General features: G+C 43.5%; 46 protein-coding genes, 1 tRNA gene and 1 pseudogene (2 of these 48 only partly in view). 20 read left to right on the top strand and 28 right to left on the bottom strand.

The annotated features are described in order from the left end of the window. The 5 genes from ytpR to infC form a co-directional block, all read right to left on the bottom strand. Nucleotides 1-586 carry the 5' end (the start) of a YtpR family tRNA-binding protein gene (gene ytpR / locus QVL57_RS02560; protein ID WP_290077265.1) on the bottom strand. Its footprint begins 1,685 nt before the window's first position, so only the first 586 of its 2,271 coding nucleotides appear in the window; the start codon lies at nucleotides 584-586; its stop codon lies off the left edge, out of view. Continuing rightward, nucleotides 583-1,626: a phenylalanine--tRNA ligase subunit alpha gene (gene pheS / locus QVL57_RS02555; protein WP_290077264.1), complete on the bottom strand. Its 1,044-nt coding sequence runs from the start codon at nucleotides 1,624-1,626 to the stop codon at nucleotides 583-585. The genes ytpR and pheS overlap by 4 nt, the downstream gene beginning before the upstream one ends. Before the next feature lie 31 nt (nucleotides 1,627-1,657). Then, nucleotides 1,658-2,059, bottom strand: coding sequence for a 50S ribosomal protein L20 (gene rplT / locus QVL57_RS02550; RefSeq protein WP_290077262.1), 402 nt, complete (start codon nucleotides 2,057-2,059; stop codon nucleotides 1,658-1,660). Between the two features lie 17 nt (nucleotides 2,060-2,076). Continuing rightward, complete coding sequence (rpmI, locus tag QVL57_RS02545) at nucleotides 2,077-2,280, bottom strand: 50S ribosomal protein L35 (protein ID WP_290077260.1); 204 nt, start codon at nucleotides 2,278-2,280, stop codon at nucleotides 2,077-2,079. Between the two features lie 111 nt (nucleotides 2,281-2,391). After that, on the bottom strand, nucleotides 2,392-2,958 hold the full coding sequence (gene infC / locus QVL57_RS02540) for a translation initiation factor IF-3 (RefSeq protein WP_290077259.1): 567 nt from the start codon (nucleotides 2,956-2,958) through the stop codon (nucleotides 2,392-2,394). Between the two features lie 58 nt (nucleotides 2,959-3,016). On the opposite strand from infC, the gene QVL57_RS02535 reads away from it, so the two are divergent. Together QVL57_RS02535 and QVL57_RS02530 are read left to right on the top strand one after the other, a co-directional pair. Next, nucleotides 3,017-3,775, top strand: coding sequence for an alpha/beta hydrolase (locus QVL57_RS02535; protein WP_290077257.1), 759 nt, complete (start codon nucleotides 3,017-3,019; stop codon nucleotides 3,773-3,775). Then, the gene (locus QVL57_RS02530; RefSeq protein ID WP_290077256.1) at nucleotides 3,768-4,268 is read left to right on the top strand and encodes a SprT family zinc-dependent metalloprotease; all 501 of its coding nucleotides are present in this window, start codon (nucleotides 3,768-3,770) and stop codon (nucleotides 4,266-4,268) included. The genes QVL57_RS02535 and QVL57_RS02530 overlap by 8 nt, the downstream gene beginning before the upstream one ends. On the opposite strand, the gene QVL57_RS02525 is transcribed toward QVL57_RS02530, so the two are convergent. From QVL57_RS02525 to QVL57_RS02515, 3 genes are read right to left on the bottom strand one after another with little or no spacing between them, the layout of a single operon-like run. Beyond that, complete coding sequence (locus QVL57_RS02525) at nucleotides 4,249-4,476, bottom strand: glutaredoxin domain-containing protein (RefSeq protein WP_290077255.1); 228 nt, start codon at nucleotides 4,474-4,476, stop codon at nucleotides 4,249-4,251. The genes QVL57_RS02530 and QVL57_RS02525 overlap by 20 nt on opposite strands. Nucleotides 4,477-4,503: 27 nt before the next feature. Beyond that, nucleotides 4,504-6,207, bottom strand: coding sequence for a ribonucleoside-diphosphate reductase subunit alpha (locus QVL57_RS02520; protein ID WP_290077253.1), 1,704 nt, complete (start codon nucleotides 6,205-6,207; stop codon nucleotides 4,504-4,506). Nucleotides 6,208-6,249: 42 nt separating this feature from the next. After that, nucleotides 6,250-7,215: a ribonucleotide-diphosphate reductase subunit beta gene (locus tag QVL57_RS02515; protein ID WP_290077251.1), complete on the bottom strand. Its 966-nt coding sequence runs from the start codon at nucleotides 7,213-7,215 to the stop codon at nucleotides 6,250-6,252. Nucleotides 7,216-7,438: 223 nt separating this feature from the next. On the opposite strand from QVL57_RS02515, the gene QVL57_RS02510 reads away from it, so the two are divergent. The 3 genes and pseudogenes from QVL57_RS02510 (at nucleotide 7,439) to QVL57_RS02500 (ending at nucleotide 9,825) form a co-directional block, all read left to right on the top strand. After that, nucleotides 7,439-7,933, top strand: coding sequence for a hypothetical protein (locus QVL57_RS02510; RefSeq protein WP_290077249.1), 495 nt, complete (start codon nucleotides 7,439-7,441; stop codon nucleotides 7,931-7,933). 14 nt (nucleotides 7,934-7,947) lie between these two features. Beyond that, nucleotides 7,948-9,063 (top strand): annotated as a pseudogene (gene rlmN / locus QVL57_RS02505) (23S rRNA (adenine(2503)-C(2))-methyltransferase RlmN); the annotation flags it as partial. Between the two features lie 48 nt (nucleotides 9,064-9,111). Next, the gene (locus QVL57_RS02500) at nucleotides 9,112-9,825 is read left to right on the top strand and encodes a response regulator transcription factor (RefSeq protein WP_290077248.1); all 714 of its coding nucleotides are present in this window, start codon (nucleotides 9,112-9,114) and stop codon (nucleotides 9,823-9,825) included. Nucleotides 9,826-9,827: 2 nt separating this feature from the next. On the opposite strand, the gene QVL57_RS02495 is transcribed toward QVL57_RS02500, so the two are convergent. Beyond that, nucleotides 9,828-11,612 (bottom strand): ABC transporter ATP-binding protein, encoded by a 1,785-nt coding sequence (locus tag QVL57_RS02495; protein WP_290077246.1) that lies wholly within the window; start codon nucleotides 11,610-11,612, stop codon nucleotides 9,828-9,830. Nucleotides 11,613-11,723: 111 nt separating this feature from the next. On the opposite strand from QVL57_RS02495, the gene QVL57_RS02490 reads away from it, so the two are divergent. Genes QVL57_RS02490 through trxA form a run of 5 tightly spaced genes read left to right on the top strand, consistent with a single transcriptional unit; the run spans nucleotide 11,724 to nucleotide 20,967 of the window. After that, nucleotides 11,724-13,838: a PAS domain-containing sensor histidine kinase gene (locus QVL57_RS02490; RefSeq protein WP_290077244.1), complete on the top strand. Its 2,115-nt coding sequence runs from the start codon at nucleotides 11,724-11,726 to the stop codon at nucleotides 13,836-13,838. After that, nucleotides 13,828-14,325, top strand: a complete 498-nt coding sequence (tsaE, locus tag QVL57_RS02485) for a tRNA (adenosine(37)-N6)-threonylcarbamoyltransferase complex ATPase subunit type 1 TsaE (protein WP_290077243.1) — start codon at nucleotides 13,828-13,830, stop codon at nucleotides 14,323-14,325. Before QVL57_RS02490 ends, tsaE begins: the two co-directional genes overlap by 11 nt. Next, entirely contained in the window at nucleotides 14,315-17,332 is a 3,018-nt protein-coding gene (gene addB, locus QVL57_RS02480) for a double-strand break repair protein AddB (protein WP_290077241.1), read from the top strand. Before tsaE ends, addB begins: the two co-directional genes overlap by 11 nt. Then, complete coding sequence (locus QVL57_RS02475) at nucleotides 17,333-20,647, top strand: UvrD-helicase domain-containing protein (RefSeq protein WP_290077240.1); 3,315 nt, start codon at nucleotides 17,333-17,335, stop codon at nucleotides 20,645-20,647. It abuts the gene before it with no gap. Continuing rightward, nucleotides 20,644-20,967 carry a thioredoxin gene (gene trxA, locus QVL57_RS02470; RefSeq protein WP_290077375.1) on the top strand — a complete coding sequence of 108 codons (324 nt, stop codon included), beginning with the start codon at nucleotides 20,644-20,646 and terminating at the stop codon, nucleotides 20,965-20,967. Before QVL57_RS02475 ends, trxA begins: the two co-directional genes overlap by 4 nt. On the opposite strand, the gene QVL57_RS02465 is transcribed toward trxA, so the two are convergent. Genes QVL57_RS02465 through QVL57_RS02455 form a run of 3 tightly spaced genes read right to left on the bottom strand, consistent with a single transcriptional unit; the run spans nucleotide 20,968 to nucleotide 23,906 of the window. Then, nucleotides 20,968-22,269 carry a folylpolyglutamate synthase/dihydrofolate synthase family protein gene (locus tag QVL57_RS02465; RefSeq protein WP_290077238.1) on the bottom strand — a complete coding sequence of 434 codons (1,302 nt, stop codon included), beginning with the start codon at nucleotides 22,267-22,269 and terminating at the stop codon, nucleotides 20,968-20,970. A gap of 10 nt (nucleotides 22,270-22,279) precedes the next feature. After that, complete coding sequence (gene accD, locus QVL57_RS02460; RefSeq protein ID WP_290077237.1) at nucleotides 22,280-23,134, bottom strand: acetyl-CoA carboxylase, carboxyltransferase subunit beta; 855 nt, start codon at nucleotides 23,132-23,134, stop codon at nucleotides 22,280-22,282. Between the two features lie 40 nt (nucleotides 23,135-23,174). Further along, nucleotides 23,175-23,906: a sulfate transporter family protein gene (locus tag QVL57_RS02455; RefSeq protein ID WP_290077235.1), complete on the bottom strand. Its 732-nt coding sequence runs from the start codon at nucleotides 23,904-23,906 to the stop codon at nucleotides 23,175-23,177. Nucleotides 23,907-23,990: 84 nt separating this feature from the next. Between QVL57_RS02455 and QVL57_RS02450 the strand changes: the two genes are divergently transcribed. After that, nucleotides 23,991-25,070, top strand: a complete 1,080-nt coding sequence (locus tag QVL57_RS02450; protein ID WP_290077234.1) for an adenosine kinase — start codon at nucleotides 23,991-23,993, stop codon at nucleotides 25,068-25,070. A gap of 8 nt (nucleotides 25,071-25,078) precedes the next feature. Here the strand turns inward: QVL57_RS02450 and coaBC are convergent, their stop codons facing one another. Genes coaBC through ubiE form a run of 3 tightly spaced genes read right to left on the bottom strand, consistent with a single transcriptional unit; the run spans nucleotide 25,079 to nucleotide 28,598 of the window. Continuing rightward, entirely contained in the window at nucleotides 25,079-26,278 is a 1,200-nt protein-coding gene (gene coaBC / locus QVL57_RS02445; RefSeq protein ID WP_290077232.1) for a bifunctional phosphopantothenoylcysteine decarboxylase/phosphopantothenate--cysteine ligase CoaBC, read from the bottom strand. 4 nt (nucleotides 26,279-26,282) lie between these two features. Further along, nucleotides 26,283-27,809: a 2-polyprenylphenol 6-hydroxylase gene (gene ubiB, locus QVL57_RS02440; RefSeq protein ID WP_290077230.1), complete on the bottom strand. Its 1,527-nt coding sequence runs from the start codon at nucleotides 27,807-27,809 to the stop codon at nucleotides 26,283-26,285. Then, on the bottom strand, nucleotides 27,810-28,598 hold the full coding sequence (ubiE, locus tag QVL57_RS02435) for a bifunctional demethylmenaquinone methyltransferase/2-methoxy-6-polyprenyl-1,4-benzoquinol methylase UbiE (protein ID WP_290077228.1): 789 nt from the start codon (nucleotides 28,596-28,598) through the stop codon (nucleotides 27,810-27,812). A 111-nt stretch (nucleotides 28,599-28,709) separates the two neighbouring features. Here ubiE and QVL57_RS02430 point away from each other — a divergent pair, with 111 nt between their 5' ends. Together QVL57_RS02430 and QVL57_RS02425 are read left to right on the top strand one after the other, a co-directional pair. Continuing rightward, a complete protein-coding gene (locus QVL57_RS02430; RefSeq protein WP_290077226.1) occupies nucleotides 28,710-29,489 on the top strand; it encodes a glycosyltransferase family 25 protein in 780 nt (259 codons plus the stop codon). Nucleotides 29,490-29,517: 28 nt separating this feature from the next. Continuing rightward, nucleotides 29,518-30,282: a glycosyltransferase family 25 protein gene (locus QVL57_RS02425; RefSeq protein ID WP_290077224.1), complete on the top strand. Its 765-nt coding sequence runs from the start codon at nucleotides 29,518-29,520 to the stop codon at nucleotides 30,280-30,282. Between the two features lies 1 nt (nucleotide 30,283). On the opposite strand, the gene hrpB is transcribed toward QVL57_RS02425, so the two are convergent. After that, the gene (gene hrpB, locus QVL57_RS02420) at nucleotides 30,284-32,692 is read right to left on the bottom strand and encodes an ATP-dependent helicase HrpB (protein ID WP_290077222.1); all 2,409 of its coding nucleotides are present in this window, start codon (nucleotides 32,690-32,692) and stop codon (nucleotides 30,284-30,286) included. 76 nt (nucleotides 32,693-32,768) lie between these two features. Between hrpB and gyrB the strand changes: the two genes are divergently transcribed. Further along, a complete protein-coding gene (gyrB, locus tag QVL57_RS02415; RefSeq protein ID WP_290077220.1) occupies nucleotides 32,769-35,204 on the top strand; it encodes a DNA topoisomerase (ATP-hydrolyzing) subunit B in 2,436 nt (811 codons plus the stop codon). On the opposite strand, the gene pncB is transcribed toward gyrB, so the two are convergent. The 5 genes from pncB to aroA form a co-directional block, all read right to left on the bottom strand. After that, complete coding sequence (pncB, locus tag QVL57_RS02410) at nucleotides 35,201-36,505, bottom strand: nicotinate phosphoribosyltransferase (protein WP_290077218.1); 1,305 nt, start codon at nucleotides 36,503-36,505, stop codon at nucleotides 35,201-35,203. The two genes, gyrB and pncB, sit on opposite strands and share 4 nt — an antisense overlap. 18 nt (nucleotides 36,506-36,523) lie before the next feature. Next, nucleotides 36,524-41,743 (bottom strand): glucoamylase family protein, encoded by a 5,220-nt coding sequence (locus QVL57_RS02405; RefSeq protein WP_290077216.1) that lies wholly within the window; start codon nucleotides 41,741-41,743, stop codon nucleotides 36,524-36,526. Nucleotides 41,744-41,803: 60 nt separating this feature from the next. Beyond that, entirely contained in the window at nucleotides 41,804-43,501 is a 1,698-nt protein-coding gene (gene rpsA / locus QVL57_RS02400) for a 30S ribosomal protein S1 (protein WP_290077214.1), read from the bottom strand. A 95-nt stretch (nucleotides 43,502-43,596) separates the two neighbouring features. Beyond that, nucleotides 43,597-44,268: a (d)CMP kinase gene (gene cmk / locus QVL57_RS02395; protein WP_290077213.1), complete on the bottom strand. Its 672-nt coding sequence runs from the start codon at nucleotides 44,266-44,268 to the stop codon at nucleotides 43,597-43,599. Next, the gene (gene aroA / locus QVL57_RS02390) at nucleotides 44,261-45,571 is read right to left on the bottom strand and encodes a 3-phosphoshikimate 1-carboxyvinyltransferase (protein ID WP_290077211.1); all 1,311 of its coding nucleotides are present in this window, start codon (nucleotides 45,569-45,571) and stop codon (nucleotides 44,261-44,263) included. The genes cmk and aroA overlap by 8 nt, the downstream gene beginning before the upstream one ends. Nucleotides 45,572-45,681: 110 nt before the next feature. Between aroA and QVL57_RS02385 the strand changes: the two genes are divergently transcribed. Together QVL57_RS02385 and QVL57_RS02380 are read left to right on the top strand one after the other, a co-directional pair. Further along, nucleotides 45,682-46,065, top strand: coding sequence for a TIGR02300 family protein (locus QVL57_RS02385; RefSeq protein WP_290077209.1), 384 nt, complete (start codon nucleotides 45,682-45,684; stop codon nucleotides 46,063-46,065). Between the two features lie 60 nt (nucleotides 46,066-46,125). Beyond that, nucleotides 46,126-46,201, top strand: a tRNA-Ala gene (locus QVL57_RS02380). A 399-nt stretch (nucleotides 46,202-46,600) separates the two neighbouring features. On the opposite strand, the gene mutS is transcribed toward QVL57_RS02380, so the two are convergent. Further along, nucleotides 46,601-49,291, bottom strand: a complete 2,691-nt coding sequence (gene mutS / locus QVL57_RS02375; protein ID WP_290077207.1) for a DNA mismatch repair protein MutS — start codon at nucleotides 49,289-49,291, stop codon at nucleotides 46,601-46,603. A gap of 108 nt (nucleotides 49,292-49,399) precedes the next feature. Next, nucleotides 49,400-49,924, bottom strand: a complete 525-nt coding sequence (gene secB, locus QVL57_RS02370; RefSeq protein WP_290077205.1) for a protein-export chaperone SecB — start codon at nucleotides 49,922-49,924, stop codon at nucleotides 49,400-49,402. A 148-nt stretch (nucleotides 49,925-50,072) separates the two neighbouring features. Between secB and QVL57_RS02365 the strand changes: the two genes are divergently transcribed. Both QVL57_RS02365 and QVL57_RS02360 read left to right on the top strand, forming a co-directional pair. Then, a complete protein-coding gene (locus QVL57_RS02365; RefSeq protein WP_290077203.1) occupies nucleotides 50,073-50,792 on the top strand; it encodes a Tim44/TimA family putative adaptor protein in 720 nt (239 codons plus the stop codon). A gap of 9 nt (nucleotides 50,793-50,801) precedes the next feature. After that, nucleotides 50,802-51,365, top strand: coding sequence for a Smr/MutS family protein (locus QVL57_RS02360; RefSeq protein WP_290077201.1), 564 nt, complete (start codon nucleotides 50,802-50,804; stop codon nucleotides 51,363-51,365). Between the two features lie 7 nt (nucleotides 51,366-51,372). On the opposite strand, the gene QVL57_RS02355 is transcribed toward QVL57_RS02360, so the two are convergent. Further along, nucleotides 51,373-52,254 carry an Hsp33 family molecular chaperone HslO gene (locus QVL57_RS02355; protein ID WP_290077199.1) on the bottom strand — a complete coding sequence of 294 codons (882 nt, stop codon included), beginning with the start codon at nucleotides 52,252-52,254 and terminating at the stop codon, nucleotides 51,373-51,375. Nucleotides 52,255-52,265: 11 nt separating this feature from the next. Next, nucleotides 52,266-53,462 (bottom strand): aspartate aminotransferase family protein, encoded by a 1,197-nt coding sequence (locus QVL57_RS02350; RefSeq protein WP_290077197.1) that lies wholly within the window; start codon nucleotides 53,460-53,462, stop codon nucleotides 52,266-52,268. 112 nt (nucleotides 53,463-53,574) lie between these two features. Between QVL57_RS02350 and QVL57_RS02345 the strand changes: the two genes are divergently transcribed. Beyond that, nucleotides 53,575-54,108 carry a GcrA family cell cycle regulator gene (locus QVL57_RS02345; protein WP_290077195.1) on the top strand — a complete coding sequence of 178 codons (534 nt, stop codon included), beginning with the start codon at nucleotides 53,575-53,577 and terminating at the stop codon, nucleotides 54,106-54,108. Between the two features lie 113 nt (nucleotides 54,109-54,221). On the opposite strand, the gene ccmC is transcribed toward QVL57_RS02345, so the two are convergent. From ccmC to ccmA, 3 genes are read right to left on the bottom strand one after another with little or no spacing between them, the layout of a single operon-like run. After that, nucleotides 54,222-54,974: a heme ABC transporter permease CcmC gene (ccmC, locus tag QVL57_RS02340; RefSeq protein WP_290077193.1), complete on the bottom strand. Its 753-nt coding sequence runs from the start codon at nucleotides 54,972-54,974 to the stop codon at nucleotides 54,222-54,224. Next, on the bottom strand, nucleotides 54,967-55,641 hold the full coding sequence (locus QVL57_RS02335; protein WP_290077192.1) for a heme exporter protein CcmB: 675 nt from the start codon (nucleotides 55,639-55,641) through the stop codon (nucleotides 54,967-54,969). The genes ccmC and QVL57_RS02335 overlap by 8 nt, the downstream gene beginning before the upstream one ends. Then, a complete protein-coding gene (ccmA, locus tag QVL57_RS02330) occupies nucleotides 55,608-56,213 on the bottom strand; it encodes a heme ABC exporter ATP-binding protein CcmA (RefSeq protein ID WP_290077190.1) in 606 nt (201 codons plus the stop codon). Before ccmA ends, QVL57_RS02335 begins: the two co-directional genes overlap by 34 nt. A gap of 129 nt (nucleotides 56,214-56,342) precedes the next feature. Between ccmA and acnA the strand changes: the two genes are divergently transcribed. Next, nucleotides 56,343-57,671, top strand: partial view of an aconitate hydratase AcnA gene (gene acnA / locus QVL57_RS02325; RefSeq protein ID WP_290077188.1) — the 5' end (the start) only. It continues 1,353 nt past the right edge of the window; the window shows 1,329 of its 2,682 coding nt (coding positions 1-1,329); its start codon is at nucleotides 56,343-56,345; its stop codon lies beyond the right edge, outside the window.

Here is a 57,671-nt window from a genome sequence, read left to right as displayed (position 1 = left end):
GTATCGCCTGGTTTGCTAGTTCTTTTAACTTGCCGAGGCCAAAAGCAGCCAAATCGCGTGCTATGCCGTGGACGCTTGTACAATCGGACCGATTCGGCGTTACGGAGATTTCTATTACCGGGTCGTTTAATTTGGCATAATTCGCGTAAGATTCGCCGATTGGCGCATCTGCTGGCAGTTCTAAAATACCGCCATTGTCATTTGGCAAGCCAAGCTCTGCGGCAGAGCACATCATGCCATGGCTAGTTTCGCCGCGAATTTTGCTAAGTTGAATAGTTAGCCCTAAATGCGGTAAATAAGTGCCGATCGGCGCCAAGACGCCACAAAGGCCCACCCTAGCATTTGCTGCACCGCAAACGATTTTTAAGGGATTGCCCTCGCCAATATCTACTTGCAGCAATTGCAGCTTATCGGCATTAGGATGCGGAGCGGCTTCGATTATCTGCGCGATTTTTAAGGGTGCTAGATAGGCTTTGTCATCAATGCTCTCTACCTCTAGCCCAAGCTGGGTGAGTGCTTCTGCAATCTGCTCAATTCTATGGTCGGTTTCTAAATGCTCTTTAAGCCAAGAAAGGGTAAACTTCATGCTATTTTACCTTGTGCTGTGAAGCCATAATGCTTAAGCCATTCGACATCTGCTTCAAAAAAGGCGCGTAAATCGCTAATGCCGTATTTTAGCATGGCCAGGCGCTCAATGCCCACGCCCCACGCAAAGCCTTGGCAATTACTAAAAGCTGGACCGCCATTGTGCAGCACATTTGGGTGCACCATGCCGCAGCCAAGAATCTCTAGCCACTGGCCATTGTTGACATTTGTGCAGCTAATATCAACCTCCATTGAGGGTTCGGTAAAGGGGAAAAAAGAGGGACGAAAGCGCATTTTGATGTTTGGGCTTTCAAAAAATTGCTTGCAGAATTCCTCTAATACCCAGCGTAGATTTGCCATATTCGCTTGTTTATCGATAACCAACCCTTCTAGCTGGTGAAACATCGGGGCGTGGGTGGCGTCATAATCCATGCGGTAAGTCTTGCCAGGAATTATAATGCGCAACGGCGGCTCCATGCATTGCATAGCGTGAATTTGTACTGGCGAAGTATGGGTGCGCAATAATTTATGGTTACCCTTTGCGTCCTTGGTTTTTAGAAAAAACGTGTCATGCATTGTACGTGCAGGATGATTCCGCGGAAAATTCAGCGCTGTGAAATTGTAATAATCCGTTTCGATATCATTGCCAGCGGCGATGTCAAAGCCCATTTTGCTGAAGATAGCATTCACTTCTTCCATAACTTTGGTTAAAGGATGCAGTCGGCCCTGTGTAAGAGGCAATGGCGGCATTGGCAGGCTAATATCTACTCGCTGTGCGGCCAAGAGCTCTTGCTTTGCTTGATTTTTGAACCAGGCCATCTTTGCTTCAAGCGCAGCATTTATCTGATTCTTTAAATCATTCAATACTGGGCCGTTAATCTGGCGCTCTGCCGGGCTCATTTGCCCCAGTTGTTTCAACAAATTGGAAACCTGGCCCTGGCGACCTAAAAGCTCAATTTTTTGTTGCTCTACTTGTGCAAGCTCGCTACAAGCTTCTATGCGGTTAAGCAATTGCGTCTTTAGGTCGTTTATATTGTCCATAGCCCTATCTCATAATATTGCTGAGTAGGGTTTAAGCCGCCACCGCATTATAAGCAGACTCATCTATCTCTTTTAGATAGGCTAGAGCTTCGCGGGATTTATTAACCAAAGCTGTAAAGCTTGCTGGTTCTTCTATCGCCAATTGCGAAAGTAGCTTGCGATCTACCTCGATACCAGCTTTGATTAAACCATCGATAAAGCGACCATAGCTCAGGCCATGCTCGCGGCATGCCGCGTTGATGCGCTGAATCCATAGAGCACGGAATGTACGTTTTCTATTTTTTCTATCGCGATAGGCATATTGCTTGGCTCTATCTACGGCTGCTTTTGCTGCGCGTATGGTATTTTTGCGTCGGCCATAAAAGCCAGCAGCTTGTTTTAAAACTTTTTTGTGTTTTGCGTGCGACGTTACGCCGCGTTTAACTCTTGCCATGATATAGCTCCAAAATTCTACAAACCGTTTGGTAAATAATTATGCGTAATTTTCTTCGCATCTACGGGGCTTAGCACCATAGTGCCGCGCGCATCCCTGATGAATTTATTGCTTCTTTTGATCATGCCATGGCGTTTGCCAGCGGCGGCGGCTTTAACCAGGCCCGTTGCCGTGATCTTAAACCGCTTTTTTGCGGATGATTTCGTTTTCATTTTGGGCATTTCGCTCTCCATCTTCATGAAAGTTTAAGCTAGATAGCCGATCAAGGCATGCCCTGCCCGACGGCTATGTGATGTATAAGCTTTAATATAATTAGGCTAATTTTGCAAGTATTATTTTGGCGCCAAGATCATTATCATTTGCCGACCTTCCATTTTGGGGGCAAATTCTATTTTGCAGTTTTCACCCACATCTTCGATTATGCGGTTTAGCAATTTTTCGCCTAAATCCTGGTGGGCTAACTCGCGGCCACGAAAGCGCATTGTAACCTTGACCTTATCCCCTTCGCTTAAAAAGCGTATGATTGCTCGCAATTTTACATCATAATCATGGGTGTCGATATTTGGCCTTAGCTTTATTTCTTTTACCTCAACCGTTTTCTGATTCTTACGCGCTAGAGCTGCTTTTTTCTGCGTTTGATATTTTAGCTTGCCCAGATCGGTTATTTTACAAACTGGGGGCGTGGCTGTTGGTACAATTTCTACCAAATCTAGCCCGGCTTCTTCTGCCATGGCAATGGCAGTGCGTGTATTCACTACCCCTAGATTTTGCCCCGACACATCTATCAGTTGTATTTGCTCTGCTAGAATATCACGATTTGCGTTTGGCCCGTCTTTTTTTACGGTTGCAGCTTTACTACTTGGTCGGCGAATGGTATATCTCCTTTGTGCTATGATCATTCAATTCTATGATATATAGCAACTATATTTTAATAAAACAATATAGGGAAGCGCTGTTATGATAGAAAAAATTATTGTTGATGGGCGCACTATAGCGGTAGATGTTGCCAGGCCCCAGGGGGCCACGCATAATTTACTGTGGTTGCCGGGTTATTTGGCAGATATGAGTGGTACTAAGGCGAGTTTTCTGAGCCAATTTTGTGCGCAGAAGAATTTGGGTATTATTCGTTTTGACTATAGCGGGGTGGGTCTTTCTGCTGTTGGTGGGCAAGAATTTCTGCAGGCCACGCTAAGTGACTGGCTTAGCGAAGTGTTGCATATTTATAAATTATATAATGACAAGCCAATGATTTTGGTTGGTTCTTCTTGCGGTGGTTGGTTGGCTCTGCTGGCTAGTTTGGCGTTGCAAAAAATAGGCCAGGCTCCAGAAGCCTTGGTGCTTTTGGCTCCGGCGCCGGATTTTACTAGCATTTTATGGCGCGATAAATTTACACAGCAGCAGCAAAGTGAGCTTGTAGAACAGGGCGTTGTTTATTTTGGCGAAGAGAAGGTGCCTTTTTCGCAAAAATTTATTGACGATGCTCAGCAACATCATTTATTAGATGGGCTAATAGAGATTAATTCGCCAATTTATATCCTGCAAGGCCAGCAAGATAACGTAGTGCCGCCAGAGCATAGCCTGGCTTTGCTACATAGATTGGTCGGCTGTGATGTTAGTCTTTCGCTGTTAAAAGATGGGGACCATCGTTTGTCTGGAATAAGTGATTTGCAGAAACTCACGCAGATTATTGGCGATATTGTTGAAGAAAATGGGTAATATAGTAGGCCCCGACAAGATAATATATTATCTGGGTGCACCATATAAAATAGTGCATATTGGTGGCCGGGGCTTGTGCCATTTATGTGCTGGTGAGATTTACGTACCCGGCCAGCCGGAGCATTTGCCGCGCCGCTTGCAGGATTTCTATCACAGTCAAGCTGCCCGAATCATGCTGCCTATTATTTATGAATATAGCGAGCAATTAGGCGTTAGCTTCAAGCGCGTTCGTTTTAAAGATACGCGGTCGCGCTGGGGCTCGGCTAGTAGCTTGGGCAATTTATCGTTTAGCTGGCGTATTATGATGGCGCCAGAGCCTATAGTGCGCTATTTAATAGCCCACGAGGTAGCGCATTTGCGCCATATGAATCATAGCGAGTTATTTTGGCAAACTTGCGCTTTGCTGTGCCCACAATGGCAAGAATATCAAGACTGGCTAAAGCGCAATGGTGAGGCGATGATGAGCGTGGTTTTTAAAAATCATCGGGGCTAAGATGCTCTTGCAAAGCTTCAAATCCGCCAATATGCTTGCCATTATCGTCAAATACTTGCGGAAAAGTCTTATAGCCGTTGGATTTAAATAATGCTACTTCGGCTGGGGTTTTATAGCTTTGTTCTTTATATTCAATATTATGCTTGCGCAACAGTTCTTTTGCTCTGTCGCACCAGGGGCAGCCCGGTTTACTGTGAATAATATACATTCTACATCCCTCTATTGTAAATTTTAATTAAGCTTCGCATTCAATACAGAGATTGCCGCGGGCTAGCTCCTGTGCTGCATTCAGACCTTTGTGGTAGTAAAGAGATTTGATACCACTTTGCCATGCTTGCTTTATTAACTCAAAATTATGCTTTTTGGTTTCATTTGGCGAAATTTTAATGTTAAGCGACTGGCCTTGATCGATGTATTTTTGCCGGTCAGCGGCTTGTTTTAGGATTTCAAACGGGTCAATTTCTATAAAGGTGCGAAAGATTTTTTTCTCAAGATAGCTTAAAAACTCCAAATGTTGCACCGATCCGGCTCGTTGTAGGATAGAAAGCCAGGTGGCTTTGTCATTTTTGCCTTTTGCTATTAATAATTGCTCTAAAATCAGATTCTTTTGGGTAAAGACACCTTTGGCATTATCATTTTCAAAATAATTTGCTTCCCATGGTTCAATAGAGGGCGAAATTTGCCCCAAAATGATAGAAGAGCTGGTGGTGGGGGCAATAGCATTTAGACATAAATGTCTTTTGCCATAGCCGATTAGACCTTCTGGCTCGCCATATTCTTGCGCCATTATACTAGAGGCTTCGTGTGATTTGCGGGCGATATGTTCGTGAATGGCTATATTCGCTTCGCGCGCTTCCGCACTTTCAAATGGGATGTTTTTGGCTTGTAGGTAAGAGTGATAGCCCAAAGTGCCAAGCCCAATTGCACGCCATCTGGTGGCGAATTTATGGGCGCGTTGCATAAAGAGCATGTCTTTGGTTTTGTCTATATATTCTGTCATGATAGCGTCTAGGAAATAGATCATTTCCTCTATCAAGCTGGTATCACGCCATTCGTCAAAAAATAAAACATTTACCGAAGAAAGATTGCAAACAAAGCTTTCATCTACACCAGAAGGTAGCATGATTTCTGCGCATAGATTAGAAGCATGGATAGGAATATTCTTGTCTTTTAATACTTGCGGACGTGCTCTATTAACTGTGTCGCTAAAGAAGATATATGGATAGCCACAAGCGCGGCGGCGATTAATCAGCTTGGCCATTATTAGCCGCTTTTCGCCGCCTTTTTCCTCGGCCAGCATTTCCTGCATCCATTTGTCGCTAATGCAAACGCCAAAGGAAAGATGTTGAATCGGATGATGCACGCCGTCGGTAATAGAACGAATCATTAGCCAGTCATTAATATCTGGATGATCGATATCTAACCAAATGGCGCAATTGCCACGTCTTACATTAGATTGCGAGATTACCGAAACGGTTTCTTGCAATAATCTGGCAAAATGCACCGGGCCCTGGCTTTTGCCTCCGCCTGATATTTTTGTGCCTTGTGGGCGTAATTTACCCATATAGCACGAGGTGCCAGCGCCTAGTTTTGTCATCATTCCGATTTCGGCATTGGCGTATAAAATATCTTCCATTGTGTCGTCCATAAAGGAGCCGTTGCAAGAGATGGGCAAGCCACGCCCCAAGCCGAAATTGGACCAAACAGGTGAAGATGGCGAAACCCAGCCCCGGCGCAAGCCTAGGCGTACACTGGGCAATTTACGCCCCAAAATTTGCTCGGCATGGTCTACTAGACTAGTTGCACGCTTGATTGCCGCTTGCTTTATATCTGTGTCGTCTTCATCTAGCTTTAGATATCCGCGCGATAATGTGGTAAGGGCAACTTCATTAAGCCATTCCCAATCTTCTCGCTTGCTTAAATTTTCTAGGTAATGCATGTTTAACCTTATAGTGCTTGTGTTTAATTCTATAATAGATAATTAAAAATCGTCTTCGTCGCTGCTATCTGCTTGCGTATAGGTGATGGGCTCGCCATGGAAAAAATCTACTTTAGGCGGAGCCAGCAACCCTTCTGTCATCCAAAATGTTTCTGTCTCTAGCTCGCTATCTATCGTAAATAATGGCGCATAGCCTACACCAACCAAGCTTTCATTTAGCCGCATAGCTACAAAAGTTTTTAATATATCCTTATTCAAATGTGGCTTGCTATAATCGCCTAGCATCCAGTCAACTAGCTTGCATTCGGCCTTATACGCTTCGAAACATTCTTCTTTAACTTTATCTTCTAAATCCTTGTCGAAATATTGTGGATATTCTTGGCGCAAGGTGTTTATGAGCCTCATCCCTACTTGCGCGTGCAACAACTCTTCATTACGCGTATATTTTACCTGCTGAGCAGCATCTTTTAACTGATTCTGAAATCTATTGAACCATAATATTATATAAAATTGGCTAAAAAGACTAACATTTTCTGTAAAAAGTGTGAACAATATTAATGAATATATGTATTGTTTTTTGTCATCGCCATAGATTTTTTCATTATGTTTGGTAAGATATTTTAATCTACCGCTCAGCGCGGGAACACTCAAATTTTCTTCAAAAATATTTGACATGCCAAGGCAATCTAGCAGCTTTTCATAAGCGTCATTGTGAATTTCTTCTACATGCGCCATAACCATGCCCATACTGTCGATAGAGGGGTGGGGCAGATTGTCGCCAAGCCGAGCCCAGAATTTTTTAACCTGCACTTCTATCTGTGCTATAGCAGCCAAGCAGCGCGAAACAATCTGGCGCTCTTGCTCGTTCATCTCTATGCGAAAATCATTGACATCGCTGTTAAAGGTGAATTTTCTAGCGTTCCAAAATCCGTCCCACATGGCCTGAATAAAATCCTTGGTCCAAGGGTAATGATTCGGTTTGCGCGCGATCTGTTTGTCAAATAGCATCCTAGTCCCACCTTACGTTTTTGGGGTAAAATTGAGTAAATTTTAATAAATTCTTTACTATTTAATAGCACTAAAACATTTAAAAATACAACAAGAAAATTATTGTAAATCTATCTTGACTCTTTTATACTAATTTGGAACAAATCGGATAAATATAGGGGATAGAGGGCTATTTGTGCCAAAAAAAACTTCCATAATAATATTTTTTCTAGGCGCTTATTTTATGACGTCTTGTTATGCGACAAATGCGCATAAACCACAGCGCATTGCTGGTTTTGTTAATTGGGCGGTCTATAAATATCAGATTCATGGCCATGATGTTTGCTATGCGCTTTCTGTGCCGCGACGGGCGATGCCAGTTACCGCGCATCATGGCAAGGTTTATTTTCTAGTTAGCCGTCGGCCTAATGCCAAATTGGCTAATGGTTTTGAACCACAATTTCTGGCGGGCTATAATCTAAAGCCCGGTACTCAGCTTGTTGTAAATGTTATAACTAAAGGTAAAAAAAGCCGAGATTTTCATATGTATGTGCGTGGTAAAACCGCTTGGGTTAAGCGCAATACAGACGAGCAGCAATTAGTAGCACAGATGAAAACCGGCGCTATATTGAATATAGAGGCGCAATCTGCGCATGGTACCAAAACCAGCTATAGCTATTTATTAGAGGGCTTGGGCCAAGCGCTGGAAGTGCTAGGCAAATGTAGCGAAAACTTATGAAAGTAAATATAGAGCTTATAGGGTTAGATCGTACACAGATAGCAGAGCACTTACAACTATTGGGGGTGCCTGATGGTCAAATAAAAATGCGTGTGACGCAATTATGGCATTGGCTTTATGTGCGCGGCGCGCGCAGCTTTGCGCAAATGTTTAATATCTCTGCGGAGCTGCGCTCTAGCTTGGCTGAATATTTTACCATCACTTATCCAGAAATTGTTGAAGATCAGCTTTCAATAGATGGCACGCGAAAATGGTTGCTGCGCTTTGCCAGTGTGGACCCGCGTATTAAGAATCATGTCGAGGTTGAAACTGTCTATATCCCGCAGGAGGATCGGGGCACTTTATGCATTTCCTCGCAGGTTGGCTGTACGCTAAATTGCAGTTTTTGCCATACTGGCACACAGGCTCTAGTGCGTAATTTAACTGCGCATGAGATTCTAGCACAATTATTGCTGGCGCGTGAGTTGCTGGGCGACTTTCCCGGGGGTAGTGTGCCGATGGGGGCGATTGTGCCTAGCCAAGGGCGGCGCATTAGTAATATTGTGATGATGGGTATGGGCGAGCCGCTGTATAATTTTGACAATGTTAAGCAAGCCTTGCTTATAGCTAGTGACGGCGATGGTTTGTCGCTTTCGCGCCGGCGTATAACACTTTCTACCTCGGGCGTGGTGCCGATGATAGCGCCAGCGGGGGCAGAAATTGGCGTGATGCTAGCCATATCTTTGCACGGCGTAAGCGACGAGGTGCGCGATAAATTGGTGCCTATAAATAAAAAATATCCGATAGCGCAATTATTAGAGGCTTGTCGTAATTATCCGGGGCTTAGCAATGCAAAGCGTATAACTTTTGAATATGTTATGCTTAAGGATGTTAATGATTCGGTGGCGGATGCTAAAAAACTGGTGAATCTGCTGAAAAATATACCAGCAAAAATTAATTTAATACCTTTTAATCCATGGCCGGGCAGTCCTTATGAATGTTCAGATCCGCAGCAAATAGAGCTATTTGCGCAGGTGATTAGCCGGGGTGGCTATGCCTCGCCAATAAGGGCGCCGCGGGGCCAGGATATTTTTGCCGCTTGTGGGCAGCTAAAATCTGCCTCACAAAAACTAAGAGCTTCGCAAATTTAAGGCATTAATATGTTAATTAAAGGATTTCTAGTTGGGGATTAGGGTAGAATGGCAAAGAGGGTTAATCTAGCGTTATTGGGGTCTAATGCCGCGGCATTAGATCCGCTAAGAATGACATTAGAAGGTGTTGAATGGGAAGTTTCTACTTATACCGATAGCGCAATATTGCTAGAAGATTTGGTAGAAATGCTTATAGATATGGTAGTGTATTTTGATGATTCGGTAGACCTTAATATGGATATTATTGGGCCATTGCGGCGCGTTTCAACAGTGCCCTTGGTGGTTATAACGACCAAAACTGACGAGATGGATGAAGTTTTGATGCTAAAATTGGGTGTAGATATGGTGGTAACTCTGCCCTATGCCCAGCGTCTATTGCTAGAGCGCATAAATGCGGTGTTGCGCCGGGTGAAATATGAGCAAGAAAAATGTAATGGTGTTTTAAATGCCGCTGATGATGAAATTATACAGCGTGGCGCGCTATTGTTAGACAAAGCACGCTATTTGTGTAAGTGGAAAGGCCAAGAGGTAGCGCTAACCACTTTGGAATTTGCGCTGATTAGCGCTTTGGCTAGGCGGCCGGGTATAGTAAAAACGCGTGATGCCTTGCTTACCGAGATTCATACTGACGACCCCTATGTCGAAGACCGGGCCATAGATAGCCTTATTAAACGCCTGCGGTATAAATTTAAGCAAGTTGATGAGAATTTTGAAAATGTAGAAACGGTTTATGGTGCTGGCTATCGTTATAATCTTGAATAGCCCTAGGCGCTTTCGGCCATAGCTATTTTAAACTGTGCGGCGTGTAGTTGCTTGAATAAGCCGTCTTCTTGTGCTAGCAATTCTGCTTTGGTGCCTTGCTCTACGATTCTGCCTCGATCAAGCACGATGATATTATCGGCTTTTGCGATAGTACTAAAGCGATGAGCTATGGCTATTACCGTATGTTGCTTGACCATTTCGCTTAGGGTTTGTACCACCAGGCGCTCGGATAAAGCGTCTAGTGCCGAGGTTGCCTCATCTACCAATATAATCTCGCCCTGATGTAATATAGCCCGCGCCAAGGCTATGCGCTGTGCTTGCCCGCCCGAAAGGCTTCTGGCATTATCCACCAGCATTGTTTCATATTGCTCTGGTAGGTTCATAATAAATTCATGGGCGCCAGCTTGCTTTGCTGCGGTGATAATTTCGGCCATACTAGCTTGGGGTCGCCCTAGGCCGATATTATATTTGATGTCACCATGAAAAAGAAAAACATCTTGGCCAACATAAGCTATTTTTTGTCGCAACGAAGCAAAGCTAGCTTCTTTTATATCTTGGCCATTTATTAAAATCTGACCAGAATTAGGATCATAAAGCCGTAATAATAAATTCACAAGGGTCGATTTGCCAGAGCCAGAGGGCCCAACTATAGCGGTTAGAGAGTTTTTTGGAATTTTTATATTAATATCATGCAATACCAGGGCAGAGCTAGGGCCATAGGCAAAATCTACTGCTTTTAGCTCAATGGCGGGACTATTTGCTGTAATCATAGGAATCGCTGTGGCCTTGGCCGACTGCGCCAGGGCCACTGGCTCGTCTAATATATTAAACATCACGCGTACACCAGTTAGCTGCGCAGTTAAATTGCCAGCACTGTTTGCCAGGCGTTTTGCGGGCTCGTAAGCTAGCAATACGGCCGTTATAAAGGCCATTAAATCCCCCGGCGTGCCATGATTCTGCAATACTAAATAGCCGCTTATGGCAACAACCAAAGCAATGGTAAAGCCAGCCATGGTTTCCATTACTGGGCTGGTAAGGGCACGTAGCTTGGCGATTCTATTAGATTTATTTTCTACGGCTAGAATCGCTTCATCCATGCGCGCTACCATTAGTTTTTCTAGGCCAAAAGCCTTTATAACCCTTATGCCTCGCGTGGTTTCTTGCATTACTTGGATGATTTGGCTGAAATAGGCCATTTCATCGGCGGCCAGCTGGCGGATTTTTTCTAGCCCTTTGCGCACCAGGCCATAGATGGCTGGGCCCAAAATTATGGCAATCAGGCTTAGCAGATAATTGCTATATATCATTACCACGATTAAGGCTAGCAAAGTTAGTAAATCGCGAATATAGCTAGAAATTAGCAAATCGATTACCCCGCGCGCTTGCGCAGCGCTGGTGGTTACGCGCATTATTAGGTCTGCACCGATATTTTTGTGAAAAAACGAAGCGTCTTGATTCACAATTTTAGCATATATTTTGCTCTGCTGAGCGGCAATAACGCGGTTGCCAGCGCGGCTTAAATAATAAAGCTGAAAATAACTGGCCAGGCCTTTTACAACAAAAATCGCTACAACGCCAGAAGCAACAGTCACAATATGCTTCAATTTAGGAACCAGCAGCAAATCATTGATAATATGACGCATCATCCAAGCGCTCAGCGCGGTAGTGCCCGCAATAACCACCATACTGATTATGGCTTTGAGGTATAAAGCTAAATTGGCGCCCACATTTTCGCTAAATAATCGTAGTAATAGTTTTCGGTCTTCTTTTGCTAAACGCGCTGACATTTATAATCCTTCACAAATCTGTAGCTATATTTTACCATATACATCCTGCGACGCAAGCTTATACTTGCGTCTAGTATTGCTATATGCTAGTTTTTGCATAGAGGTAATTGAATGCATATAGATTCACAACAGGCCGTGCTTGCTGTGCTGGTGGGCTTTATTGGCGTTATAGTTTTGGCAGGGGTAAGCTTATATCTTTTGCGCCAGTTGCAAATAGCACAAAAATCCATGCGTAATTGGCGCGCTGCATTGCAAGCAGTAGGCGCCGAGCTGTATGTTTTTGACCATGTCTTGGCCAAACCGCAAGCTTTGGTTGGGCAAACAACAGAGCTGGTTGAGATTATGCAAAATACTGCTTTGGTAAAAGAGCCATTGCAGCAGTTGCTAGAGGCAGGGTATGAATTTGAAACAACAGCGCGGCTTGTAGATAAGCAAATGCGTATAAAGGGCGGTATTCAAGGCGGGCGAGCTTTTGTGCTAGCGCTAGAAATGCTGCATAATGTTGATGATTCTTTTGATGCATTAGATGATTTACCAGTCTTGGCCTATATTCTTAATGAATCTGACGAGTTGATTTATGCAAATCGGCCATATAAAGCCGCTATGCAGGGTGAGATGCGGGCGATTTTTACGCCCAAGCAAATAGAGCTGGGCCACGCCATTGTTACCCTAGGCGGGGCACGCTTAGCTGTTAGCCTGCATAAAATCGAGCTAGATAAGCGATATAATTTAGTCGCGGCTTTTGACATTAGTGCACAGCGCGAGCTAGAGGCGCAGATTAAAGAATTAGAAGAAAGCTATCACCAAGTTTTGGAATTGTTGCCCAGCGGCATTGCTTTGTTTAATCGGCAGCAAAAATTGATATTTTTTAACCAATCCTTTGTGCAATTATTTGACTTTGAAATCACCTTTTTAGAAAGCAAACCTTCGCATAGCAAAATTTTGGAATATTTGCGTGACCATAACCAGCTAGCGCCAATAGAAAATTGGCAAAGCTGGCAAGAAGAGCTGCTGAGTTGCTATCATTCACTAGATATGCAGCATCATATGTGGAATCTGCCAAATGGTAAAAAAATACAAATCACAGCGCAGCCCCAGGGTTTGGGCGGCACCTGTTGGATTCTAGAAAATTTAACTAGCCAGCTAGAGCTACAAGCTCGCTATGACGGGCTGATTAGACGCCAAGGCGAAACCTTGGATAATCTGCTAGAGGGTGTTGCTCTCTTTGGCGAAGATGGCCGAATTGTGCTTTCAAATCCTGCTTTTACCAAATTATGGGGGCTCGATTTACGCTATGGCATGCAGGGCTTGCATATTAATGATTTAGAGCCAGTTTATGCAAAAGCCCTAACTAAAGAAGCGGTGTACAGCTTGCCCCGCTTAATCAGCGGCCTGGCCACGATGCCAACCAGCCGTATTTTGCAACGCGGTCAGCTAGATTTAAAAAATGGCGATGTGTTAGAATATTCAATTTGCCCATTGCCGCTAGGCCAAAGCATGCTGCGCTTTGTTGATGTTACAGCAAAGATGCGTGTGGCGCGGGCTTTGTCGGACAGAAATGATGTTTTGCTAAAGCTCGATAAAATACGCAGCGATTTTGTGCATTATATGGGCTATGAATTACGCACGCCGCTTACGAGTATCATCGGCTTTACGCAATTGATTAAGCTCAAGGGAGTTAATGGCTTGGCCCTAGACCAACAACAATATCTAGATGATGTTGAGTTTGAAGCGGGACGCCTGCAGGTAACCTTGGATGACACGATAGATTTGGTGAATTTAAATGATGGTACTATTAAGTTAGAGAATGAGGCTTTGGATATTGCGCTTATTTGCCATGCGGCGCAAGAAAAGGCCGGGCAGCGTTTGGCTTCGAATTCGCTGAGCTGTGATTTTGAACTGCCGCAATTACCACATCGTTTTTATGGCGACGCCAAGCGGCTAACACAGTTGTTAACTAGTATTTTGCGCTATATCTCGCTTTATGCGCCAAGCGGCGAGCAGATTAAGGTAAAAATTATGGCCCATGATTCGTCATGGAGTTTTACTTTTTATACTAGTGCCGCATTGCCTTTTAATGTCGAGGATGCAGCCCCGTTTAGCCGTATTGATTTGTCTTTAGCGCGCAGCTTGCTAGAGCTATTAAAGGGTAAAATTAGCTTTAAGCAAGCCACTGGCCAAAGCATTATAACAGCGCAGGTGCCCTTAAAAAAGCATGATGCATAGAAAAAGCTTTACCTTAATCAGCGCAGAGCAAACCACCGCCATGGCGATAGCCCTAGCTGGCGCGCTGCAAGGCGGCGAATTTATTAGTCTTTGCGGCGAGTTAGGCACGGGTAAATCTCACTTTGCACGAGCTGCTATACGAGCCCTGGTCGCCGATCCAGAGCTAGAAGTACCTAGCCCCAGTTTTACGCTAGTGCAGTCTTACATTGGCCAAAACTCCATAGCTATTCATCACTGCGATTTATATCGTCTTGGCCAAGCGCAAGAGATTTTTGAGCTGGGTTTAGAACCAATAATCGCTTCTAGCTTGAGCAATAATGCAGAATCTGCTATTTATTTTGTAGAATGGCCGCAAGTGGCAGCACAGCAATTGCGCAAGGCAGAGCTAGAGCTTGAGTTTACCTTCACAGCGGCAACACAAAAGCGCAAATTGCATGCTTCTGGTAGTGCGGCCTTGATACAGGCATTAAGCAATTATGAGAGTTAAAGCAAATATTTTTTCCTGCGCTTCTGGGGTTAATTTTTTAGAAAATTTTGTATCTAGCCTATATCAGGGCGAAATTTTGCCCCAGTTAAATCTGCAAGATTTAAGCAGGTTAGAGATTCTGGTGCCAACAAAGCGTGCGGCACGTAGTCTCAAGCAGTGCTTTTTGCAATATGCGCAGCGCACGGTGATTTTGCCCCAAATTAACTCTTTTTCCGAAATAGATAATTTGGCCAGTTATGGCATTTTAGATGATGCGGCACGGCAACAAGCTAACCAGCCAATCATCAACGCTACGGCGCGTATTTTGCTGCTGGCACAGCTGGTGCAGCAATGGCAACAAGCCAGCCTTTATCCGGGGCTTAATGCGGCGAATCCGATTTGGCTGGCGCATGAATTGGCGCAATTGATAGATGAGGCCGCTTTATATGCCATAGATTGGCAAGAGCTAGAAAAATTGGGCCAGGATCTGGCTGCCAATTTAAGCGAATGGTGGTTGCTGAGCCATGATTTTTTAAAAATCGTAACGCAATATTGGCCAGAGATTTTACGCTCAAAGCAAAATTTAGATATTGGCGCCGCAAGGTGGCTGCAATTTTATAATAAAGCGCAATTGGTAAGGCAGCAGCAAACACCGATAATTGCACTGGGCTCTAGCGGCGCTGTACCTAGCGTGGCGTTGCTGCTAGAGGCTATTGCAGAGAGTAAAAATGGTGCCATAATCTTGCCCGGCTTAGATCGCGATTTAAGCCCGCAAATATGGGAATCTTTTGCCGATTATAAAAATAACCCCACTCTATATAGTCAAGCGCAGTTTCATTATTATCATTTGTTAAAAAGATTGAAAATTCAGCGCTCAGAAGTAAAATATATAGGCCAAGCAGCGTCACAGCTGCGTCACAGAGAGTTTTATATAGCAAAAGCTTTTATGCCAGCCAGTGCGTCAATGGAATGGGCAGATTTACCGCGCGAGCATATGGCCCAAGCTTTTGCCGATGTTGCCTTGGTAGAGGCGCATTCCGCACAAGAAGAAGCAACAGCCATTGCCATAGGCTTAAGAATCGCTGCGCAACAGCCAGAAAAAACCGCAGCTTTTGTTACTGGCGACAGAAATTTGGCGCGCCGGGTTAGTAGCGAGTTGGCGCGCTTTGGCATTAAGGCGAATGATTCGGGCCAGCAGCCGCTGCTATCGCTGCCGCAAATGCAGCTGATGCAGCTGATTCTACAGAGCTGCGCCAGCAATGATATAAATATTTTACTGTCTGTGCTTAAGCATGTTTTGGCACGTCTCGGCTATACAGCTGCGCAATTGCGAGAATTGGTAGAGCTATATGAGGTTTATCGTCTGCGCGGGGCTGTTCTGCGCTTTTCTCTGTTGGAGTTAGCGCGGCTAGAGCAGCAAATGCATAGCCAATGGCTAGACCAAGAATCAGGCGAAAATTTAGATTATAATGAGGAAATAGCGCAAAAATTACAGCAATTAGTTAGCCGAATCGACAATGCCATTGCGCCTTTAAGAAATATTTTGGCCGCCGAATCAATAAGCCTTAGCCAAGCTTGTGCGGCTTTGCTAAGTTGCTTTGAAAATTTTGGCCGGCAGAATGACGGTTCGATAGCTCATTTATATGAAGGCACGGCAGGGCGCGGTATTATCAATTTTTTTCAGGAAATTGCCGATAGTGGTGTGGATTACTATTTTGCAGGTAAAGATTTTGCGCAAATCCTTACCGCCCTAGCGGCTAATGTAAATATCGAGCCCAATCCAGCCCAGAGCAATATTTATATTTGGGGTATGCTAGAGGCGCGATTGCAATATGCAGATTTGCTGATAATAGGCGGGTTGAATGAAGGTAGTTTGCCCAAAATTCCTGCTACTTCGCCCTTTATGTCGCGGTTAATGAGCGTGCGGCTGGGTCTGGCGCCGCCAGAGGCGGCCATTGGCGCCACTGCTTTAGATTTACAGATGCTATTTGGCGCGCCAAAGCTGATTTTGACGCGTAGCATGAATGTTGATGGCGAGGCTCAAGTAGCCTCGCGTTGGTTGCAGCGCCTGCAAATAATAATCGGGCCAGATTTGTCGGGCCAATTATTGCAGCGCGGTGCCGAATATCTGCAATTGGCTTCAAGACTAGACGAAGCACCGCCGAGCCAGCCAATACAGCGGCCAGCACCAAAGCCGCCGCTGGATTTGCGCCCGCAGCGCTTTAGCATCAGCGATATTGCCCGGCTGCAAAGTGACCCCTATAGTATTTATGCTAAAAAAATATTGCGGTTACGTGCGCTGCAGCCCTTGGTGCGCGAGGCTCAATATCGGGAAAAAGGCAGTCTGTACCATGAGATATTGGCAAAATTCATAGGCGGGCAAGAAGATCGTTTAAATATTGAAGAGTTAGAGCAAATTGCGAATCAGGAATTTGCCGCTCTGGCTTTACCATCAGATACAGAGCTAATGTGGCGATGTGACTTTGAGCAAACGACGATGCATTATATGGAGTTTGAAAAAAAACGTAAAATTCTGCATAGCTATGTAGAGCATGCTAGTCACCCGGTTGCAATTGGGCAGACAGGGGCCACCCTTCACGGGCGGGCCGACCGCATTGATATTCGCCGTGAGTCAGATGGCAGGTTAGTTGCCGATATCATAGATTATAAAACTGGCGAGTTACCCACCTCAAAGTCGATTGAGAATCTAGAGAATCTGCAGCTTTTGCTCGAGGCAGGCTTATTGCTGCGCGGTGGCTTTGGCCTAGAGCATAAATGCGAACTGGGGCAGCTCATCTATGTGCGCTTGCACCGGGAAGATTTTAAAGATTTGGTGATAGTGCAAACTAGCAAACCAGGCGAAGCAGAGCCATTAGTCGAAAAAGCTTGGAATGATGCTGGAAATTTGATTGATTCCTATCAAAATATCGAGCAAAGCTATATTGCGTATAAAACCATCTTATCGAATCGCGAAAAAGATTGGTCAGAATTTTATCATCTCTCGCGTTATGAAGAATGGGCCAGATAAATGGCTGAATTAGTAATCCCCCCTCAAGCTATTGCTGCTACGAATCAAGCCACCAAGCCGCTTTATAACGTCTGGGTCAGTGCCAATGCGGGCTCTGGCAAGACGCATGTTTTAACCCTGCGGGTGATAAGGCTGCTGCTAGCTGGTGTTGAACCTAGCAAGATTCTGTGCCTTACTTATACCAAAGCGGCAGCAAATGTTATGAAGATACGTATCTTTGAGCGGTTGGGTAATTGGGCAATTTTGCCAAATGCCGAATTAGCGCAGGAAATTATGGCCATAGAGGGGCGCGAGCCAAGTGCAGCAGAGCTTGCCCTAGCACGGCAGCTTTTTGCTAGGGCGCAAGACACGCCGGGGGGACTAAAGTTACAAACCATACATGGTTTTTGTGACCTGTTGCTGCATCAATTTTGCCTAGAGGCGAATATTCCATATCATTTTAGTTTAATGGATAAGCAGCAGGTGGCGACGGCCAGGCAGCAAGCGCAGCTTGCGTTGATGCAGTCTGCCATGGCAGAGGGGACTAGCGATGTTGCGCAGGCTTTGCGCTATTTATTATCTGAGCTGGGCGAAAGTGGCATTAGCAGCTTATTTACCGCTGCGGCAGAAAAATACTATCAGATCTGGCCTGCCTTGCGCAAGGCCCAGCGGATGGGCGTTCAAGAATTTTTGCAAACAGCGCTAAAGATAGAAAAGAATCAAGCAGAATTGCTGGCTGATATAGCGGATTTTAGTAATATGCAGCAATTGGTACCATCTTTGGCAGCTCTGGCTGGGGCGGAGGGTTTGCCGCAGAAAATGGCGATAATCGAGAGTATTTTTTATAACAGTAAGGGTGAATTATTTAAGAAGCTTACTAAGCAACCCGAGCTAGAGGAGCTTTGTGCTAAAGCTGTTGTCTGTAGGGACCGCTATCGCGATCTGAAATTATTAGAGCTGAACCAGGCTGTATATGTAGTAACAACGGCATTTTTGCAGAATTATGCCCAGTTTAAGCAGCAGCGCGCTTGGCTAGAATTTTCGGACCTGCTGTACAAAACGGCTTTTTTATTGCGGCGGCAAAACCTAGCCAGTTGGGTGCATTATAAGCTAGACAATGCGATAGACCATATTTTAGTAGACGAGGCGCAAGATACCAGCCCGGTGCAATGGCGCATAGTGCAATTGCTAATGGCCGAATTTTATGCGGGAGCGGGGCAAAAAACTGCTATGCGCTCTAGCTTTGCCGTGGGTGACGAAAAGCAGTCTATCTATAGGTTTCAGGGTGCGGCTCTGCTGGATTTTGCTAAAAATGGTGCGATAATTCAAAAAAAATCTCGCCAGAGCGAAAAGCCGTTTAGCAATGTCAAATTACTCTATTCTTTTCGCTCTACTCAAGCGGTGTTAACAGCAGTAGACCGGGTGTTTAGCTTTATGCCAACGCAACATATAGCGGTGCGCTCTTCAAGCCTTGGCTATGTCGAAATTTGGGAAAATCTGGTGGCCAAGGCGAATGAGAGCCAGGATCTCTTGACAGATGCTACTATTCAGGCCAAGCAATTAAGCGAGTTAATAGCCAACCGTATCGAGCAGCTTATTGCTAGTGGCAGCGCGACCGCAGGGGATATTATAATTTTGGTTCGCAATAGGGTGGGACCATTTTGTGACTATATGCTGCGTGAATTAAAAAATCGGCGTATAGCAGTAGCAGGTCTGGATAAATTGCGGTTGGACGATCATATAGCCATTCGCGATTTATGCGCCTTGGGGCGTTTTGCCCTGCAATCGCGCGATGATTTAGCGCTGGCTGGCTTGTTCAAAAGCCCTTTATTTGGCTTAAGCGAGCAGGATTTATTTCGGGTTAGTCAATATAAAATTGCGCATAATTCTACGCTTTGGCAGGCCTTGCAAGCGCAGCCAGATTTGCAAGATATGGTTAGCTTATTGCTTAAATATCAAAAATTGGCCTATAGCTTGCCCGTATTTGAGTTTTATAATCATGTGTTAACGGTAGATGAAGGGCGCAAGAAAATCATAGCGCGGCTTGGCTTTGAAGCTAGCGAAGTGTTAGACGAGTTTTTGCGCTTGAGTCTAAAGTTGCAAAATGAAATAGCTCCTGGCTTGCAGAGTTTTTTGGCTGCTTTTGAAACAGAAAAAATCGAGCTAAAACGTGAAGAAGTCGCGAATAACCAACTGCGTCTCTTAACAGTGCATGGAGCAAAGGGGTTAGAGGCGCCGATAGTCTTTCTAGCCGATATAGCAGGGGGGGGCAACACCAACAAAGCTGGCTTTAAAATGCTGCAAAATTCTGTGCCTATTTGGTATGGACGCAAGAAATATCAGACTAATTTGTTGGCGAAGATACTGCAGCAAGAAAAAGCGGAAGAAGAGCAAGAGCATCGCCGGCTGCTCTATGTTGCCATGACGCGAGCGCGGGAATATTTATTTGTTTGCGGAGCCGGCAAAAGCAATGAGCAAAGATGGCACCATATGGTAAGCACTAGCCTTTTGGCAGAGTCCAAAGCGCAGCCAGAGCTAAAGCTGTCTAATGGCGAAAGCTTGGCGGTTTGGCGGTTTGGCGAGGTTGAATCTGATGTGATGATGAAAAAGCAAGCTACGGAAGCTAAAGTTGAGTCTGCTCAAGCATTGTCTCAGAAGCTGGCGCTATTGCGGCAGCCTGTTGCCATTGCACCCTTGGTTGTACCACAGCCGCTTATTGCTAGCGATGCTATGATTTTTGTAGAAAAAGACCGTGCTGCATTGCCAAAAGATCTGTCGCCGATAAGCTTTGCCCCTGCTGTTATGACGCGTGCTACAGCGCGGCAAGTTGGCCTGGCAGCCCATAAATTGCTGCAATATCTACCGCAATTCCCGTGCGAAAAACGGCAGCAATTGGCGCAGGAGTTTTTGGCTGCCCATCGACCACAGCTTGAAAATAGCCAAAAAACCTATATTTTGCATCGAGTATTTGCTTTGTTGAATGACAAATTTTTGCAAGATTTATTTTCGCCAGAGGCACGAGCCGAAATAGCCTTGGCGGGGCAAATTCAGCTGGCTGGCAAGGAATATAATGTAAGCGGGCAGATTGATCGTTTATTAATACAGTCGAATCAGGTGATTTTTGTTGACTATAAAACCGGGCGGCCAGCGCGGCAGACAAATGAGATAGCGGCGGAACATTTGGTGCAAATGGCGCTTTATTATAAATTACTCAACAATATTTATAGTCAACCAATAAGGCCCTTATTGATTTATACCAAGAATTTAAAATATTTTGAATTAGATAGGAATATTTTATATAATGCCCTACGCCAACATTTAGAAAAAAGGATATAGCCATGGTACAAAAATTATCAACAGCAGATTTTGATGCGGCCTTAGCAGATAGCAGCCAGCTTTTGGTGGTAGATTTTTGGGCGCCTTGGTGTGGGCCGTGCAAGATGATAGCCCCGATTTTAGAAGAATTGGCCACGCAAATGGCCGGGCAGGTAAAGATTGCCAAGGTGAATATAGATGAAAATCCGCAATTAGCCACCCAATACGCCATTCGCTCTATACCTGCTTTAATAGCGTTTAAAGACGGCAAAGTTGTAGCAAATATGGTGGGCAGCGGGCCAAAATCTAAATTTGAGGCCTGGATAAAGGGGCTGCTATAATTACAGCCAGGGCGGCGTGTTATTAAGCTTTAAAAATTCGCCTACTAAATGCAATGACCCGGTAACAATTATATTATCCTGGCCGTTGCTTTGGGCCGCTGCTTGTGTGAGTGCTTGCCCAAGGCTGGGTAGCTCGCTGCAGGGGGTAGAAAAGATTGATGCTGCGGCCTGGCATAGAGTTGTTGCCGAGACAGCATTGTGGCTGTCTGTTATTGGTACAAAATAGCTGTGCTTTGCTATATCTTTGAAGCAGCGTAGAAAATTGCTATAATCTTTGGTATCTAGCATGCCCATTATCAGAATTACTTTTTGCTTTTTCTGGGCAAAAAAATTGCTCAGCTCTTGGGCTCCGCCTGCATTATGCGCGCCATCAAGCCAGATGATTGGCCGATTTAACTCTTCATATAATTTGCCACTATTGATTCTTTGCAGCCGGCCTGGCCAATAGCTATTGCGTAAAGCTTTGGCGATGTTAGCTTCGGTAATATCAAGCCCCAATTTGTCAATTGCTTCAATTGCGCTAGCCGCATTTACTAGCTGGTGCTCGCCAGGCAGGCAGGGTTTTGGCAATTGCAACAGCCGATGCTGATTCTGAAAGATCATTTGACCATTTTCGCTATAGCTCATAAAATCCTGGCCATAGAGACTAGTTTTTGCCCTTGCTTGCTCAGCTTGGGCCATTATTACTTCTGATGCTGCTGGAAATAATTGTTGTGAAACGACAAGCTGGCAGCCTGGCTTGATAATTGCCGCTTTTTCAGCTGCTATTGTTGCGATATCGCTGCCTAATATTGTGCAATGGTCAAAGCTTATTGGCGTTATGATGCAGCATGCGGGATGGGGTATGACATTGGTTGCGTCTAGCCGTCCACCCAGGCCAACTTCAAAAATCGTAGCATCGGCTGGCACTCGGCTGAATTCTAGCATGGCACTGGCGGTTAGAATTTCAAACAGAGTTACATCTGGCTCGGCTTGTGCTGTGACTTCTTGCAGCAATTCGCATAGCTGGTCTGTTTCAATCAATTTGCCATTTAGGCGAAAGCGCTCGCGCCAGCTTACCAAATGCGGGGAGCTAAAGACATGGGTGCTATAGCCAGCGGACTCTAACAAAGCTCTGCAAAAGCTGGCTGTTGAGCCCTTGCCATTTGTGCCAGCAATATGTATGGGGCGGGGCAAATTTTCTTGGCAATTGCCCAAGGTTTTTAGTAATTTGCTGATACGGCCTAGCGAAAGATCCCAGCCAGCTGTTCTGGTTTGTAAAATTTGCTTAATAATTTTTTCAAGTTTATCGCCGTGGCACATTAGCGCTACTTTAAGCAGCTTGTTTTAGCATTAACCGCAAGAGCCTCGCAATGGTTTCTTTTAGGTTATAACGCGGCACTACCATATCCACCATGCCGTGTTTTAGTAAATATTCGGCACTTTGGAAGCCCTCTGGCAGTTTTTCCCGTATGGTTTGCTGTATCACCCGTGGGCCAGCAAAGCCTATCATGGCGCCGGGCTCGGCAATATGTACATCGCCTAGCATAGCGTAAGAAGCACTAACACCGCCAGTGGTTGGGTTGGTTAGCACTACAATATAGGGCTGGCCAGCTTCTTTTAATAATTGCACGGCGATGGTGGTACGCGGCATTTGCATAAGTGAAAAAATGCCCTCTTGCATACGGGCGCCGCCAGAGGCTACAAAAAATACCAAGGGCCGCTTTAGCTCCGCTGCTTTTTCAAAAGCTGCTATAATTGCCTCGCCAGTAGCAAGGCCTAGCGACCCCCCCATAAAGGCGAAATCTTGCACCACAGCTACTATGGGCAGGGTTTCTATTTGCCCTAGAGCAGCGGTGATATTATCTTCTTTTTCTAGTTTGGTGCGATAGGCTTTAAGCCGGTCTATATATTTTTTTTCGTCGCGGAATTTTAGTGGGTCGGTGGGCACTGTGGGGTTTGGCAGTACTTCATATGCGCCATTGTCAAAAAAATGCTGCAGGCGCAATGCTGGGCTAATAGGCAGGTGAAAGCCCGAGCTGGGTACGACAAATTGGTTGTCTTCTACTTCTTTACGAAAGACCATTTCGCCGCTAGCTGGATCTTTGATCCACATATTTTCTGGCATGTCTCGTTTCGTAAACATAGATTTAATTTTGGGGCGGACATAATTGGTTAGCCAGTTCATCGAGGCACCTTATTGCTGTTAATAAACACATTACTGTTTATTATACAATTTTTTTCGTTTGCCGTCTAGCTTCTGTAATATTTTTATAAATATATGCCATAAAGCTAGCAGCAAAAAGCGGCGCCACTAGGTTTAACAGCGGTATAGAGCTTATAAAGGCAATTAGTAACCCGCAGATAAAAATCGTGCTTAAATGCTGGTTAAACAAGGCGGTAGCCTCTTGATAGCTATGAAAGCGCTGTGCATTGATAATGAAATAAGCGCGACCCAAAATATAGCCATTGACTATATAAAAGCTAAAAATATGAATAGGGGTAAAGAAATACATTATCAAAGCGGCAATATTGCCAATAATGCTAATGGCCAAAAAACGTAAGCTAAAGCTAAATGATTCTTGCCAGTTCATAGCACGGCCGGGGGCAAGCTCGGGGTAATCTTCTTGTTCTATTACCGCAATGGCATCATCGGCAAAAAAGCTACCTACAAAAGCAGTAAGCGGGGCAAGAAAAAAATAAAAGGCAAAACTAAGCCCCAGGCTAAAAAATAATACGGCCAAAAAGCTAAGCCAACCCACCGCTAGTGAAAGCGGCGCAAAGGCCCCAGCAATAAATGGCATGGCAAACAACATAAAAATATGGCGGAATAAAAACCAGCAAACAGCCAAGCACAAGATAGTAATAGCGAGCACGCGCCAAAAAATATTGCGCATGCCGGGGCTAAACAGCTTGCCTACAGCACGCAGGGCACAGTTTAAGATATTAATAGGCATCATGCTTAATAATTAGGTTAGCCTATGGTAAAAATCAATGGCTTATGTTATAGTTTTATTTTGGTAATCTAACATGGAGCGTGGCACATGGCCCCTAGCGATATCCACCCTGTTCGTAATGTTGACTTGATTGTTCTGGGCACGCCAATGGCAGATATATTAAGCGATTGTAGTGAAGAATTTTTGCAACAGCATAATATCAGCAAAAGCTCCCGCAGGTTGATAGATCAAGAGCGAGCAAAGTTTTTACACAGTTTTATGCATAATGCGCAAGAGGTTATGGGGGGTAGCGGTCCTAATACGGTGCACGCCTATGCGCTTTTGGGTGGCAAGGCCGGATTTTTTGGCAAGATAGGCGACGACGCTATTGGCCACAGATATGCACAGAGTTTACATCAATTGGGGGTTGATTTTTCGGTAGAGCCCTTAAAAAACGGTCCTTCTACCGCGCTATGCCTAATTTTTAATACTCCAGATGGCGAGCGTTCTATGAATACTTATCTGGGGGCTGGTAGCTATTTTAGCAAAAGCGATATTGATTATGACAAAATTAAACATAGCAAAATTGTTTATATTGAGGGCTATCAGTGGAAGGATGAGTGCTCAAAGCAGGCCGCGTTGCATGCCATAGAAATAGCTCGTAAATATGGGGTAAGGGTAGCTTTGTCTCTTTCCGACCCTGCTTGCGCTATAGAGTTTCGGCAAGATTTTTTGCAGCTTATGAATGAAGGAAAACTAGATATTTTACTGGGCAATGATATTGAAGCGCAGGAACTTTATCCAGATCTATCATTTGACGATATTATTTTGCGTTTGCAACAATCAGTTAACAGCGCTGCCTGCATAACTATGGGCAAAAAGGGCTCGGTGGTGATTGCTCGTGATGGCGTGGAGTATATAGCGGCGATGCCAGTGTCGAATGTGCTAGACACTACCGGTGCGGGGGATGTTTTTGCCGCTGGGTTTCTATTTGGCTTTAACGCTGGCTTAAGCTTAAAAAATAGTGGTAAGCTTGCTTCAATCTGTGCTAGTTTGATTATAGAACAAAAGGGCTCGCAATTTGGCGGGGATTTGCAAAAAGCGGTGTTGAATAGTCGCTGGGGTGATGATTTTATTGAGCTACAGGAAATTTGGCTGGATTCTGTACCTATTTGTCGGGCGAGTTGAGTTTTTTCTCAAAAATAATTGGTCGCAATATATTCGGCTAGTTTTTGGCCTATTTGCTGCTTGCTTAATTTTGGCCAATGCTCTTCTTTGTCTTTGCTTATTAGGGTAATTTGATTGAACTCGCTGCCAAAGGCGGAATCTTTGCCATTTACCTTATTTGCTATTATGACGTCGGCTTGTTTTTTTTGCAATTTTGCCTTGGCATAGTCGATATGATTCTCTGTCTCGGCAGCGAATCCTATAACTAATTTAGGCCTATTTGCGGCTGTAGCGATGGTCTGCAAAATATCTGGATTTTTTTGCAGGGTTAATTGCATGCTATCTTCGGCTAGTTTTTTGAGCTTTTGCGGTGCTATTTCTGCGGCGCGCCAATCACAAACAGCGGCTACAAAAATTGCACCATCGGCCGGTAGCTGGGCTTGTACTGCTTGTAGCATTTCGGCTGCGGTTTGTACTTTGACTATTTGCAGATTTTCGGGTGGCTTGCTTTTTGTTTCGCCACAAATTACTACTATCTGCGCGCCATATTGTGCCAAACCTTGCGCTATGGCAAAGCCCTGTTTGCCAGAGGAATGATTGCTGATGTAACGCACCGGATCTATCGGCTCTATAGTAGCGCCAGTGGTTATAATAAATTTTTTGCCAGCAAGGGCCGTGTGTTGCGGTGCTAGCAAAGCCTCGGCCTTGGTTGCTATTTCTAGCGCTTCGCTCATGCGGCCGATGCCATGATGATTCTTTTCTGCCATGGCGCCAATATTTGGGCCGATAAATGCATAGCCATCTTGGCGCAGAAAGGTTACCGCGCGCTGTATGGCGGGATTAGCCCACATATGGGGATTCATCGCCGGGGCAAGTAATATAGGGCAGGTTGCAGCTAGCAATACAGTGCCAGCAAAATCTTGGGCCAATCCAGTAGCGGTGCTGGCTAAGCGATTGGCCGTAGCCGGGGCGACTATAAGCAAATCAAGCATTGAGCTAAGCTTAATATGGCTGATATCGTCTTTTGCACCCTCTTCGAATAAGGCGCCATATACAGGCATATGGCTTAGCGCGGCTGCACTAAGGCTGGTTATGAATTTTTGCGCCGCTGGGGTTAAGATTACATGCACTATAGCGCCGCGTTCTTTTAAGCGGCGAATTAGATCTAGCGACTTATAGGCTGCAATGCCACCGCCAATTATTAAGCCGATATTTTTTTGTGCCAGCATGTTTTTACCCTAATTTCCGCAACAATAAATAAATTAAAGTAATGCAGAGTAAGCAAAAAGCCAATACGGCCCAGCCAGCAATGCGTGCTAATTTCTTATAGAGTTGGCGTCCGGCTTTTGCGGCGCTTGCATTTAGCTCTTGCGTTGCTTGCCATTGCTCAATTAGCCCAGTGCCGTAATGAGTAAAGCGCTCAAAGCTTAGGCCTGCCTTGTGTAATTGCTTTGGCAGTGCTTGTGGGCCCATATTTTTTGCCATCCAGTTTTTTACAATTGGTTTTGCCGTTTCCCACATGTTAAAATCCGGGTCTAGCTCACGCGCCAGTCCCTCTACCACAACAAGGTTTTTTTGTAGCAGCAGTAATTCTGGCCTTGTTTGCATGTCAAAAATTTCGGTAATCTCGAAAAGCAAGCCTAGCAAGCGGGCCATAGAGATGTTTTTTGCGTCTTGGCCATAGATAGGCTCGCCAATGGCACGGTTGGCCTGGGCAAAATCGGCCACATTATGATGTTTTGGCACATAGCCAGCATCAAAATGTGCTTGAGCCACTCGCATATAGTCTCTTTTGATAAAACCATATAATATCTGGGCCAGAAAATAGCGCTCTTTATCGCCCAGCCGGCCGGTAATGCCAAAATCTATGGCTATTATGTCGCCATTTTTATCTACAAACAGATTGCCAGGATGCATGTCGGCATGAAAAAACCCATACCACATGGCATGTTTAAGAAAGCTTTGCATTAGGTTTTTTGCCAATAATTTTGCATCTAACCCCAGTTGTTTTAGCCCCTCATGGTCATTTAGCTTAACACCATCAATCCACTCCATGGCCAATACATCGCGGCCCGTTAGTTGCCAATTCACCTTTGGCACGCGAAAATTAAGGTCGTTTTTAGTATTTTCGGCCATTTCTGCAATGGCAGCAGCTTCTAACCGCAGATCCATTTCCATTTTAATGGTTTGCTCAAGTGACTGTACAACATCTACTGGCCGTAAGCGGCGGGCTTTTTTCAACAAGCGCTCTTGCCAGCGCGCACTTAGGTAAAAACTGCGCAAATCCTTGGCGAAGCGAGCCTTAATGCCAGGGCGCAGCACCTTTATAGCTAATAGCTGGCCCGCGCTCTTTGCTTGATGCACTTGCGCTATGGAAGCGGCGGCAATCGGCTGCGAGAAATCGGGCAAAGCTTCGGCCAATTCTGTCGCGCTTAGCTTTAGGCTGTTTTGTATTTGCAATAAGGCTTCGGCGCGGCTAAATGGCTGCGCTCGGTCTTGCAACAGGCTTAAATAATTACTCAGCGTAGCCCCCACAATATCTGGCCTGGTGGCTAAAAACTGCGCCAGCTTGACATAAGAGGGGCCTAATCTGTCTATTTCTGCGGCTAATTGCTGTGGTTCTATGGTTTTTTTGCTAGTGAATAATTTAACAAATTGCTTTAGCCAAGGCGAAGAGTCAAAATTTTCTAGTAACTTTGCCGTTATGCCATAGCGGGTAAAGATAAAGCCAGCATGGATTAGGCGAAATAAAGCAAACATCTATGGCAGCTTCCAGCCTTCATGAATCGCAGCGATGCCGCCGCTAAGATTGCGATAAGTTGCTTTGGCAAAGCCTGCACGTTCAATCATTAGCTTGAAATCTTCCTGGGCAGGAAATTTACGGATAGATTCTATTAAATATTGATACGAGCTTTTGTCGCCAGCGATTAAAGCGCCCATATTAGGTATGGCGTAAAACGACCATAAATCATAAAGCTTGGCTAGCAGCGGCAAATCTATTTGCGAAAATTCCAAGCACAAGAAATGCCCACCGGGTTTTAGCACCCGATATGCCTCGGCCAGAGCTTGGTCGATATGCGGTACATTACGTATGCCAAAGCTAATGGTATAGGCGTCAAAACTATTATCCTCAAAGGGTAATTTTTGCGCATCACCTTCAATAAACTCGATATATTCGCTATAGCCTTTTGCTTGTGCGCGCTCGCGCCCCACCTCTAGCATCGAGCTATTGATGTCGACCAGGCAGATTTTTATTTGCTCGTTGCCTCTGCCAGCTTTAAGCGCTCTAAAGGCGATGTCGGCGGTACCGCCAGCTACATCTAGCAGGCGCCAGGGCGTGTGTCGTGCTGGGTTCAGGCGACTAATCAGCGCGTCTTTCCACAAACGATGCATGCCAGCAGACATAAAATCATTCATTAAATCGTATTTTTTTGCTACGGAATGGAAAACCTGGTTGACTTTTTGTTGTTTAGCATCTGGTTCAACATCGCTAAAGCCAAAGGAAGATTCCATGCCGCCATCTGCACCTATACGTTGCTTTTCTTCCATACAAGCCTCCTTGGCCATATTATAGCAGCAAAGATCTTGTAACGCCAGTAAATATTATGGCTAGACATTAATGGCTCACTCTTTTATATTTAGCGGCAAAGATTAATTTGGATGAAAATTATGCAAATCTATGTGATAAATCTAAACCGCTCTGAGGATAGATTACGGCTTATTAAAGCGCAAATGCAGAATTTGGGGCTAGAATTTGTGCGGGTAGAAGCCATAGATGGTAGCAAATTAGATGAGGCAGAGCTTAAAGCGCGGCAAGATTGTAAAAAGGCTTATATTTCGTCTGTAACGTGCCAGATTTTGAACGAGGTGGCATGTAATTTAAGCCATGCAAAAGTGCTAGAGCTTATTGCAAATGGTACAGATGAATATGGGGTGGTGCTAGAGGATGACGCGCTATTGTCAAAAAACGCTGCCCAATTTTTGCAAGATTCCAGTTGGATTCCAGCAAATACTGCCTTGGTAAAGCTAGATATTGGTTGTAAAAAAGTATTGCTACGGCATGAAATGCGCATTAATGAGGAATATGAGCTATATCGCTGTCGCTCAAGTAATTATGTCGCTGTTGGATATATTATCTCTCGCCAGGCGGCGCGGGATTTATATCCTTTATTACAGAATACAGCTTTGGCTGTAGATGTGCTTTATTATAGCTTTGAGTTTGGCCTGGCGAAGCAGCTGCAGGTTTTGCAACTATATCCTGCTATATTACGGCAGTCTGGCGCGGCTTCAGAAATTCAGCATTTAGCATATAAAAAGGGGTGGAATAAAGCTGCCTTTATTTATATGTATAAGCGTTGGCATAGTAAAGTATTTAGCAGATATTTGGATATAGGCAGAAAATATAAATGGTGTATAATACCATGTCCTTTACTCAAATAGCCAACAACTTTTATAGAAAGGGCAAATTGTGCAAATATATGTTATAAATCTAGATAGAGCGGTGGGCCGCTTGCAGCATATTCAAGCGCAAATGCACGATCTAGGTTTAAGCTTTACCCGAGTGCCAGCTATTGACGCTAGAGATTTAGACTATGAGCAAACAGTTGCTCTGCATAGCAAGAGTGACTATTGCTCGTGGTTATTATGCGAAAATTTGGGCGAGGCTGCATGTAATTTAAGCCATGCAAAGGCGCTAGAGCTTATTGCCAATGGTGCAGATGAATATGGGGTAGTGCTAGAGGATGACGCGCTATTGTCAAAAAACGCTGCTCAGTTTTTACAAGATTCCAGTTGGATTCCAGCAAATACTAAATTGTTAAAAATAGATACTGGCTCTGTTAAGTCGAATGTGCTGTTGGAATATAGCGCTAATATCACGCCGGATTATGCCTTGTATAAGCGTTTGTCAACTTCCTATCTGGCTGCTGGCTATATTGTTTCGCGCCAAACAGCGCGGCAATTATCGCAAATATTGCAAACCACGCCATTTTTGGTAGATGCTCTATATTATAGTTTTGAGTGTGGCATGGCCCAGGAGCTGCAAGTGTTGCAGCTATACCCTGCTATTATTGGCCATGGCAGAAAAATGCCATCGCAGATTCAGCACCCCAAAAAACGTCGTGGATGGAATAAAAATCGGTTTATTTATCTCTACCAACGTTGGCGTAGCTATGGTGGCAAAAATTGGCATTTTGGCACGCATTACAGATGGGGCAAAGTGCCGCTTGTATAGGTTATGGCTCTAGGGGCCAGAAATGCTTGGGGTAGCGGGCGCGCATTTCACGCGCGATTTGGGGCCAAGAACTGCGCCAGAAATTTGGCACATTGTCGGTAATTTGTATGGGGCGCCGTGCGGGAGAGAGAATTTCAAACTGTAGGGGGTATTTACCAGCCCCGATAAAGTCTCTTTGCCTCACGCCGTATAATTCCTGCGCTTTTAGGCGCACCCGGGGTTGCGGCGTGGTGTAGTCTATTGCCACCTTGCCTTTGGAAGTTTGGTAAAATTCTGGGGCCAAGGTTGCGGCTTTTTCTTGCAGCTCATAGGGCCAGATATTTAAAATGGCGTTTTTTATATTCTGCCAGCTTAGCTCGCCAAAGCTTTGCAGGCCCGCTAAATAGGGCTGTAGCCAATTTTCATTTTGGCTTAAATATTCTGCATTAATTATTGGCTTAAACTCGGCAAAGGAGTTTTGCAGCCAAGCCAGGCGGCTAAGTAGTGCTTCAATTTCTATACTATGTCCCAAAAGCTCTAGCCCATGTTCTTTAATGGCTTTGCTGGCGAGTATGCTGAATTCTGCGCTTGTAGGGCGTGGTAATTGTTGCTTTTGTAGTTCTATTGCGCCGATAGTTGTTGTTAATATTGCGCGGAAATTTCCGCTGGCCTTGTCATAATATATCTTCTCATATTGTTTTATTAAATCGGGCCTATTTTCAATTAGCGTTTTATCTATAGGGCAGGCTGCGACTATGCGCTGCTTGCCCTGCGCACCATGAAGTTTGGCTATAATCAAGAAAACAGAACTAGCCAGGTTGCAACTTTCATCCAAATAAGCGCGGCTGCCATTGCTAAGAAGATAATAACCAGAGCCGCAGGCTTTTGCTATTTGCTCGGGAAAGGCTTGCAGCAATAATTCGCCGATTAAGCTTGGGGCCAGGGGCTGCATTTGATCCGCAGCGGCGAATCTTTCACTATAACGGCGTAGTTTTGCTGCCGCCGCTCCTTTATGATTACGCAATGTTTCGAATCGCAAGCTTATGTCGATAATATGGCTAGCAAAGCTCGGCTCTTCTAGCATTTGGCCAAGTAAGGCTGCTTCTTTCATACAATTTTTACTTCTTGCATAGAGCAGCATTTTGCTCAAAGGCAGGGGTAAATTTAGCTTTTGCAGTTCTTTACCATGTTCGGTAATATGGCCGCTAGCCGTGATGGCGTTATATCGCAGCAACTGTGTTTTTGCCTGGGCCAGCATTGCTTCTGGTGGCGGCGTTAAAAACGGTAAATTTGCTAGATTTATTATGCCATTGGCGGCGGCGTCTAACATTAATTTGCTTAAATCTGTTTGTAAAATCTCTGGGCTATCAAAAGCCGGGCGGCTGATATTTGTAGCCTTGTCCCATAAGCGAATGGCAACACCGGGGCGTAGGCGGCCAGCACGGCCAGCGCGCTGCTCAATTGCGCTAAGGCTGGCTTTTTGCGTTACCAAATAGACATTGTTACTCTGCGGCGAAAATACAGCGCGCCGGCTAAGCCCACTATCGATAACTACGCCGATATTCTCAAGCGTTATTGAGCTTTCGGCAATAGAGCTGCTAATTATTACGCGGCGTTTATTGCTGGGGCTAAATATTGCTGCGGTTGCTTGGCTACCAATATTGCTGTGCAATTGATGTAACTCTATTGCCTTAGGTAATGCCTGCTGCGCTAGCGCGGCCACAGCGGCGATTTCTTTTTGCCCTGGTAAAAAAACCAAGATATCATCTGCATATTTATCCAGCGCCGTTAAGATGATTTTGGTAATATATTGGTTGAAATTGACATTATTAACTGGTGGTGCTTGATAAATTATCTCAATAGGGTGGCATCGGCCTTGCGTTTGTATTAAGCTGGCTTGGGGCAAAAATGCTTGTAGGCTAGAAATATCTAAGCTTGCCGACATGATGCATATGCGTAAGTCAGGGCGCAATACCGCCATGCTTTCTAAGGCTAGGGCCAGGGCAAAGTCGCTGCTTGCGCTTCTTTCATGAAATTCGTCAAATATTATATATTTATAGCCGGGTAGCTCCGGATTTTGCAGCAACATGCGTTCTAATATGCCGCAAGTTACTAGTAAAATCTGTGTTTGCGCACCTGCCTTATGTTCGAATTTAACGCTATAGCCTATGGTTTCGCCTAATTTACTACCCAAAAGCTGCGATAAATAAGTGGCAATGCTTTTGGCAGCGATACGCCGTGGTACGGCTATGATAATTTTGCCCAAGCCTTGCTGTAGTAAAAATAGCGGTAAAAGCGTGGTTTTGCCACTGCCAGTAGGCGCTTGCAATAAGATGATATTGTGGCAAGCTTGCTTGGCTAGAAATTCTGCAAAACTTCTCATTATCGGCAATTTGTTTTGGCTTATAATTTTAGCTAATTTTTCTTGCATTATGAAACGTAAAATCCTTGGCAAAATCGGGCGTTTGCGTTATACTAGTTGCATTACTTATTCTCTGGAGCATGATATGACTGAAGAAGCCGCGCGTCAAGCGCAAGCGGAATACGGCGCTGATTCTATTAAAGTTTTAAAAGGGCTGGATGCCGTGCGTAAACGCCCGGGCATGTATATTGGCGATACAGATGACGGCTCCGGCCTGCATCACATGGTTTACGAAGTAGTGGACAATGGTATAGACGAGGCTTTGGCGGGCCATGCCAGCTTGATTAATGTAACGCTAGAGGCAGACGGGTCTTGTACTGTTACAGATAATGGCCGCGGCATACCAACCGACATTCATCCGACCGAGGGGGTTTCCGCGGCAGAAGTTATTATGACGCAGCTGCATGCTGGTGGTAAGTTTGACCAAAATTCTTATAAGGTTTCTGGTGGTTTGCATGGTGTGGGCGTATCGGTGGTCAATGCGCTTTCGACCTGGCTAAAGCTGCGAATTCGGCGTGGTGGCAAGGAATATGAGATTAGCTTTACCCATGGTGTGCCCGATGCACCGCTGCGTGTGATTCAAGAAAATGTGCAGGAAACTGGCACTAGCGTTTCTTTCTTGCCCAGCAAAGATACTTTTGCCATGGTGGATTTTGACTTTGCCACTTTAGAGCGGCGATTGCGAGAGTTGGCTTTTCTAAATTCAGGTGTTTATATTAAGCTTACCGATAAGCGCAAATCACCTATACATGAGGTGAATTTGCATTATAGCGGTGGGCTAGAAGAATTTGTAAAATATCTTGATGAGGCAAAAAAGCCGCTTATCGATAAGCCAATTTATATTAGTGGCGAAAAGGATGGCACGGGCGTAGAAGTGGCCATGTGGTGGAATGACAGCTATTTTGAGCGGGTATTGTGCTTTACCAATAATATTCCGCAACGTGATGGCGGTACGCATTTGGCGGGGTTTCGCTCGGCCTTAACCCGGCAGGTGAATCAATATGCCGAGAGTTCGGGGCTAGCAAAAAAGGCAAAATTAGCGCTAACCGGTGAGGATTGCCGCGAGGGCTTGACGGCTATTTTGTCTGTTAAAGTGCCCGACCCTAAATTTTCTTCGCAAACGAAAGACAAGCTAGTTTCATCCGAAGTGCGTACGGTGGTTGAAAGTTTTGTGAATGAGGCCCTGGCAACCTGGCTAGAAGAGCACCCAGCAGAAGCTAAAATATTAATTGCTAAGGTTATAGAGGCAGCTAGCGCTCGTGAAGCAGCAAAAAGAGCGCGAGAATTAACAAGGCGCAAGGGCGCGTTGGACATTGCCTCTTTGCCTGGTAAGCTGGCCGACTGCCAAGAGCGCGACCCAGCATTGTCAGAAATATTTATAGTAGAAGGTGACTCCGCTGGTGGCTCGGCTAAATCTGGCCGCTCGCGCAAAAATCAGGCGATATTACCGTTGCGTGGTAAGATCTTGAATGTGGAGCGCGCGCGTTTTGACCGCATGCTTTCGTCTGAAATGATCGGCACGCTGATAACTGCTCTTGGCACCTCTATTGGTAAGGATGAATTTAATATTGAAAAATTGCGCTATCATAAAATCATTATAATGACCGATGCCGATGTTGACGGCGCGCATATTCGCACGCTGTTGCTAACTTTTTTCTTTCGGCAAATGCCGCAATTACTAGAACAGGGCTATATTTATATCGCACAGCCGCCTTTATATAAGGTAAGCAAGGGTCGGTCCTCGCAATATATTAAAAATGAGCTTGCTTTTGAAGAGTTTTTGATTAATAACGGCTTGGAAGATACTCGCCTAGAGCTGCAAAATGGTGAAATCATCATGGGCAATGATTTATTACAGCTATTATATGAAGCAAAGCGGCTGCGCCAATTTTTACAAGCTATACATGTAAAATATAATCGGCAATTGATAGAGCAGGCGGCGATTGCGGGCGCGTTAAACCAGAGTAAAATGACTGATGAAGCTGCCCAGCAAGTTGCCCAAAGGCTGAATTTGATAGCTAATGAATTTGAAGATAGCTGGCAAGGCTATGTTGTTTTAGACCCGCAGCAAAATATGGACGAAGATCGTATGGTTTTCGAGCGGACCTTGCGCGGTGTAAAAGAAACTATCTATATAGATCGTAATTTTATTAGCAGTTCTGACGCTATGCAGCTAGACAAATTGCACGAAAATTTGGCACAGATTTATGAAGGCAAGCCAGTTTTGGCCTATAAAGATACCAGCATGGCGATAGACGGCCCTTTGGCCTTGCTCGAGCATATTTTTGCCAAGGCAAAAAAAGGTCTAAGTCTACAGCGCTATAAAGGCTTGGGCGAGATGAATGCCGACCAATTGTGGGAAACAACACTAGACCCAGATGCGCGCTCGTTGCTACGGGTAAAGATTGAAGATGCTATAGATGCTGATTTGCTTTTTTCTCGCTTAATGGGCGACGAGGTAGAGCCACGCCGTAATTTTATAAAAGAAAATGCATTGAGCGTTAGCAATTTGGATGTTTAGCTTTTTAGCTCTATATTCTTGCGGCCAGAGCTACCAAATAGCTTAAGATATTTTTCTATTTGCGCGGGTTCGCCAGTAGCCTTTAGCGGATTGTCAGAAAGCTTTACCGCGGGATTATTGTTGGCTTTGCTTACTTTGCATACTAGCGAAATTGGCTGCAACCAGCCTTCTGACATTGGGCTACAATCGGCAAAATCATTGGTTAAATTTGTGCCCCAGCCAAAGCTCATGCGTACCCGGCCCTGGAAATGCCTATAGGTCTGTTCGATACTTTCGGCATCCATTGCATCGGAAAATACTATAAGCTTTTTTTGCGGATTTTGCCCCTGGTCTTGCCACCATTTTATTAAGCGTTCGCCCGACTGTATTGGCGGCGCGCTGTCTGGGCGAAAACCGGTCCAATCTTTTACAAAATCTGGTGCATTATGCAAAAAAGACTCTGTGCCAAAAACATCTGGTAAGGCTACTAGTAGATTGCCATTGTAATAATTTTGCCAGTCGCGCATTACCCTATAGGGTGCATCTATGATCTCTGCATCGTTTTTTGCTATGGCTGCTAAGACCATTGGTAGCTCGTGACCGTTGGTGCCAGAGGCTTCTAGATCATTATTCATTGCTAGCAATACATTGGATGTGCCGATGAATTTTTCGCCCAGCCCTTCTTTTAGCGCTTCTACGCACCAGCTTTGCCATAAAAATGAATGGCGCCGCCTGGTGCCAAAATCGGCTATTTTTAAATGCTCTAGCTGGCGTAATCTCTCTACCTTACTCCATAATTTTGCCTTGGCTCTGGCATAGAACACATCTAAACTAAAGCGCCCCATATTCTGCATGGCTTTGCGGGCGCGTAGAGTGTTGATGATAGCTAATGCTGGTATTTCCCACATGGTACTATAGGGCCAAAGCCCGGTAAAGCTTAAATTATATTGCCCATTTTGTTTTTGCAGTTGATATTCTGGTAATTGAAAATTTTCTAGCCATTGTAAAAAATCTGGTTCAAAAATATTTTTGCGACCGTAAAACATATTACCAGCTAGCCAAATCATTTCTTTTTTGGTAAAGCGCAGGGAGCGCGCATGGTCTAGCTGTTCTCTTAGCTCTGTCTCGTCAACCTCATCGCTTAAGCGAATATGTTGGCTGCGATTGATTAGGCTAAAGCTAGCTTCGACATTGTTATATAGCTGCCAAATCATTTGCAGCATTAACAGCTTGTAAAAATCTGTGTCTAGCAATGAGCGAATAATCGGATCTAATTTCCAGCGATGATTATAAACGCGCATGGCGATATTTTGATGTAGCATGCTAGCTCTCCGGTTAAATTACTTAGCAAATTGTTCAGATAAAAAACCACGCTGCGCTTGTAGCGTAAGATAATCTGCCTTGCTTGCTGCTAATTGTGTTTTTTCTGCTTGTTTAGTAATATAGTGGAATGCGCTGTTTTGTACACTATAAGTCTGGTGCAGCCAGCATATCTCTTGCTCTAGCTGGGCAAAATCTTGGGACTGTGCTTCGTTTATCACCGTAAGCTCAACAATTAATCCATGCGAGCGTAGATAGGCTACGGCTGTTAGCATGTCGCGTAAGATATGAGTATAGTTTTTATTTTCGATTTTAATAATAATATGCGGGTGCGGTTTTTGGTAAATTATAGCTGGCAAGAGTTTTTGATAATTAGCCGCATCTTGCGAATTTATACTCATTTGAAATAGTCTGGCTTGTTCAAATGCCCAGCTTTTTTGCGCTTCGATAGCAAATATGTTTGGTTGCTCTAGATAATTATAGATTTGGGCTTTTGTTGCGCTGATATTACCAAGAATATACCAAAATACTAAGCGCTGTTTGGCGTTGGGTTTAAGGGTAAGCATTTGCCCATTGGCAAGTGGCGGGTTTAGAAAATAGCCTTTGGCCCCGCTAATGGCAGCTTGGATAATTATCTCTTGCATTTGGCTATTTTTATTTACTAGGGTAAGCTCATAGCCAAAGCCGTTAAGATAGAAATTATGCTCATTCGGCGCTAGGGCTATAATATTTAGTCTTGTTTCTATGCCGTTTTGCTCGCCATAGAATTGTGCAGAGCTAGGAGCAAAAACACAGCGCGAGGCTTGGGCACAAAGGTCAAATTCTAGCGGCTGCGCTAGGTTCTTGAGTATAAAGGTTTGTTGTAAGTGCAAAGCCGTGGCATGATCTACAGTTTGGCCGCGACTATTTAATATTATATGGTTGGCTCCAGAATTTAGCAATAACAATTCTTTTGAGCTACGCGGCTTTGCTATGTTTCGTTCTGCCTCGGCCATAAACAAATTTTGCGTAGATTGCTGCTGGCTGATAGTTTTAAAATTAGAAAAAGCCACACAGCGCGGGGCTTGCTCTTGCAGCAAGCTTTCATAGGCCTTAATATGCGCATTGGCATGAAAATAATCTTGCATTTGATTATTATTTAGTAAATTATAAATAGCAATTAACGACATGCCGTGATGGTGAGCATAATAGTTTTTTACGACAATGCTAGCGCTAGAAGTGGCGTTTTTGGGCAGTCTCTGCACAGTAAAATCTACTGCATCAAAAAAGCCATATTTGCCATAAGCACCGAGTTTTTTTAAATATCTAAGATTGCTCAAGGCAGTTTTGGGGTATAGCTGTGCAGCCAACAGGCTGGCATAAGGTGCCACAACATAGTTTTTTGCCAAGGCGCGCTGCAGACCTAAATCTGGTATACCAAAGTTAGAATATTGATAATTTAGCTCTGTGTCAAAAGCATTAAAGGCGGCTTCGGATATGCCCCAGGGGCGATTATGCAGGCGGCCATAAGCTATTTGTTTTTTAATTATTAGTCGATTGGTTTGCCCCGTTATAGATCCTGCTTCTTCGCGTAATACCAAGGGTGGCATTAAATATTCAAACATAGAGCCCGACCAGGAAAGTAAAGCTGCTTGGCCGTTGATAGAGGTTAAAAAGCGGCCCATGCGGCCCCAGATTTTATAGGATATATCGCCCTTGGCAATTGCTACATAATAAGCCAATCGCGCTTCTGAGGCTAGCATGTCATAACAGCTAGGTAATAATTTTTGCTGGGTTATATCATAGCCAATAGATAGGAGTTGTTTTTTTTTGCATAACAAAAAGCTAAAATCCATGGAATTAGCAAAATTTTTGGCAGAGATTGCCAGTTTAGCCGCACACTCGGCGATGATGTAATTCTCTGCTGTTTGGCTATTCCATTTATCCAAGGCGCCGCTAAGCGCAATTAAATGCCCAGCCAAATTGCCGTTATCTACACTAGATATGGTAAAGGGGGGCAGGGGCGCTAGCGTTTTTATGTCGTACCAATTATATAAATGTCCCTTGTGTTGGGGTAATTTATTGACCGAATCTAAGCAGTTTTCAATACGTTTTAATGCCGTTTCTAGACTTATCCAGCCAAAATCTTTTGCGGCTACGATGCTTAGCAAATACATGCCTATATTTGTTGGAGAGGTACGGGCGGCGATTTTTTCGCCATTATATTCTTGGTAATTATCTATGGGTAAATGATTATTTTCTGCATTGCAAAAATTTTCGTAAAAGCGCCAAATACGCTCGCCAAAAGCTTTGAATTCTTCAGCCATAGCAGGAGATATTTTTTGTGTTCTACAAGCAGGGCGGCTTATTATATAGGCGATAAAGGGGGCACAAAGCCATAAGAGAGCGCAAAAGGTGAAATAGATATTATTAGATAGGAGTAGGCCAAAAGCAGCTATTATCACAGAGCTGAACATGAATTCGATAAAACTGTGTAAATCTTGCTTGTCTAAATTGGCAAGACTGGCGCTTTTCCATTCTAGTAAATATTTGTGACTAATGAATAAACGATATAGGCTAATTAAGGCCGCGCGCGTTTGATACCACGCGCTATGGGCCATAAAGCACAGCCTTGTCAAAATTTCCATCGCCGTACACTTGCTTTGTTTGGCTAGTGCCATGAGATGGCTACTAAGGTAAATATGGCGCTTTATATGAAGCATGCTGCTGCATAAAGCCAATAGGGGCGCGCTAAAAATCGCTGCCACAAGGCTGATTTGCCAAATAAAGCTTGTATGAGGTGGTAAGAATAAAATGCTTAGAAAATAATTGAAGATAAATAAGGGTGCAAGACTCCAGCGGCGTAAATTATCTAGCAACTGCCAGAGTGATAGATTATTTAGCTCTTTTTTTGCGCCCATATTGCGCCAAATATAGGGTAGTAATTGCCAGTCGCCACGCGCCCAGCGCTCAAGCCGGTTTGCATCGCTTCTATAGCTGTTTGGGTACTCTTCGCCAAAAGATACATCGCTAACTAAAGCACAGCCAGCATAGCAACCTTCTAATAGATCGTGGCTCAAAACGCTATTTTCGGTAATTTTGCCTTGCAAAGCTTGCTCGAAGCTGTCGATGTCATAAATACCTTTGCCCACATAAATACCCTGGCCAAATAGATCTTGGTAAGAATCGTTAATAGCGCTGCTGTAAGGGTCGATGCCTGGCGCGCAGCTAAATATTTGCTGAAAATATGAGCTAAATTTTGCTGGCGTAATTAAGTTTAAAATACGTGGCTGCAATATGCTATAGCCTAATTTGCTTTGTTGGCTATATGCTAATTTGCCAATTAATTTCTCGGCGCTGGCTGGCAATAATTTTGTGTCGCTATCTAGGGTTATTAGATATTTTATATTTGCTGGTAAGTTTGAATCTTCTGCTATAAAACTAGTTTCTGAAGCTTTACCACGTAAAAGCTGCGCGAGTTCATGCAATTTACCACGCTTGCGCTCCCAGCCCATATAGCAATTTTGCGCGGGGTTAAAAAGGCGCTTGCGATGACATAGGAAAAAGCGAGGCTTGGCTGATGTTGCATAGAGTTGATTTAATTTAGCAATGGATTGCCGCGTATAATTTAGCAATTGTAAATCTTGCTCTGTTTCTTCATACTTGCTGTCTAGCCAGTCGGTAATAAGTGCGTAATATAGCTCGCCTTTGCTATTGCTAATATAGTTTGCCGCTAAGGCTTGTATTAATTCATCGATTGTTTCTTTGCTAATCAATAGGGTAGGAATAGCCACCAAGCTGCTATAGGACTCTGGTATAGTCCCGCTAAAATCATAGCCAAGCAATTTTCTTGTGGGTAGAAAGCTAGCGATAATTTTATTAAATACCGTAATTCCAACCTCTATGGCAAAAGGCGTGAATAGCGCTATAAATGTAATGCGTAGCCCGATGCTACAATAATTGCCCAATGTGAAAATCAGCATTAGGCATAAGGGCACCGCTATTGCTGCTACACAGCCTAGCATAAGCGCCATTGGATATTTTAGCATTGAGCGCTGTATTCTTGTGCTGAGATGTAGGTGGCATTTGCAAAACTGCTCTAGCTGTTGCCTTGCTTTGCCGATTAGATAATGGCCAACGGGGCTGGGCTGTTGTTGTATAAGCTTTATGGTATTTTCTGCTACTGCCAATTCCGACAAGGGACTTTGATTTGCAATTTCTTTTATCGCCTCGCGGCATATAGCGCGCGAATTATTGTCTAGCTGGCTATAGTCGCAGTTTTCGCTTAGCATTTTATCGACCAAGCTTAAGTCAGAAAACCATTTTTCCCATTCTATATTATCTAGATTTTTTATCGATTGGATGATATTCGCCATACTGGTGCAATTTTCAGCTTGTTCTGTTTCAAAGGCACTGGCGATGGTTTGGCAATTATTTGTGTTTTGCTTTAGCCAATTAACGGCTATGCTATATTCGGCTTGTTCGCGTAATTGATAATAGAGGCTGGTAACAAAATTGGGATTTTTTAAATAGGGTTGAAATTTAGCTAAAAATTGTGGTTGTTGCTGAAGTGCTAATTTTTCCTTATGTAATGTTTCGATTATCTGCCCGCTTAAGCGATACATTGCAATTAGATTCTGCAAATTAGTGCTTATTTCGCTGGCTTTATGCACCAAATGCAAGCGCAAGCATAGAGGTAGGGCGCCTATGGCATCTAGGCTTAGCGGGCTGATTTCTTGATAGGCAAGAATAAAGCTTTTAAAGCTCTTTAGATTGATTATATAATCACGACGCGCTAAAAAATGTTGGCATAAATCGCTGGCTGGGCCTATTTTTTTTAATAATTTTGGCGTTAGTTCTTGTATTATTTGCTGCTGCGTTTTATCAAGGATATAATAATTATCGATAAGCCAGCTGGCACTGGGGGGAATATTTTTGCCCTGTAAGGCTGATTTATTGAAAATGGTTACTGCGCGTAGTAAATTTTTTGCTTCTTCGGCAAATGTAAGTTTGATACGATACCATGGCGTAGGCCGGGGCTTATTCGCCTTATGTTCAGCCGCTAATATTTTGGCTAAAACCGTTAATTCATGGTCATCTAAATAGGCTGTGCTGGATTTTGTATTTTTATTTGGCAAAAATTGGGCATCTGTAACTATTGGCGAGAGTGGGCTGGTCTTGAATGTAGCATCACTAACTAGCCTGGTAAGATTGTTAAAAAAATTGCTTAAATACTTTTTTAATAAAACTAAAAATCTCATTACAAGCGTGGCCGTCGCTTATCTAGAATTAATGCCAGCAGCTAAGCTGCTGGCTCAAGATTATTTTTCGTCATTGCGGCGTTTTAGGGCAGCACCCAATATATCGCCCAGAGAAGCACCAGAGTCGCTAGAGCCATATTGCTCTACCGCTTTCTTTTCTTCTTCTATCTCTAGCGCCTTTATTGATAGCACTAATTTGCGTGTTTTTTTGTCAAACAGAACTACTTTGGCGTCTAGTCTTTGGCCTACGCTAAAGCGCTCTGGACGCTGCTCGTCGCGATCGCGCGAAAGGTCACTGCGATTTATTTGTGCTTCGATATCTTTGTCTACAAGCTTCACGGTAATAGAAGAATCATTAATACCAATAACTTCACAAGTTACGTTGGCGCCTTTCTTTAAATCCCCGGCAGCTTCGCTGAATTTATCATCGGTCAATTGCTTAATACCCAGCGAGATGCGTTCTTTTTCTACGTCAACATCTAGTACTACAGCTTTTACTATGTCGCCCTTTTTATATTCTGCTATTGCTTCTTCGCCAGAGCGATGCCAGTCTAAATCTGATAGATGCACCATACCGTCAACTTCGCCACCTAGGCCAATGAACAAACCAAATTCAGTTTTGTTTTTAACTTCACCCTCAATAACTGAGCGTACAGGATGCTCCATTAAAAAGGCTTGCCATGGATTGTCTAAAGTCTGTTTTAGTCCCAAGGAAATTCTACGTTTTTGTGGATCTAACTCTAGTATCACAGCCTCTATTTCTTGGCTGGTAGAAAGAATCTTAGATGGGTGCACATTTTTCTTGTTCCAGCTCATTTCCGAAATATGGATAAGCCCTTCAACACCAGCTGCTAGCTCTACAAAGGCACCGTAATCTGTAATATTGGTAACATGGCCTTTAACGCGACTGCCAGCAGGATATTTTGCGGCTACTGTTTCCCATGGGTCACTTTCTAGCTGCTTTACCCCTAGCGAAATGCGATGAGTTTCTGGATTAATACGTATGATTTGTGCGCGAACCGTTTGCCCAATGCTTAATAATTCTGAAGGGTGGTTTACCCGGCGCCATGCTAAATCTGTAACATGCAGCAATCCGTCTATGCCGCCTAAATCGATGAAGGCGCCGTAATCTGTGATGTTTTTAACTACGCCTTCTACTACTTGGCCTTCGGAAAGATTTTGAACAATTTCACCACGTTGTTCTGCTCTGTTTTCTTCGAGCACGCTACGGCGAGAAACAACGATATTGCCTCTTTTTTTGTCCATTTTCAGAATTTCAAATTTTTGCGTAACATTCATTAGCGAAGAAGGATCTTTAATTGGGCGAATGTCCACTTGACTGCGTGGCAAAAATGCTATGGCGCCGTCTAAATCTACCGTAAATCCACCTTTTACCTGCGCGAAAATAACGCCTTCTACATGCTCGCCATTAGTTTGCTTTTGCTCTAATACTGTCCAGCTTTCTTCTCGTCTTGCTTTTTCGCGCGAAAGAACGGCTTCGCCAGCGGCATTTTCTACGTGCTCTACAAAAACTTCTACTTCGTCACCCGGTTTAATAGAGCCATCACGTGCCTTGGCGCCAAATTCTTTTAGAGGTACTCTACCTTCAACTTTTAAGCCAGCATCGATTATGACCATATCTTTTTCAATGCCGATAACGCGGCCTTTTATTACCGCATTGTCTTTTAAATTATTTGAGCTGAGGGATTCATCCAAAAGTGAGGCGAAATCTTCACGTGTGGGGTTTGATTGTGACATAAATGCTCCTAGTAAAAGCTTTTTAAGCTTTGTCCGCATGGTTAGTGTTTTTATCTAGAGCGTGAGTTTTAAAAGCGATGAAACTTAGCTCCACATTAATTTTTTCTATATATATCTTTTCTGGCTGCTCTGCAAGCATTAATTATAGGATCGATAATTTCTTTTGCGCGTTGAAACGATTGCACAACATTTAGCTGGCTATTGTCAATTAATATAGCATCGGGTGCTTTTATTAGGGCCCCTACCTTGCGTGTTTTGTCGCGCTCGTCACGATTTTGTAGATCTTGGCGTATTTTTTGTAAATCTGTTTGCCGGGGTGTATTTTTTAATTGGGCAAAGCGACGCTGCGCGCGAAGGTCCAAATCGGCGTCGATATATAGCTTTACCTGTGCCTGGGGGCATACAATGGTTGCTATATCGCGCCCATCTAGCACTGCTTTTTTGTTATGTTTGGCGAATTGCCGTTGTTTCTGTACCAGAATTTCGCGTAATTCGGGGTGTATAGCTATTTTAGAAGCGGCGGCGCCTATTTCTTGTGTGCTTAAAAGATTGCCATCTAATTTATGCAAATCCAGTAGGTTGGCTGCTGCTAAAATTGCTTTTTTATCAGTTAATTCGGCCTTTTTTTGTAGCACTGCTTGTGCAACAGCACGATAGGTAAGGCCCGTATCTAAATAAGCCAGCCCATAATATTCGCTTAGTTGCTTTGCTAATGTACCTTTGCCCGAGGCAGCAGTGCCGTCAATAGCTATGATAAAATCATCCATATATTTCTGCTCCTAATGTTGCTAATAGCCGAAAAAATTCTGGAAAACTTGTGGCGATACTAGAAATATCATCAATGTAAATAGGGTTTGCGCTAGCTAGGCCCATTATAAGAAAGCTCATGGCAATACGGTGATCTTGGCGGCTATTGACAGTTGTGTTGCCCATATGTATTGGGTTAGTGCCTGTGATTTTAAGCGAGTTATTTTTTATTTCGCAAACTACATTATTCAACTGTAAAGCTTCTGCTATAGCAACAAGTCGGTTGGATTCTTTAATCTTGAGTTCTTCTATGCCATGCAGAATTGTTTCGCCCTGTGCAAAGGCGGCTAGTACAGAAATTATTGGATATTCATCTATCATCAAGGCGGCGCGGCTGGCTGGTACAACTATACCTTTTAGCTGGCTGTGGCGTATTTTAATATCGCATACAGGCTCAGAGCTGATTTCTCTTTTATTTAGCAATTCAATATCTGCGCCCATTTCTTGTAGGCAGGTTAAAAAACCAGTACGGGTAGGATTAATGCCAATATTTTTGAGCTCAATATAGCTATCTGGTACTAATAGAGCGGCGGCCATTAAAAAACTAGCGGAGGAAAAATCGCCAATTACTGCCAATTCAGTATGGTGCAAAGTTTTATTGCCTACAATATTTAGCGCTATATGGTTAGATTTTTGGCTGCTAGTAAAATCGGCCCCAAATAGTGGCAGCATTCGTTCTGTATGATCGCGGCTTTGCACATATTCCCTGATAATATTGTCGCCACTTATGCTAAGTGCTGCTAGCAATAAGGCCGATTTTACCTGGGCAGAAGCTATTGTCAAATCCCATTCTATTGGTATCGGCTCTGGATTGCCTAGCAAAATAAGGGGTAGTTGGTTAGTAGGGCTAAATTGCGCGCCCATTAACTTTAGGGGGGTGATAATTCTGTCCATGGGGCGGCTCTGCAATGATTCATCGCCAGTAATTTCTGTTGTAATATTATATGGTGCTATCGCGCCGATAAGCAAACGCGCGGCTGTTCCGGAATTGCCTAAATAGATGGGGGCGGCTGGCTGCAATAAGCAGCCCAAGCCAGCGCCATCGACTATAGTTATATCTTTTTCTTTGTCAAAAATTACATTAGCCCCCAAAGCTCTTATTGCTTGCACTGTGTGCATAACATCGTGGCCTTTGTTGAGATTTTTTATTGTGCTGCGCCCTCTTGCCAGCAGGCTCAAGATTAACGCGCGGTGGGAAATGGATTTATCCCCGTTTAGGCTAACGGTACCGCATAGCTTTTTTGCTTGTAAATAGCATGCCATATATAATCCTGTCTTCGCAGCAATGAAATTTTTGTTGACAAATAAAGGAAATAAGATAGTAAATTACTAATATAAACTCAATGGATATTTTATAGTGAAAGAGGTTTTGCGTGGTAAAAACAAAATTGGGCACTAAGCGTGTTGATCCAGAAACTGGTAGGAAATTTTATGACCTTGGCCGCGATCCGGTGGTTTCGCCATATACGGGTAAGTCTTATCCTTTGTCATATTTTGAATCTACAGTAATTAAACCAGTAGACGAGGATTTAGACAATGTAGATGAGTTGGATTCTGTCTTGGGTGAGCCAGAATTTTTGCCTTTGGAAGATGGGGTAGAGGACGATCCAGATACAGCAGATTTACCAGATTTGGATGATGATGATGTGACTATTGAAGATGATGATGTGTTTTTAGCCGATGCGGATGATGATGTAGATGAGGATATGCAAGATATTATCGGCACACCCTTAGATGAAGAAGATGAGGATATGTAGGCGAGTTTGCAAAAAATAGCTTGCTTAGCTTAGAAAATTTGTATAATATTTCGCTTAAATGGGGCTATAGCTCAGCTGGGAGAGCGCTTGCATGGCATGCAAGAGGTCAGCGGTTCGATCCCGCTTAGCTCCACCATTTATTTAGGGTGGCTCGTGTTGGTTAGTGCCCGTGCTAGCTTTACTGTATTCTCTATATTTGTTGCCTATATCTATAGCGCGCTCCTGCGTAATTAATTGGCTATTATGCAGATAGTCAAAAAAGTTTTAAATTACCTTTCTAATATCTCGGGCTTTAAGCGAAGTATAAACCAGCATGGCTTTTTTAGCTCTTTTGCATTGTATTTTTAATTCATTTTTTTGGTAGCTATTCATACAAACAATACTTAATATGAACGTAGGGTATTTTAGCATGAAATTTTAAGCTTTCTTATGTAGAGAGATAACGTCTCTGTCCATTATGGATTCTACGGCGGTAATTGCTTGGGGGGCTACAAACAACACAACTATTTGCTTGTATTAATTAGCGCACGCTTTGCTATATGCTTTTGTTTAATAGATTCTTTAGTTGGTAGACCGCATTTAGGGCCTCGCGCGGACTTAAATTGTCGGCATCTAATTGCTGCAAAGCCGTTTTTATTTTGTCTGAGGCAGCGTCTAATAGCTGTTCTTGGCTTTTTTCTTTATTTGGTTCTATATATGGTGTTTTGCGAGTTTCGAGTTCATGCAATATTTCGCTAGCCCGTTGTAGCACCTCTTCCGGCAGTCCAGATAAGCGCGCTACATGTATGCCGTAAGAGCGATTGGCGCTGCCTTTGCTAATTTCATGCAAAAACACAACTTCATTGCGCCATTCTACCACTTTCATAGTAACATTAACGAGATTGCTTAATTGCTGCTCTAGCGCGGTTAATTCATGAAAATGCGTTGCAAAAATAGCTCTGCATTTATTGTGATTATGCAAATATTCAGCGCTTGCTTGCGCGATAGAGAGTCCGTCATAAGTGGCGGTGCCTCTGCCGATTTCATCTAAAATTACCAGTGACTGCTTGCTCGATTGTTTTAAAATCGTTGCTGTTTCGACCATTTCTACCATAAAGGTAGAGCGACCCTGGCTTAAATCATCCGAAGCGCCAACGCGGCTAAATAATTTATCGACAACGCCTATATGCGCTTTTTCTGCCGGAACAAAAGAACCGATTTGCGCCATAATAACAATAAGCGCATTTTGGCGTAAAAAGGTGGATTTGCCGCCCATATTTGGCCCAGTCAAAAGCCATAAGCTGCCTTGCTTTTGCTGCGCGTTTTGCGGGGAAAGGTCGCAGTTATTTGCTATAAAATTCTTATGGCCTTGTTTTTTTAAAGCTTGCTCGACTACTGGGTGGCGGCCCTTTGTAATATTAAAATTTAGACTATCGTCCAAGATGGGGCGGCAATAATTATGGCTGCAAGCTAAATGCGCTAAAGCGCAGCTGAGATCAAAAATATTTAATGCTTGGGCAACTTCTCTTATTTGTCTATCATGATCTAGGATCATATTGCATAATTGATTAAAAATATCTAGCTCTAGCTCTAGCGCGCGGTCTGCTGCGGTGACAATGTTGTGCTCGGTTGCTCGCAACTCTTCGCTAGTAAAGCGCATGGCGTTTGCTGTGGTTTGGCGATGGATAAATTTCTGGCCATGTTCTTGATTGTAAGCCTCGATTAATGAGGCTTGGTTTGCCGTAATTTCAATAAAATAGCCCAAGATATTATTGTGTTTGAGCTTTAAATTTTTAATAGAGGTTTGCTTTATATATTGCTGCTGTAGATTTTTGATAATTTGTTGCGATTCATCACGCATTCTTCGTGCTAGATCTAAATCTGTATTGTAATTTTGGGCAATAAAATTGCCGTCACGCTTATGGGTAGGTAATTCCACCGTTAAGGCTCTATCTAAAACATGTTTTAATTTGGGCGGTATGTTGCGCAATTTTTGTGTGGCATGGCTTAGCTCTGACGGTAGCATAGAGGTGCCCAGGACTTCCATAACATTTGCTGCGACTTCTAAGATATTCTGTATTGCACCTAGATCATGTGGTGTGGCGCGAAAATTGCTAATGCGCGCCAAGGCACGCTCTCCGTCTGCCGCATTTTTGATTGCTGTTTGTAAATTTTGGCAAAGCTTTGCGTCACTTATTAGCCAGCCAACAGTGTCTAATCTTTTATTTATGATGTCGATGTCTTTTAGCGGATGCATTAATCTGTCGGCAAGCAGGCGGCTGCCGCCATTTGTTGTCGTATAGTCAAGGCATCTTAACAAGCTACCATTAGCCGAGCCGGAAAGAGTTTTGAATAATTCTAAATTTTGTCTAGTGGCCGCGTCGATATATAAATATTGTTCGTTATCTTCTGCCACCGGAAAAGCCAACACAGGTCGATTTTCTATCTGCGTTTTTTCGATATAAGCAATGATAGCTCCCATTGCACATAATTGTGCCGGAAGAAAATTGGCAAAAGCATTTTCGTCGGCAATATTATAATAGGTCTTTAATTTATTGATAGCCTCATATAGGTTAAAGCTGGTGTCGCTTTGATAATGGGCAATGTTGCGCATAAAATTAACATTATTAAATACATAGCTGTCCATAGGGTCACTAGTAATGGGGCAGTCGCGCAGAGATTCCGCTAGCAATAGCTCTTTTGGCTCTAGCCCCATTAGATCGCTTAAAATGCGTATCGGTTCTGTTAATTTAGCGCGAAAGAGCCCGGTGGAAAAATCCATATAGGCGATGGCATAGTTTTTTTTGCCATCTTCTTCATAAATGGCAAAGGAAACAAGATAATTAGCGCTAGTTGGGTCTAGCAAATTATCCTCGGTAATAGTACCAGGTGTTAAAAGCCTGGTAACTGCTCTTTTTACCACCGTTTTTGGTCCGCGAAGCTTCGCGGTTTTTGGGTCTTCTGTTTGTTCGCAAATGGCTACTTGATAGCCTTGCTCGATTAATTTGTGCAGATAGGGCTCGCAGCTATGGGCTGGCACGCCGCACATTTCTATATCTTCGCCCAGATGTTTGCCACGTTTGGTTAGCGTTAGCCCTAGCGCTTTTGAAGCTATTGCCGCATCTTCAAAAAATAACTCATAGAAATCGCCCAACCGATATAGAAGCAAGTAATCCTTATAGGCAGCCTTGATTTCTATGTATTGCTGCATCATTGGCGTAGCTTGTTTGATATCCGGCGCTGACATTTTTCTCTACCTCTAATTTTTTATAAACTAGCATAGATATTTTACAAACAAAATAGCCAATAGGCTAGCAATAATAAAAATTATACTATGTCTGCTATTGGCTTAAATTTATGCTGTGCCAGCTTGTGGGTTTGCTTTGGCCAGATTGGTATAATATAAATTGGCAAAATCTATTGGATCCAGCATAACATGTGGAAAGCCACCATTTTTTGTAGCATCGCTTAAGATCTGCCGGGCAAAAGGAAATAGCAGCCTTGGTGCTTCAATTGCTAATAGCGGCCTTAAATGCTGTTCTTCAATATCTTTGACTAAAAATAGGCCAGCATATAGCAATTCTACGTGAAAGAGCAAAGCGCTATCTGCTTTTTGCGCTTTTGTGCTTAGGCTCAATATCACTTCAAATAAATGTTCTCTATCCGGTATATTTTCTGCTTGCGGATTATTGGCAAATGGATTCAATTCAATATTTATTCCAACTTCTAACTGCGGCGGTTCGCGTAAATCTAAAATAGAAAATGGTGCATGCGGGCTTTCAAAAGAAAGGTCTTTTAAATATTGTGTTATTACGTTAAAAGTGCCGGTTTGTGGCGTGTCTGTTGCGTTGTGGTCGTTGTCGGCTAATTTTTCGTTCATCTGAAACCTTTATATTTAATATTAAAATATGAACCTTTATTTTGCGGTGGAATTATAGTATAGTATATCAATTGAATTGAAAACATATATATTAGTTTCTATATATAATTTTATATAACTAATAATTGATTAAAGATAGGGTGGCTTTATGGATTTGGGTCTTATAATTATCATACTGTGCGTTATGATTATCGCGATTGTAGCCTTTCAGTTTAATCGCGTATTGGGCAAGCGTACGGGTACAGAAAAGCCGCTTTCGCAATTATTAGAAAATTCTATAGTTAGCGTGCAGGCGGCTAACGCTTCGGGTATAGAGCAAGATGCAGAGGGCTCGGCTTTATTGCCGCAGCTTATTCAAACCAAGGCCAGCGTTTTAGAGGATATTGACGCTATTGCCCCGGTTGCTAGCCCGCTTAATGAAGCTTTGCGTAGGATTTATGATTTAGATAGGCATTTTTCGCCAAAAACTTTTATAGCCAAGGCTGTTAGTGACTATGAGCGCGTGCTAGAATCTTTTGCAAAATTAGATCAAACGGTTCTTCATACTTTATTGAGTCAACCCGCTGAAGCAGCCTTTGAGCAAGAAGTGGCAAAAAATCTGGCAGAAGGTATAAAGATAGATTTCAGCTATGTTGGCAACGATAAGGCACAAATAATCGATGCGCAGGTAAATGACCAGGAAGCTTTCATTACCTTGCATTTCGTTAGTGAAGTAGTTTTGGCGATTTACAATAAGGCTGGTGAGTTGATGAAGGGTAGCGCGAAGGATTTAAGCATTCTAGATGAAAAATGGACTTTTGCTCGTCGTTTAACGGGCAGTAGCACCCCATGGCTGGTTTGCGCAACGGCGCCAGTGGCCGCTGTTTAATATGTTGTTATGTCCCGCAAAGATGAAATTGGCGATTATTATTTGTGGGACAATTTAACGAAGACCTGCGACGGTCAAACCCCGCCCTTTAAAAAACCAAGCATATCAGAATTTATTGCCTTATTAGATGAGGCAGAAAACGCCGAAGCTAAGATGACGCTGCCGCCCTTGGCACCGCTTGCAATAGATTTGTCGCGCCCAAATTATACAGATAAATTACTGGGGCCAGCAAAGAGTGCGCCGCAAAATTTTGATGTTAAAACCTATAAAAAACTTAGTAAATCTCGTATAATCATAGAGCGTAGATTGGACTTACACGGCGCCCAGCAGGATAGGGCATATAGTTTATTGTTGAGTTTTTTACGCAATGCTAGTGGCGACAATTTACGTTATGTTATAGTTATTACGGGAAAAGGCGCTAGAAATGGCGCTATCTTGCAAACTATGGTGCCAAAATGGTTGCAATGGGGAGCCGCTGCGCAATATGTCAGCGCCTTTGCCACGGCTAGTGCTAAGCATGGGGCTAGCGGCGCGCTTTACGTGCGGTTACGTGCACTAAAATCTAATAGTTAGTGCAATTTTATGATTCTGGTGTGCTTATCTCTGCGAGTTGAAAATCATAATTTTGCGAGCAAAACTGGCATTGTACGGTAATTTTATTGTCTATTACCATTTCTTCTAGCGCTTTTGCGTCAAAACCTTGGAGCATTTCTGAGATTTTTTCTCGACTGCAGGAGCATTTATCTTGCAGAAATTGTTCATTAAACACCCTTATTTCATGTTCATGAAAAAGGCGAAAAAGCAATCTATGCGCCCCTATTTCTTTGTCTAACAATTCTTCATCGCTTAAGGTTTGTGCTAAAATATTAGCTTCATTCCATTCGTTTTTTTCAGGGTCGGCGCCTTTATGGGGTAAATATTGCAAAAATAAGCCTCCGGCGCGCCAGCCAGTTTGCGTAGAGAAATGTGAGGTTAATTTGATTTTTGTTGATATTTGCTCTGAGCTTATATAATATTGTTCTGCTAATTGTGCTAAATCGTTGCCGCTAAGCTCTACTATGCCCTGATATAGTTTGGTATGATGCCCAGTTTCCATGGTAAAGGCTAGGCTGCCTTGTCCTAGCAATTGGGCTAGTGTTGCGGGGCTATTTTTTAGCTGCTTGGTTAGTTCTGGCATATTATATCTTGCATAAGCACGTAGATTATGGGGGGTGATAAAATTGCAAACCAATAAATTTACTGCACCATTGCTAGTGGTTTGTATTGAAAATTTGCCTTCCATTTTTAGGGAGCTACCAATTAATGCTGTCAAAGCAATCATTTGTGCTAATAAATGTGACACAGCTTCTGGATAGTTATGTCGGGTAATAATGCTGTCTAATTCTGGGCCTAGCTGTACTATACGCCCCTTTATGTGTAGATCTTCTATGATAAAGGGGGTTACAATATCATCTTTATTCATTTTAGCAGCCTTTATGTTTGTAAATCCGTGCAAGCTTTGTCTAATCTGTGTATTGCTTGTTCTACATGTTCTTTAGTTATGTTAAGTGGGGGCAAAATGCGCATTACATTATTGCCTCCGCCCAGGGTCAGCAACTTATTGTTGCGGCAGGCGGTTATAAGTTTTTCATTTGGTATTTTAGCTTTTATACCCAAGAGAAAACCTCGGCCGTGTATGGCTTCTATTATAGTGCTATGTTTATGCGCTATTTTACCTAGTTCATCATATAATAAGCTGCTAATTTCAGTTGCCTGGGCAAGAAAATCTGGCTGTAAAATAAGATCTAATACAGCATTGGCTACAGCCATAGCCAATAAATTACCGCCAAAAGTAGAGCCATGTGTGCCGGGGGTAATGGCACTGGCCACTGCTGCTGTGCCTAGGCACGCGCCAATGGGAAAGCCGTTGCCTAGGCCTTTGGCTAGGCACATTAGGTCTGGCTTTACGCCAGAATGCTGATAGGCAAAAACAGAGCCTGTTCGACCTATGCCCGTTTGTACTTCATCAAAAATCAATAAACAATTATTAGCATCGCAAAAGCTACGCAAAAATTGCAGCATATCGTCTGGGATTACATTAACACCACCTTCGCCCTGAATGGGCTCGATGATGATGGCGGCAAGGGTTCTAGATATGGTTTGTAACTGTTGTTTTAATTCGTTCATAGACAGCTGTGGCGAGAATTGCACAAAGCCTGGCGCCTTGGGGTCAAAGCCCTCTAGATATTTTTTATTGCCAGTAGCTGCCAGAGCCGCTATGGTACGACCGTGAAAAGCGCCGCAAAAGCTGACTATAGTATTTTTTTCGTTATTTCCCTGTGTAAAATGATAGCGGCGTGCCGTTTTGATAGCGCATTCTACGGCTTCTGTCCCGCTATTGGCAAAAAATACCTTATCGGCAAAGCTTATATTGCATAAACGAGCGGCTAATTTTTCTTGTAATTCTATGGTGAATAAATTTGAAGTATGCCATAATGTTTTTGCTTGCTTCTCTAGCGCTGCATTTAGATATGGATGCGCGTGGCCCAGCCCAGTAACCGCAATACCAGATGTAAAATCTAAATATTCCTGCGCTGTATCGCTATAGAGATAAGCGCCTTTACCATGGGTAAAGTTTAGTGGAATCCTAGCATAGCTATTGTATAAATTTGAGTAATTTGAAGCAGACATAATTGTACCCCTATGAGATAAGATAGGGAATATAGCATAAAAATCTAATTTTTCTTGCTAAATTTTAGTTTTTTTCGTATGCTGGGCTGTAATATTTGAAAGGATATGAAGCATGGTTTGGACACCGGCTCAAATTAAGCATTTGAGGGAATTATGGGGCTCTGGCCTTACAGCCCAGCAAATAGCTAGTATCTTGGGTATAATTAGTCGCAATGCTGTTATTGGCAAGGCAAATAGGATGAAATTGTCTAAGTTAGATAAACAAACTAGTCTGGGGGCGAATATGCCGCAAAATGAATTAGAAATCGAGCCTGCTAAGAAATCATTGGTCTCACGCGCAGCTGCTAAAAATAAAACAACGGCACTTGATGGTTTTCAAGAAAGTGTAAAACAATTAGAAAAAGCCGCCTCGAATCTAGCGCAAGCGGCTGGCGAAGCACCAGAAGAAGAGGGGCAGGCTCCAGAACCGCTAAAGCTTACTTTATTGGAGCTAAATGAATATAAATGTAAATGGCCTGTAGAGGCTAGTGACGAGGGGGAATTTTATTTTTGCGGCCATAGCGCCGATAAAGCTAGCTCTTATTGCCCTTATCACGCCAAATTGGCTTTTCATCCGAATCAACTTAAACGACGCAAAACTATTTAGTTTTGGCAAAGCGTAATTGCCATTTTTTTATTCGGCAACGCTTGGCAAGATAATAGCTTAAAACACCTAAGATTGTTGTTGCAACAATAGCGTAGCAAGTCTCTATTGTGGCGCTATTGCTTAGCTTGTCTAGCATATTTTTGCTCCCTTTTATAGCTTAGTCTTAGCCGTATCTGCGCTCTTTTTTTATAGGCTCTAGTTAGTAATTCTATTTGCAGCGCCAAGCTATATAAGATTATTGCTATAAGATTGAAACTAGCAAGCATGCTAAGCAGAGCATGCATCATACCAGGTGCTAGTGAACTGTGGCCGAGCAGATGGATTGTAGAATTTTGATGTAAACTATGCCACCATTGGGTTGAAAATTTGATGATAGGTAAATTGATAGAACCTATGAGCGTTAGAATAGAGCAAGCATAATCAGCTTTTTCGTCTTGGCGAAAACTGTTGCTAAGTGCGCTAATAGCACAATAGATAAAAAATAATATTAGTTCACTGACCAAGCGGGCATCCCACTCCCACCAGCTGCCCCAAGTTTTTGCCCCCCATAACGAACCGCAAATCAAGGTGAGTAGCGTAAAAAACGCACCAATAGGTGCCATAGCTTTTAAGGCAGCGCCGTAAAAAGAATGGTTAGAAAATAAAAATAATAAAGCTGCTAAGCACATTACGGCATAGCATTGTAGCGAAAGCCAAGCGCATGGGACATGTAGATATAATAGCTTCACTAATTCATGTTGTTGATAATCTTGTGGCGCCTGGGCAATAAAAAAAGCTGCAATTACTAATGCGGGTAGCAAAAGCCACAGAGCTATAGACTGTAGCCTGGTAAGAATGTGCGCAATATAGCGCGTAAAATTAGTCATGTACATATCTCAATATTAGGCTAGCGCCTATGGGGCCAATTATAGCAAATAGAAGGGTTAAAGCAATAAGAAATAATATTGGCACGGTGGAGCTATTATGCTGCAAAACTGCTGTATCTGTACTAAGGGCAAAGATAAATATGGGGGCGCTAAAGGGTAAAATAATTATAAAATTTAAAAACGCACTGGGTTTGGCCATTAAATTAATAGCAGCGCTTAAACTGCCCAAGAAGCTTATGGATAAGCTAGAAATAAAGCAGGTAATTGCGCTGGTTATTATGATTTGCAGCGGCAAATGTAACATGACCCCGGCTAAGGGGTAGATTAATATTATTGGTAAAATATTAGTTAAAATATGTCGCAATAATTTACTATAGATGTAGAATAACAAAGCCATTCTTGGTTGTAATAAAACTATATCTAGGCTGCCATCTTCTTTATCGGCTGCAAATAAATCGCGTAGACCTAGTAAATTAGCAAAAATTACCGCTATCCACAATAAATTCAACTGCGGCATAAGTTTTGCCTGCATGCTTAAGCAAAATAAACTAACAAGCATCAGAAAAAAAAGCAGTCCGCTGGTAAATTCGCTGCTATTTCGCCAGGTTAGTATTATAGAATAATATAGCGATTTTAGACATAGTTGAGTAGATTTAAATATTGACAATCCCTTAATTCCTCGTTTTCATGCGAAGCCATTATGATAATACCGCCATTTTTTAAATGTTCGTGTAAGAGCTGCTTGCTTAAGTTTGTATAATAGCGGTCCAGGTACAAAAAGGGCTCGTCTAAAATCCATACTGGTCGTGGCGCTAGCCATAATCTAGCCAAAGCAACGCGGCGTTGTTGTCCTGCTGATAATTCGCCAAAGCGGTAATGTTTTAAGCTATATAATTCTAATTTATCGATTATGCTATCATAGCGCTCGGTTGTACCATGCAGCAGATTTTGCCAAAGCAATAAATTTTCCTCTACGGTCAACAATCCCTTCATTGCGGGAGTTATGTTTAAATAATGGCAATAATCAGCAATCTCGGCTTGACGATTGTTCAGCGCTAGCTTTATCTGTCCTTCATGTAATTTATGCAGGCCAATTATAGCGCGCAAGAAACTTGATTTACCAATGCCATTGCTGCCCAAGATTTGTAACAATTGGCCTTGCTTTAAGCAGAAATTAATATTCTGCCATAATACAACGCCATTGCGAGTCGCACTTAGTTTCTCTGCTATCAGGCGCATATAGGCACTACCTAATTATTATTTGTGTAAAAAAATATTTGTGTTATTTTAGCATAGACAATAACTTTATAGTATATTATTTATGCAATAATCTGCATGTAGAAATAAAAACAATCTAAGGATAAGAACGTGGTGAATATCGATAGCTTTAAATGCCGCAAAACTCTAGAGGTTAATGGCCAGTCATACACATATTATAGTCTGCCGGAAGCAGAGAAGAATGGCTTGAGTGGAATTTCGAATTTGCCTTTTTCCATGAAGGTGCTGCTGGAAAATCTATTAAGATTTGAGGATGGTCGCAGCGTAAAAAAAACTGATATTGAAAATGTGGTAGCTTGGCTGGTAGATAAAGGCAGTAAAGGCGCGGAAATTGCTTACCGCCCTAGTCGGGTATTGATGCAAGATTTTACTGGCGTGCCCGCAGTGGTCGATTTAGCCGCTATGCGTGACGCGATGGTGGCGTTGGGCGATAATCCGCAAAAAATCAACCCGTTGGTACCAGTGGATTTGGTAATAGATCACTCTGTCATTGTAGATGATTTCGGTAATCCAGACGCTTTTCGTCACAATGTAGAATTAGAATATGAAAGAAATATTGAGCGCTATCGCTTTTTAAAATGGGGTCAAAGCGCTTTTCGGAATTTTCGCGTTGTGCCTCCTGGCACTGGTATTTGCCATCAAGTGAATTTAGAATATTTGGCTCAATGTGTTTTCCTGAAGGAAGATGGTGAAGAAAAAATATTATATCCCGATACATGTGTAGGTACCGATTCGCATACAACGATGGTTAATGGTTTGGGCGTTTTAGGTTGGGGTGTTGGTGGAATTGAAGCAGAGGCCGCCATGTTGGGCCAGCCCGTATCTATGCTATTGCCCGAGGTAGTAGGCTTTAAACTAACAGGACGCTTAAAAGAAGGTGTGACCGCGACAGATTTGGTATTAACCGTTACTCAAATGCTGCGCAAGCACGGCGTAGTTAGCAAATTTGTAGAGTTTTTTGGTCCCGGCTTGGACAATATAACTTTGGCGGACAGGGCTACTATCGGTAATATGAGTCCAGAATATGGTGCTACTTGTGGGTTTTTTCCTATTGATGAAGAAACGATTCGTTATTTGCATATGACAGGTCGTGACGAGGACAGAATCGCCGTGACAGAAGCTTATGCAAAAATACAGGGCATGTGGCGCAATGAACAAACAGTCGAACCAGTATTTAGCTCAGTGCTAGAGTTAGATATGGGCGATGTTGTGCCTTCAATGGCTGGGCCAAAGCGTCCGGAGGGCCGGTTAGCTTTGCAGGATATCAATACAGGGTTTACGCAAGCTTGGAGCGCTGAATATAAGAAAACTGGCGATATTAATGCGCGAATCCAGGTTGAGGGTGAAGAGTTTGACCTTGGCGATGGCGATGTGGTAATTGCCGCGATTACCTCATGCACAAATACGTCTAATCCCAGT

The sequence above is a fragment of the Bartonella sp. TP genome (assembly GCF_030406085.1).
GTDB lineage: Bacteria > Pseudomonadota > Alphaproteobacteria > Rhizobiales > Rhizobiaceae > CALTWN01.
The sequence above is the reverse complement of the archived record's forward strand: the minus strand, read 5'-3'. Positions and strand labels throughout refer to the sequence as shown.

Coding starts and splice junctions, on each gene's coding strand:
- pheS (WP_290077264.1), bottom strand. CDS start 1,626: ATGGACAATATAAACGACCTAAAGACGCAATTGCTTAACCGCATAGAA.
- rplT (WP_290077262.1), bottom strand. CDS start 2,059: ATGGCAAGAGTTAAACGCGGCGTAACGTCGCACGCAAAACACAAAAAA.
- rpmI (WP_290077260.1), bottom strand. CDS start 2,280: ATGCCCAAAATGAAAACGAAATCATCCGCAAAAAAGCGGTTTAAGATC.
- infC (WP_290077259.1), bottom strand. CDS start 2,958: ATGATCATAGCACAAAGGAGATATACCATTCGCCGACCAAGTAGTAAA.
- QVL57_RS02535 (WP_290077257.1), top strand. CDS start 3,017: ATGATAGAAAAAATTATTGTTGATGGGCGCACTATAGCGGTAGATGTT.
- QVL57_RS02530 (WP_290077256.1), top strand. CDS start 3,768: ATGGGTAATATAGTAGGCCCCGACAAGATAATATATTATCTGGGTGCA.
- QVL57_RS02525 (WP_290077255.1), bottom strand. CDS start 4,476: ATGTATATTATTCACAGTAAACCGGGCTGCCCCTGGTGCGACAGAGCA.
- QVL57_RS02520 (WP_290077253.1), bottom strand. CDS start 6,207: ATGCATTACCTAGAAAATTTAAGCAAGCGAGAAGATTGGGAATGGCTT.
- QVL57_RS02515 (WP_290077251.1), bottom strand. CDS start 7,215: ATGCTATTTGACAAACAGATCGCGCGCAAACCGAATCATTACCCTTGG.
- QVL57_RS02510 (WP_290077249.1), top strand. CDS start 7,439: ATGACGTCTTGTTATGCGACAAATGCGCATAAACCACAGCGCATTGCT.
- QVL57_RS02500 (WP_290077248.1), top strand. CDS start 9,112: ATGGCAAAGAGGGTTAATCTAGCGTTATTGGGGTCTAATGCCGCGGCA.
- QVL57_RS02495 (WP_290077246.1), bottom strand. CDS start 11,612: ATGTCAGCGCGTTTAGCAAAAGAAGACCGAAAACTATTACTACGATTA.
- QVL57_RS02490 (WP_290077244.1), top strand. CDS start 11,724: ATGCATATAGATTCACAACAGGCCGTGCTTGCTGTGCTGGTGGGCTTT.
- tsaE (WP_290077243.1), top strand. CDS start 13,828: ATGATGCATAGAAAAAGCTTTACCTTAATCAGCGCAGAGCAAACCACC.
- addB (WP_290077241.1), top strand. CDS start 14,315: ATGAGAGTTAAAGCAAATATTTTTTCCTGCGCTTCTGGGGTTAATTTT.
- QVL57_RS02475 (WP_290077240.1), top strand. CDS start 17,333: ATGGCTGAATTAGTAATCCCCCCTCAAGCTATTGCTGCTACGAATCAA.
- QVL57_RS02465 (WP_290077238.1), bottom strand. CDS start 22,269: ATGTGCCACGGCGATAAACTTGAAAAAATTATTAAGCAAATTTTACAA.
- accD (WP_290077237.1), bottom strand. CDS start 23,134: ATGAACTGGCTAACCAATTATGTCCGCCCCAAAATTAAATCTATGTTT.
- QVL57_RS02455 (WP_290077235.1), bottom strand. CDS start 23,906: ATGATGCCTATTAATATCTTAAACTGTGCCCTGCGTGCTGTAGGCAAG.
- QVL57_RS02450 (WP_290077234.1), top strand. CDS start 23,991: ATGGCCCCTAGCGATATCCACCCTGTTCGTAATGTTGACTTGATTGTT.
- coaBC (WP_290077232.1), bottom strand. CDS start 26,278: ATGCTGGCACAAAAAAATATCGGCTTAATAATTGGCGGTGGCATTGCA.
- ubiB (WP_290077230.1), bottom strand. CDS start 27,809: ATGTTTGCTTTATTTCGCCTAATCCATGCTGGCTTTATCTTTACCCGC.
- ubiE (WP_290077228.1), bottom strand. CDS start 28,598: ATGGAAGAAAAGCAACGTATAGGTGCAGATGGCGGCATGGAATCTTCC.
- QVL57_RS02430 (WP_290077226.1), top strand. CDS start 28,710: ATGAAAATTATGCAAATCTATGTGATAAATCTAAACCGCTCTGAGGAT.
- hrpB (WP_290077222.1), bottom strand. CDS start 32,692: ATGCAAGAAAAATTAGCTAAAATTATAAGCCAAAACAAATTGCCGATA.
- gyrB (WP_290077220.1), top strand. CDS start 32,769: ATGACTGAAGAAGCCGCGCGTCAAGCGCAAGCGGAATACGGCGCTGAT.
- pncB (WP_290077218.1), bottom strand. CDS start 36,505: ATGCTACATCAAAATATCGCCATGCGCGTTTATAATCATCGCTGGAAA.
- QVL57_RS02405 (WP_290077216.1), bottom strand. CDS start 41,743: ATGAGATTTTTAGTTTTATTAAAAAAGTATTTAAGCAATTTTTTTAAC.
- rpsA (WP_290077214.1), bottom strand. CDS start 43,501: ATGTCACAATCAAACCCCACACGTGAAGATTTCGCCTCACTTTTGGAT.
- cmk (WP_290077213.1), bottom strand. CDS start 44,268: ATGGATGATTTTATCATAGCTATTGACGGCACTGCTGCCTCGGGCAAA.
- aroA (WP_290077211.1), bottom strand. CDS start 45,571: ATGGCATGCTATTTACAAGCAAAAAAGCTATGCGGTACCGTTAGCCTA.
- mutS (WP_290077207.1), bottom strand. CDS start 49,291: ATGTCAGCGCCGGATATCAAACAAGCTACGCCAATGATGCAGCAATAC.
- secB (WP_290077205.1), bottom strand. CDS start 49,924: ATGAACGAAAAATTAGCCGACAACGACCACAACGCAACAGACACGCCA.
- QVL57_RS02365 (WP_290077203.1), top strand. CDS start 50,073: ATGGATTTGGGTCTTATAATTATCATACTGTGCGTTATGATTATCGCG.
- QVL57_RS02360 (WP_290077201.1), top strand. CDS start 50,802: ATGTCCCGCAAAGATGAAATTGGCGATTATTATTTGTGGGACAATTTA.
- QVL57_RS02355 (WP_290077199.1), bottom strand. CDS start 52,254: ATGAATAAAGATGATATTGTAACCCCCTTTATCATAGAAGATCTACAC.
- QVL57_RS02350 (WP_290077197.1), bottom strand. CDS start 53,462: ATGTCTGCTTCAAATTACTCAAATTTATACAATAGCTATGCTAGGATT.
- QVL57_RS02345 (WP_290077195.1), top strand. CDS start 53,575: ATGGTTTGGACACCGGCTCAAATTAAGCATTTGAGGGAATTATGGGGC.
- ccmC (WP_290077193.1), bottom strand. CDS start 54,974: ATGACTAATTTTACGCGCTATATTGCGCACATTCTTACCAGGCTACAG.
- ccmA (WP_290077190.1), bottom strand. CDS start 56,213: ATGCGCCTGATAGCAGAGAAACTAAGTGCGACTCGCAATGGCGTTGTA.